This window comes from Pseudomonas sp. NPDC098740, from assembly GCF_044760065.1.
Taxonomy (GTDB): domain Bacteria; phylum Pseudomonadota; class Gammaproteobacteria; order Pseudomonadales; family Pseudomonadaceae; genus Aquipseudomonas; species Aquipseudomonas rossensis.
In genome coordinates, this window is the sequence record NZ_JBIWAM010000006.1 from 1 (window position 1) to 52,901 (window position 52,901).

General features: G+C 58.2%; 65 protein-coding genes, 1 tRNA gene and 2 pseudogenes (1 of these 68 running past the window's edge). 13 read left to right on the forward strand and 55 right to left on the reverse strand.

Annotation, left to right across the window (positions count from 1 at the left end; translation table 11 throughout):
- Positions 1–82 precede the first annotated feature (82 nt).
- Complete coding sequence (locus ACIQU2_RS09115; protein ID WP_403140081.1) at positions 83–472, forward strand: hypothetical protein; 390 nt, start codon at positions 83–85, stop codon at positions 470–472.
- On the opposite strand, the gene ACIQU2_RS09120 is transcribed toward ACIQU2_RS09115, so the two are convergent.
- The 11 genes from ACIQU2_RS09120 to ACIQU2_RS09170 form a co-directional block, all read right to left on the reverse strand.
- Entirely contained in the window at positions 458–1,447 is a 990-nt protein-coding gene (locus tag ACIQU2_RS09120) for a hypothetical protein (protein WP_403140083.1), read from the reverse strand. The two genes, ACIQU2_RS09115 and ACIQU2_RS09120, sit on opposite strands and share 15 nt — an antisense overlap.
- Positions 1,448–1,452: 5 nt before the next feature.
- A complete protein-coding gene (locus ACIQU2_RS09125; RefSeq protein WP_403140085.1) occupies positions 1,453–2,397 on the reverse strand; it encodes a DGQHR domain-containing protein in 945 nt (314 codons plus the stop codon).
- A gap of 195 nt (positions 2,398–2,592) precedes the next feature.
- Positions 2,593–2,961, reverse strand: coding sequence for a helix-turn-helix transcriptional regulator (locus tag ACIQU2_RS09130; protein ID WP_403140087.1), 369 nt, complete (start codon positions 2,959–2,961; stop codon positions 2,593–2,595).
- A 168-nt stretch (positions 2,962–3,129) separates the two neighbouring features.
- Positions 3,130–3,267, reverse strand: a complete 138-nt coding sequence (locus ACIQU2_RS09135; RefSeq protein ID WP_403140088.1) for a hypothetical protein — start codon at positions 3,265–3,267, stop codon at positions 3,130–3,132.
- A 37-nt stretch (positions 3,268–3,304) separates the two neighbouring features.
- The gene (locus ACIQU2_RS09140; RefSeq protein ID WP_403140090.1) at positions 3,305–3,613 is read right to left on the reverse strand and encodes a hypothetical protein; all 309 of its coding nucleotides are present in this window, start codon (positions 3,611–3,613) and stop codon (positions 3,305–3,307) included.
- A gap of 40 nt (positions 3,614–3,653) precedes the next feature.
- Positions 3,654–6,458 (reverse strand): toprim domain-containing protein, encoded by a 2,805-nt coding sequence (locus ACIQU2_RS09145; RefSeq protein WP_403140092.1) that lies wholly within the window; start codon positions 6,456–6,458, stop codon positions 3,654–3,656.
- 2 nt (positions 6,459–6,460) lie between these two features.
- The gene (locus ACIQU2_RS09150; RefSeq protein WP_403140094.1) at positions 6,461–6,694 is read right to left on the reverse strand and encodes a hypothetical protein; all 234 of its coding nucleotides are present in this window, start codon (positions 6,692–6,694) and stop codon (positions 6,461–6,463) included.
- A gap of 64 nt (positions 6,695–6,758) precedes the next feature.
- Positions 6,759–7,133 carry a hypothetical protein gene (locus tag ACIQU2_RS09155; RefSeq protein ID WP_403140095.1) on the reverse strand — a complete coding sequence of 125 codons (375 nt, stop codon included), beginning with the start codon at positions 7,131–7,133 and terminating at the stop codon, positions 6,759–6,761.
- A complete protein-coding gene (locus ACIQU2_RS09160; RefSeq protein ID WP_033039973.1) occupies positions 7,133–7,414 on the reverse strand; it encodes an ogr/Delta-like zinc finger family protein in 282 nt (93 codons plus the stop codon). The genes ACIQU2_RS09155 and ACIQU2_RS09160 overlap by 1 nt, the downstream gene beginning before the upstream one ends.
- Positions 7,415–7,480: 66 nt before the next feature.
- Positions 7,481–7,966, reverse strand: coding sequence for a YmfL family putative regulatory protein (locus ACIQU2_RS09165; protein WP_403140097.1), 486 nt, complete (start codon positions 7,964–7,966; stop codon positions 7,481–7,483).
- Positions 7,967–7,995: 29 nt separating this feature from the next.
- On the reverse strand, positions 7,996–8,208 hold the full coding sequence (locus ACIQU2_RS09170; protein WP_033039969.1) for a DNA-binding protein: 213 nt from the start codon (positions 8,206–8,208) through the stop codon (positions 7,996–7,998).
- 86 nt (positions 8,209–8,294) lie between these two features.
- Between ACIQU2_RS09170 and ACIQU2_RS09175 the strand changes: the two genes are divergently transcribed.
- From ACIQU2_RS09175 to ACIQU2_RS09185, 3 genes are all read left to right on the forward strand, one after another.
- Entirely contained in the window at positions 8,295–8,642 is a 348-nt protein-coding gene (locus ACIQU2_RS09175) for a helix-turn-helix domain-containing protein (protein WP_403140098.1), read from the forward strand.
- Between the two features lie 32 nt (positions 8,643–8,674).
- Entirely contained in the window at positions 8,675–9,241 is a 567-nt protein-coding gene (locus tag ACIQU2_RS09180; protein ID WP_403140099.1) for a hypothetical protein, read from the forward strand.
- 138 nt (positions 9,242–9,379) lie between these two features.
- Positions 9,380–9,595: a hypothetical protein gene (locus ACIQU2_RS09185; RefSeq protein ID WP_403140101.1), complete on the forward strand. Its 216-nt coding sequence runs from the start codon at positions 9,380–9,382 to the stop codon at positions 9,593–9,595.
- On the opposite strand, the gene ACIQU2_RS09190 is transcribed toward ACIQU2_RS09185, so the two are convergent.
- From ACIQU2_RS09190 to ACIQU2_RS09310, 25 genes and pseudogenes are all read right to left on the reverse strand, one after another.
- Entirely contained in the window at positions 9,592–10,872 is a 1,281-nt protein-coding gene (locus ACIQU2_RS09190; protein ID WP_403140102.1) for a phage late control D family protein, read from the reverse strand. The two genes, ACIQU2_RS09185 and ACIQU2_RS09190, sit on opposite strands and share 4 nt — an antisense overlap.
- Entirely contained in the window at positions 10,869–11,309 is a 441-nt protein-coding gene (locus ACIQU2_RS09195) for a phage tail protein (protein ID WP_403140104.1), read from the reverse strand. Before ACIQU2_RS09195 ends, ACIQU2_RS09190 begins: the two co-directional genes overlap by 4 nt.
- 5 nt (positions 11,310–11,314) lie before the next feature.
- The gene (locus tag ACIQU2_RS09200; RefSeq protein ID WP_403140106.1) at positions 11,315–14,137 is read right to left on the reverse strand and encodes a phage tail tape measure protein; all 2,823 of its coding nucleotides are present in this window, start codon (positions 14,135–14,137) and stop codon (positions 11,315–11,317) included.
- Entirely contained in the window at positions 14,130–14,249 is a 120-nt protein-coding gene (locus ACIQU2_RS09205; RefSeq protein ID WP_076383311.1) for a GpE family phage tail protein, read from the reverse strand. The genes ACIQU2_RS09200 and ACIQU2_RS09205 overlap by 8 nt, the downstream gene beginning before the upstream one ends.
- A gap of 8 nt (positions 14,250–14,257) precedes the next feature.
- The gene (locus tag ACIQU2_RS09210) at positions 14,258–14,602 is read right to left on the reverse strand and encodes a phage tail assembly protein (RefSeq protein WP_403140107.1); all 345 of its coding nucleotides are present in this window, start codon (positions 14,600–14,602) and stop codon (positions 14,258–14,260) included.
- A gap of 54 nt (positions 14,603–14,656) precedes the next feature.
- A complete protein-coding gene (locus ACIQU2_RS09215) occupies positions 14,657–15,172 on the reverse strand; it encodes a phage major tail tube protein (RefSeq protein WP_403140108.1) in 516 nt (171 codons plus the stop codon).
- Between the two features lie 49 nt (positions 15,173–15,221).
- The gene (locus ACIQU2_RS09220; protein ID WP_403140109.1) at positions 15,222–16,394 is read right to left on the reverse strand and encodes a phage tail sheath protein; all 1,173 of its coding nucleotides are present in this window, start codon (positions 16,392–16,394) and stop codon (positions 15,222–15,224) included.
- A 126-nt stretch (positions 16,395–16,520) separates the two neighbouring features.
- On the reverse strand, positions 16,521–17,135 hold the full coding sequence (locus ACIQU2_RS09225; RefSeq protein ID WP_403140110.1) for a phage tail protein: 615 nt from the start codon (positions 17,133–17,135) through the stop codon (positions 16,521–16,523).
- A 12-nt stretch (positions 17,136–17,147) separates the two neighbouring features.
- Positions 17,148–19,103: a phage tail protein gene (locus ACIQU2_RS09230; RefSeq protein ID WP_403140111.1), complete on the reverse strand. Its 1,956-nt coding sequence runs from the start codon at positions 19,101–19,103 to the stop codon at positions 17,148–17,150.
- Positions 19,096–19,710, reverse strand: a complete 615-nt coding sequence (locus ACIQU2_RS09235) for a phage tail protein I (protein WP_403140113.1) — start codon at positions 19,708–19,710, stop codon at positions 19,096–19,098. The genes ACIQU2_RS09230 and ACIQU2_RS09235 overlap by 8 nt, the downstream gene beginning before the upstream one ends.
- Positions 19,707–20,623: pseudogene (locus ACIQU2_RS09240) on the reverse strand (baseplate J/gp47 family protein). The gene ACIQU2_RS09235 and the pseudogene ACIQU2_RS09240 overlap by 4 nt, the downstream one beginning before the upstream one ends.
- Positions 20,620–20,973 carry a GPW/gp25 family protein gene (locus ACIQU2_RS09245; RefSeq protein ID WP_403140115.1) on the reverse strand — a complete coding sequence of 118 codons (354 nt, stop codon included), beginning with the start codon at positions 20,971–20,973 and terminating at the stop codon, positions 20,620–20,622. Before ACIQU2_RS09245 ends, ACIQU2_RS09240 begins: the two are co-directional and overlap by 4 nt.
- Positions 20,970–21,515, reverse strand: coding sequence for a phage baseplate assembly protein V (locus ACIQU2_RS09250; RefSeq protein ID WP_403140116.1), 546 nt, complete (start codon positions 21,513–21,515; stop codon positions 20,970–20,972). The genes ACIQU2_RS09245 and ACIQU2_RS09250 overlap by 4 nt, the downstream gene beginning before the upstream one ends.
- Positions 21,516–21,589: 74 nt before the next feature.
- On the reverse strand, positions 21,590–22,042 hold the full coding sequence (locus ACIQU2_RS09255) for a phage virion morphogenesis protein (protein ID WP_403140118.1): 453 nt from the start codon (positions 22,040–22,042) through the stop codon (positions 21,590–21,592).
- Positions 22,039–22,521: a phage tail protein gene (locus ACIQU2_RS09260; protein ID WP_403140120.1), complete on the reverse strand. Its 483-nt coding sequence runs from the start codon at positions 22,519–22,521 to the stop codon at positions 22,039–22,041. Before ACIQU2_RS09260 ends, ACIQU2_RS09255 begins: the two co-directional genes overlap by 4 nt.
- On the reverse strand, positions 22,518–22,754 hold the full coding sequence (gene lysC / locus ACIQU2_RS09265) for an Rz1-like lysis system protein LysC (RefSeq protein ID WP_403140391.1): 237 nt from the start codon (positions 22,752–22,754) through the stop codon (positions 22,518–22,520). Before lysC ends, ACIQU2_RS09260 begins: the two co-directional genes overlap by 4 nt.
- On the reverse strand, positions 22,639–23,070 hold the full coding sequence (gene lysB, locus ACIQU2_RS09270; RefSeq protein ID WP_403140121.1) for an Rz-like lysis system protein LysB: 432 nt from the start codon (positions 23,068–23,070) through the stop codon (positions 22,639–22,641). Before lysB ends, lysC begins: the two co-directional genes overlap by 116 nt.
- Positions 23,067–23,273 carry a hypothetical protein gene (locus tag ACIQU2_RS09275; RefSeq protein ID WP_403140123.1) on the reverse strand — a complete coding sequence of 69 codons (207 nt, stop codon included), beginning with the start codon at positions 23,271–23,273 and terminating at the stop codon, positions 23,067–23,069. Before ACIQU2_RS09275 ends, lysB begins: the two co-directional genes overlap by 4 nt.
- The gene (locus tag ACIQU2_RS09280) at positions 23,270–24,109 is read right to left on the reverse strand and encodes an N-acetylmuramidase domain-containing protein (RefSeq protein WP_403140124.1); all 840 of its coding nucleotides are present in this window, start codon (positions 24,107–24,109) and stop codon (positions 23,270–23,272) included. Before ACIQU2_RS09280 ends, ACIQU2_RS09275 begins: the two co-directional genes overlap by 4 nt.
- On the reverse strand, positions 24,106–24,420 hold the full coding sequence (locus ACIQU2_RS09285; protein ID WP_403140126.1) for a phage holin, lambda family: 315 nt from the start codon (positions 24,418–24,420) through the stop codon (positions 24,106–24,108). The genes ACIQU2_RS09280 and ACIQU2_RS09285 overlap by 4 nt, the downstream gene beginning before the upstream one ends.
- Positions 24,421–24,482: 62 nt before the next feature.
- Positions 24,483–24,695, reverse strand: coding sequence for a tail protein X (locus ACIQU2_RS09290; RefSeq protein ID WP_076383323.1), 213 nt, complete (start codon positions 24,693–24,695; stop codon positions 24,483–24,485).
- On the reverse strand, positions 24,695–25,159 hold the full coding sequence (locus tag ACIQU2_RS09295; protein WP_033039920.1) for a head completion/stabilization protein: 465 nt from the start codon (positions 25,157–25,159) through the stop codon (positions 24,695–24,697). The genes ACIQU2_RS09290 and ACIQU2_RS09295 overlap by 1 nt, the downstream gene beginning before the upstream one ends.
- A gap of 100 nt (positions 25,160–25,259) precedes the next feature.
- Positions 25,260–25,964, reverse strand: coding sequence for a terminase endonuclease subunit (locus ACIQU2_RS09300; RefSeq protein WP_403140129.1), 705 nt, complete (start codon positions 25,962–25,964; stop codon positions 25,260–25,262).
- Positions 25,965–25,966: 2 nt separating this feature from the next.
- Positions 25,967–26,971 (reverse strand): phage major capsid protein, P2 family, encoded by a 1,005-nt coding sequence (locus ACIQU2_RS09305; RefSeq protein ID WP_403140131.1) that lies wholly within the window; start codon positions 26,969–26,971, stop codon positions 25,967–25,969.
- A 38-nt stretch (positions 26,972–27,009) separates the two neighbouring features.
- Positions 27,010–27,840 (reverse strand): GPO family capsid scaffolding protein, encoded by an 831-nt coding sequence (locus tag ACIQU2_RS09310; protein WP_403140133.1) that lies wholly within the window; start codon positions 27,838–27,840, stop codon positions 27,010–27,012.
- 157 nt (positions 27,841–27,997) lie between these two features.
- On the opposite strand from ACIQU2_RS09310, the gene ACIQU2_RS09315 reads away from it, so the two are divergent.
- From ACIQU2_RS09315 to ACIQU2_RS09325, 3 genes are read left to right on the forward strand one after another with little or no spacing between them, the layout of a single operon-like run.
- A complete protein-coding gene (locus ACIQU2_RS09315; RefSeq protein ID WP_403140135.1) occupies positions 27,998–29,758 on the forward strand; it encodes a terminase ATPase subunit family protein in 1,761 nt (586 codons plus the stop codon).
- On the forward strand, positions 29,758–30,819 hold the full coding sequence (locus ACIQU2_RS09320; RefSeq protein WP_403140136.1) for a phage portal protein: 1,062 nt from the start codon (positions 29,758–29,760) through the stop codon (positions 30,817–30,819). Before ACIQU2_RS09315 ends, ACIQU2_RS09320 begins: the two co-directional genes overlap by 1 nt.
- A 47-nt stretch (positions 30,820–30,866) precedes the next feature.
- Positions 30,867–31,118: a hypothetical protein gene (locus ACIQU2_RS09325; RefSeq protein ID WP_403140138.1), complete on the forward strand. Its 252-nt coding sequence runs from the start codon at positions 30,867–30,869 to the stop codon at positions 31,116–31,118.
- 2,294 nt (positions 31,119–33,412) lie between these two features.
- On the opposite strand, the gene ACIQU2_RS09330 is transcribed toward ACIQU2_RS09325, so the two are convergent.
- The 10 genes and pseudogenes from ACIQU2_RS09330 to ACIQU2_RS09375 all read right to left on the reverse strand — a co-directional run.
- Positions 33,413–33,661 (reverse strand): hypothetical protein, encoded by a 249-nt coding sequence (locus tag ACIQU2_RS09330; protein ID WP_403140139.1) that lies wholly within the window; start codon positions 33,659–33,661, stop codon positions 33,413–33,415.
- Positions 33,658–33,915, reverse strand: a complete 258-nt coding sequence (locus ACIQU2_RS09335; protein ID WP_403140140.1) for a hypothetical protein — start codon at positions 33,913–33,915, stop codon at positions 33,658–33,660. Before ACIQU2_RS09335 ends, ACIQU2_RS09330 begins: the two co-directional genes overlap by 4 nt.
- Entirely contained in the window at positions 33,912–34,208 is a 297-nt protein-coding gene (locus ACIQU2_RS09340; RefSeq protein ID WP_403140142.1) for a hypothetical protein, read from the reverse strand. The genes ACIQU2_RS09335 and ACIQU2_RS09340 overlap by 4 nt, the downstream gene beginning before the upstream one ends.
- 170 nt (positions 34,209–34,378) lie before the next feature.
- Positions 34,379–34,540 carry a hypothetical protein gene (locus tag ACIQU2_RS09345; protein ID WP_403140144.1) on the reverse strand — a complete coding sequence of 54 codons (162 nt, stop codon included), beginning with the start codon at positions 34,538–34,540 and terminating at the stop codon, positions 34,379–34,381.
- 133 nt (positions 34,541–34,673) lie between these two features.
- Complete coding sequence (locus tag ACIQU2_RS09350; RefSeq protein WP_403140145.1) at positions 34,674–35,231, reverse strand: hypothetical protein; 558 nt, start codon at positions 35,229–35,231, stop codon at positions 34,674–34,676.
- A 948-nt stretch (positions 35,232–36,179) separates the two neighbouring features.
- Positions 36,180–36,253, reverse strand: a tRNA-Gly gene (locus ACIQU2_RS09355).
- Positions 36,254–36,433: 180 nt separating this feature from the next.
- Positions 36,434–37,318, reverse strand: a complete 885-nt coding sequence (locus tag ACIQU2_RS09360; protein ID WP_403140146.1) for an alpha/beta fold hydrolase — start codon at positions 37,316–37,318, stop codon at positions 36,434–36,436.
- Between the two features lie 312 nt (positions 37,319–37,630).
- Positions 37,631–38,323, reverse strand: coding sequence for a pseudouridine synthase (locus ACIQU2_RS09365; RefSeq protein ID WP_347803656.1), 693 nt, complete (start codon positions 38,321–38,323; stop codon positions 37,631–37,633).
- A 33-nt stretch (positions 38,324–38,356) separates the two neighbouring features.
- Positions 38,357–38,575, reverse strand: coding sequence for a cysteine-rich CWC family protein (locus tag ACIQU2_RS09370; RefSeq protein WP_403140149.1), 219 nt, complete (start codon positions 38,573–38,575; stop codon positions 38,357–38,359).
- Positions 38,576–38,581: 6 nt separating this feature from the next.
- Positions 38,582–39,439: pseudogene (locus tag ACIQU2_RS09375) on the reverse strand (diguanylate cyclase); the annotation flags it as partial.
- Between the two features lie 214 nt (positions 39,440–39,653).
- Between ACIQU2_RS09375 and ACIQU2_RS09380 the strand changes: the two are divergent.
- The gene (locus ACIQU2_RS09380) at positions 39,654–40,112 is read left to right on the forward strand and encodes a hypothetical protein (protein ID WP_347803654.1); all 459 of its coding nucleotides are present in this window, start codon (positions 39,654–39,656) and stop codon (positions 40,110–40,112) included.
- Between the two features lie 60 nt (positions 40,113–40,172).
- Here ACIQU2_RS09380 and ACIQU2_RS09385 read toward each other — a convergent pair whose 3' ends face one another.
- Positions 40,173–41,276: an enoyl-CoA hydratase/isomerase family protein gene (locus ACIQU2_RS09385; RefSeq protein WP_403140150.1), complete on the reverse strand. Its 1,104-nt coding sequence runs from the start codon at positions 41,274–41,276 to the stop codon at positions 40,173–40,175.
- A gap of 132 nt (positions 41,277–41,408) precedes the next feature.
- On the opposite strand from ACIQU2_RS09385, the gene ung reads away from it, so the two are divergent.
- A complete protein-coding gene (gene ung / locus ACIQU2_RS09390) occupies positions 41,409–42,101 on the forward strand; it encodes a uracil-DNA glycosylase (protein ID WP_403140152.1) in 693 nt (230 codons plus the stop codon).
- Between the two features lie 102 nt (positions 42,102–42,203).
- On the opposite strand, the gene ACIQU2_RS09395 is transcribed toward ung, so the two are convergent.
- From ACIQU2_RS09395 to ACIQU2_RS09415, 5 genes are all read right to left on the reverse strand, one after another.
- Positions 42,204–43,244, reverse strand: coding sequence for an AbrB family transcriptional regulator (locus ACIQU2_RS09395; protein ID WP_403140153.1), 1,041 nt, complete (start codon positions 43,242–43,244; stop codon positions 42,204–42,206).
- On the reverse strand, positions 43,237–44,751 hold the full coding sequence (locus tag ACIQU2_RS09400; RefSeq protein ID WP_403140154.1) for a tripartite tricarboxylate transporter permease: 1,515 nt from the start codon (positions 44,749–44,751) through the stop codon (positions 43,237–43,239). The genes ACIQU2_RS09395 and ACIQU2_RS09400 overlap by 8 nt, the downstream gene beginning before the upstream one ends.
- Before the next feature lies 1 nt (position 44,752).
- A complete protein-coding gene (locus ACIQU2_RS09405; protein WP_347803649.1) occupies positions 44,753–45,211 on the reverse strand; it encodes a tripartite tricarboxylate transporter TctB family protein in 459 nt (152 codons plus the stop codon).
- 59 nt (positions 45,212–45,270) lie between these two features.
- Complete coding sequence (locus tag ACIQU2_RS09410; protein WP_347803648.1) at positions 45,271–46,248, reverse strand: tripartite tricarboxylate transporter substrate binding protein; 978 nt, start codon at positions 46,246–46,248, stop codon at positions 45,271–45,273.
- An 85-nt stretch (positions 46,249–46,333) separates the two neighbouring features.
- Positions 46,334–47,626, reverse strand: a complete 1,293-nt coding sequence (locus ACIQU2_RS09415) for an OprD family porin (RefSeq protein ID WP_403140156.1) — start codon at positions 47,624–47,626, stop codon at positions 46,334–46,336.
- A gap of 234 nt (positions 47,627–47,860) precedes the next feature.
- Between ACIQU2_RS09415 and ACIQU2_RS09420 the strand changes: the two genes are divergently transcribed.
- Both ACIQU2_RS09420 and ACIQU2_RS09425 read left to right on the forward strand, forming a co-directional pair.
- Complete coding sequence (locus ACIQU2_RS09420) at positions 47,861–48,532, forward strand: response regulator (RefSeq protein WP_008153060.1); 672 nt, start codon at positions 47,861–47,863, stop codon at positions 48,530–48,532.
- Positions 48,525–49,913 (forward strand): sensor histidine kinase, encoded by a 1,389-nt coding sequence (locus tag ACIQU2_RS09425; protein ID WP_403140158.1) that lies wholly within the window; start codon positions 48,525–48,527, stop codon positions 49,911–49,913. The genes ACIQU2_RS09420 and ACIQU2_RS09425 overlap by 8 nt, the downstream gene beginning before the upstream one ends.
- 114 nt (positions 49,914–50,027) lie before the next feature.
- On the opposite strand, the gene ACIQU2_RS09430 is transcribed toward ACIQU2_RS09425, so the two are convergent.
- Positions 50,028–50,849, reverse strand: a complete 822-nt coding sequence (locus ACIQU2_RS09430; protein ID WP_347803645.1) for an HDOD domain-containing protein — start codon at positions 50,847–50,849, stop codon at positions 50,028–50,030.
- Between the two features lie 34 nt (positions 50,850–50,883).
- A complete protein-coding gene (locus ACIQU2_RS09435) occupies positions 50,884–51,825 on the reverse strand; it encodes a YgfZ/GcvT domain-containing protein (RefSeq protein ID WP_403140160.1) in 942 nt (313 codons plus the stop codon).
- A 149-nt stretch (positions 51,826–51,974) separates the two neighbouring features.
- On the opposite strand from ACIQU2_RS09435, the gene ACIQU2_RS09440 reads away from it, so the two are divergent.
- Together ACIQU2_RS09440 and ACIQU2_RS09445 are read left to right on the forward strand one after the other, a co-directional pair.
- Positions 51,975–52,229 (forward strand): succinate dehydrogenase assembly factor 2, encoded by a 255-nt coding sequence (locus ACIQU2_RS09440; protein WP_007944081.1) that lies wholly within the window; start codon positions 51,975–51,977, stop codon positions 52,227–52,229.
- Entirely contained in the window at positions 52,213–52,665 is a 453-nt protein-coding gene (locus ACIQU2_RS09445; RefSeq protein WP_403140162.1) for a protein YgfX, read from the forward strand. Before ACIQU2_RS09440 ends, ACIQU2_RS09445 begins: the two co-directional genes overlap by 17 nt.
- Here the strand turns inward: ACIQU2_RS09445 and nadB are convergent.
- Positions 52,634–52,901: the final stretch of an L-aspartate oxidase gene (gene nadB / locus ACIQU2_RS09450; protein WP_283190144.1), read on the reverse strand. It continues 1,349 nt past the right edge of the window; only the last 268 of its 1,617 coding nucleotides appear in the window; its start codon lies beyond the right edge, outside the window; it ends in the stop codon at positions 52,634–52,636. The genes ACIQU2_RS09445 and nadB overlap by 32 nt on opposite strands.

Genomic DNA, 52,901 nt, shown 5'->3' on the forward strand with positions numbered 1-52,901 from the left:
ACTATGAAGCATTGCTGCCGTGGAACTGCTCGCCGGAAATGCCACGGTAAACGGGAAGCGCATCTGACGGAAGGTGTGCTTCATGGATCGCATACAGTCTAGCGCGTATCCGTTCGTTGGGAAGGCTGAAGGAAAATCGCTTCATACGCAGTCGCTCTCGCGTGCGGTAACTAAGCTCCATAGCCGCCATTCAAAAAAATTCAATGGCCCATTTACGCTGCGCGACATTCGTCGTACTTGCAAAACGCTGATGGGCGTTGCAGGTCTTGACCGAGAGTTAAAGGATCGAATTCAAGGGCATGCATTCAACGACGTGGGTTCAAAGCATTACGACCGCTATACGTACTTTAAAGAAAAAAAGTCTGGTTTACGTCGCTGGGCTTTATGGCTTCAAAAAAACGTAATTGACGGACAGTCGAAATGTTCGACTGCCCGATCTCATCAGGGAAGAGGTAAATCAGAACGACACTGAGCGCTGCCGGAGGAACTGAAATGCCCCTCGATCAACGAAGCATGTTCGTGAATCTGGGGCTCGGGCGGATATATCTTTAAGGATGGCTATCAATAGTTGGCTCATGACGCTACAGACATCCGCCAACCCATTTACCTCTCCACCGGTCGGCTCGATATCAAATCCATTTGGATCTGTTGGTTTCCATCTGCGAAGTCTAGTGGATGCTTGTTCGTAATATACCGGCCTTTTATTATAAGGATACCAAACACCGAAATCTTGACGGTAATTTATAGCGTTCCGAACCGTCGATGTCCAGCCTCCATCATTGTGGCCCTGCTTGCATAGAGTACGTCTTAATTTCTCCGAAATCTCTATAGCCTTCATTGCCGAGGGTATCGGGCCGAGTGCGCCTAAGATGGAGCTTTCAATGCTTAGCAGAAGCTGCAGGAAAATTCTCCACATGTCCTGATGCGAACCACCACCTGAAGAAAGCTGCTGTAGAGTTACAGTGTCTTTGTCTACGTCGCCTCTTTTTAATAAGTAAAGCCCACCAGGAATTTGTGGGGCTACCCCTAAATATTGGCCGGCCACTTTATTCATAACCGCAGCGGTGGGGCTGGAGATATAGGTCAACGAACAACCGGTGATTCGAAGCAGAGCGTGAGCTATGTAGAATGCCGCATAGTAATGGCGGATACATTGCCAGCCTAAGGATTTAGACGAGATCGCCGCAGGCTCTGCATCTAGCAAAGATTCATAGGCAGCACAGCTGAATCGGGATATCTCGCTGGCCAATGCCGCTGTAAAATCGGTATGACGATTTGAATGGCCGAGCGTAATAAGCTTTGGAGTGCAGGCCACCCAGCTGTAATTACCTTTGAGCAGCCAGTCTTCCACACCTTTGTAAGCCGGTTTGGATATTACGTTTATACTCGACGCCCATTTTGAGCGTACCCCGTCGGCAAATGCACTGGCTATCAACTCTTTTTGCATGTTTGTCAGCCAATAATAAAGCCAGATTTGAGAGCTTTCGAAAGATCCATAGCCAATTCTTTATGGGATCTTGGCGGTTTGATGAGAGTGCCCGGCTTAACTCTCGAGAACATATTTGTCATTACGTCATGGAACGCTTCTTCTTTGAAGTGCGGTCCATGACGATCCACTACTCGCTGAGCAATTTCTGGAAATATCTCGAAAATGGCTCTGAATACCGTTGCGTTCACAATAGACTGACGAGCGCCAAGTGTTGTGAGTCCGCTATAAAACACTCGGATGTAGCTTCTGAGTGCAGGATATATAACGGAGCTTGAGTTTGTGGCGAACGCGGTTAGTATCGGTTTGACTGCGGCGTAGAATGTGACTCGGCTAAGTTTTCCGGTGGCTTTTGCGGATGAACTTAGCAGTCCAATCAGTGGGCTATCCTGGTCACTATTAAAAGTGTCGAATAGCTCTCCGAGAACAATTTCTTTGTCGTCCTCAAAGTCTGCTAGTTTTTTTATATCCAATAGCAATTCATTTGGGACTGGTCTTTGTTTAGTGTTGATGTCAATGAATAGTCGGGATTCTTCCTGCTTCGAAAGTCCGTTGTAAATTACCACTGGAACTCGAAGTTTAGTGTTGGCTTTGGCAAAACCAAAAACACGATGTTGGCCGTCTATAATTAAAAATGAGTGTTTTGCGAAAGTGAATTCTAGCGTCTTTCCTTTGCCGACATCTTCGAGCGCTGCATCTGGTTGGGCAGAGAGAATTATAGAACTTGGAATTGTTCCAAACCCCATGTCCATATAATCTGCGATGTCCTGCGCTCGTTTGCTGTCTAATACCCGCTGAAAACCTTCTATAGGGTCTTCTTCACGGTTAGTTGCGAAGCAACAGCTTGCCAGTACGTCGGAAGGCATCGTGAGAGTGTAAAATCTGTGCTTGCCTTGAGTTACAAAACTCATTGAATACCGGACTCGCTCCCCTATATTCGGGAGTTCGTCAGGAGTATTAATAATTGGAGTTCGCGTCCGTTTTTTTATTTCTGTCATGATGCTGCCTTGCCCCCAGTGTTAATCTGCCGGAATGATGACATTTTTGAAATGCATTCAGGTAGTCATATTTCCAGATCGGTCCCCTGAATTTTCTGATGCAAGCAGCTAAACAACATCGTTGGGTTTCCAGTCTTTTGGGTTTTTCTGCCATTCAATTATCGCTGACTCCCTCCATCCAACTCGTCCAGGTGAGATGGACACCGGTTTTGGAAAGTCTCCTCTTTTCATTGACCGCCATAGAGTCGCATGAGAGAGCGATGTAACCTCGATGACGTCCCTCTCTTTCAAAAAACGATCCAGCTTACTCACGTGTTTCTCTCCGCCACGTCCGATTTTTTTGGCTACTTTGTTCCCGAGAAGCGGGTTGGTTCGCCATAAATGCTGCCCATTCTGGGGACCTCCGCTGTTGTCTTTTTTTGCTATAGGCAGCGTGGGTTCGTGTAGAACTCGCCTTGTCACATATGTCGCAGACATGGGGTAGGTCGAGCTTTTGGCTCGCCATAGCTGGTCGTTGCCGAGTTTCCTTCGTGATAGCCTCAGCCGCGCTGCTGTTGAGGGTTTGACCTTGCATGGTTCTCTCCTTTCAGGGGTGGCGGGGTGCCATGGGGTTGCAGCCCCATGGCACCAACTTTTTGCGGATGCTTAACTAAGGATCCAAATCATCAGATCCGGCACCTGGACCGTGACAATGGCGATCATCAGCACCGTCACGATTGCGCCGATCAATTGCCCCAGCAGGCCCCCGCGTTCAGTCTGTTCAAGTTGCTCTGTGTTGCGCATGGTTCTCTCCTTTCAAAAGTGCCGGTTGCAGCCGGCGTTACAGGTTGCTGTCTGGCAGTCGCACCAGGTGCAGCACCAGGTGTTCAAATTCGTCCGTGTCTTCGGTGCATGACTGCCAGTCCAAAACCGCCTGGATCTGTAGCCTTGAACAATTCAGCACCAGGATCTCGCGCTGACCGTCCGTAGCCCGTACCTCCAAAATGTCGACCAGACCGTTGGCGCCGTAGGCCTCGGCCTGCACCGTTTTGCGGAGATCGTTTCCGAGTTCACTGAGTAGCTGGGAGACGCGGTCCTGCAGGCTTTTCGCATTACTACGATCAGTGCCGGCAACGACTTGAATCTGCATGGTTCTCTCCTTTCAGGGCTGTTCTACGTGGGTTGCAGCCCTACGCCTGGAACATCCAGCACTTAACGGTGGGTGACTTGGTGATCGTGTTGTTATTCCGCGTGGCCTGATAAGCACGCACCGCGCTGTCGACTGCTTTGTTCGATTCCAGGAATTTGCGGCAGCGGGATTCCTTCAGGCGATCGCGCAGCTCGCTGACGTCGGCCAGCTTCTGCCGGTGTTCTGCGGCTCGCTCGACGAACTCGTTGAGGTTGATGGCGATGACGTTGTCTTTTTTGCTGTGGTTGACCACTGGGCCGTCTGCATCAAGGCCCTGCAGGTAGTCGTAGACTTCCCAAAATTCAGCAACCACAGGGTGATCTGCGCTGATCGAGCTTTGGCGCTCGATGGCCATCGAAACGATGCAACGCTGGGTGGCGCTGATCTGGGCATCGCTCAGCGGTACCAGCGAACGAATGCAGTCGACCAGGCCGAGCAACTGAGCGTGGTTTTTAACGATGCGCTCGACGCGGATATAGCCTCTCAGCTGATTGCCGCAGTGTTGGCATGCGGCCTTTTCGTTCGTGGCCGGGTACTCGGTGTCGCAGCTGATGCAGTGAGTGTGCAGTCGACGCAGGCGAGCCTCATGAGCCGGAATTTTGTCGGCAAGCGTTGCCATGACGTCGCCTTCATGCTTCACCGCCTGCAGCAGGAAGTGGCTGAGCTTATTGCCGTCCAGAGCTGTCAGCCGATCAGCCGCGGCTCGGCTTTCGGGTGTTACGTTCGGCCGCACGAAATGGAGCTTCACAATCCGCGTCATGATGGCTTCGGAAGCAATCACAGGCGCATTTTGGCTGATGGCGATCGTGCCTCGGAACGGTGGCTCGTAGGTTTCGTTGCCGGCGGTTTTAACGCCCTTTGTCGCCAAGGTGCCGCCACCGAAGTAGTCCTTCAGCTCGTCCCATTCGAAATTCTTTGCGTGGGACTTATCGTCGCCGCTCCGATCGGACTCCAGCAGCACCACCGGCATCCCGGACACTTGCCCCATCAAGCGGCTGCGGCCAGCCTTGGTGGATTTTGAAGGGTCAAACCCTTCATAGCCGGCACGGCCCAGCAGTTTCCACAGCAGGTTGAGCAGTGTGGTTTTACCGGCACCGGCCTCACCGGTGGCTTCGAGGAAGGGAAACGACTGGTAGCGAGCACGGATCTGCTCGGCGAACAGCGAGCCGAACCAGAAGGTCAGCGCGACAACGCCCTGGGCACCGAAACACGTCCACAGCAATTTCGCCCATTCGTCGCTGTATTCCTTCGGGTCGCGCTGGATCCTCACCGGTACCGCGCGTTGTAGGGTTTTCAGACGCAGTTTCCCGAACTCGAAGAACTCCTCGTCATTAACGTCGACCACCTGGCCATCTTTGATAGCCACGTCGCCATACACGTAGCAGCCGTATTCCTTGCTGTACCCGACGAAGTCGATCGTCTGAACGGTTTTGATCGCGAACAGCTGGTCCTTCATGATCTTGTCGAGCTGCTGGCCGCTGCCGGTGAACACTGCGCCGGCGGCCATGCCGAGCAGGCGCTTCTTGAATTCGCTCGCAGCTGCGACCTGGCCACCGGTGAAGGTGTTTTTTACCGAACCGCCGTCGTGCGGAAATTCGACGCGGAAGAAGTACCAGGATTCGTCCGTGATCTCGTTGCGCTGGAAGTACAGCGCCTGGGGATAGCAGTTGGCGATCTCGACCACACAGCCCGACATGCGCAGCGCTTTCTCCCGCATCGCTTTGTTGTTCAGCTGCTGCTCTTCGTGGTTTTCGCTCGTTTCCAGTGCCTGCATGGCGCTGTTGAATTTGCTAATGTCCAGCTTCCACCAATACAGGCGGGACTCAAACCCGAAGTGGAATTCCTCGCGCTCGCGCCAGTCGTAAATCAGCAGCGCTTTTTCTGACGCGCTCTCGGCGATAAGCAGGGCTCCGTGGTGGCGGGCCTCGTTGAGGTCCGCTTCGGTGCGCCGCCGGCGATCGGCTTCATCACTGACGAAGGCCCAGCGCTGATGCAGGTCGTTCCAGTCCACCTTCCTAGCATCGCGTTGTGGAATTTGAGCCGCAGTGCATTCAAAACCCAAAGCCCTGGCCATAGCGACCCATTTACGCGTGTAACGATGTGCGCCAGGCTCGTTATCTAGTGCCCACACCAGTCTCGGCAGATTGCCTGCTCGATCAACGGCCAGTGCTTTCAGCGAGGCCTCGGGAAAAGCATTCGACGACATTGCCGCGACCGCATCTATCGCGTTGTGCTCGAGGGCGATCGCATCAAAAATGCCTTCAACGATCCACAGTTCTTCGGTCTGTGACAGGTCGATATTCGGCGAACACCACCAATAGCCCTTGTACGACTCTCCGGGTTTGAATCGGGCTTTCTTCTTTCCGAAGCGCTGAGGCTGGTCAATGAGGCGCTCCCAGTAACCGCCGCGCTCCAGGGGAAAACGGACCGTTGCCGACCCGATATTCAGGACGCGATCAAAATAGTTTTCCTGGGTGAACAGTCCGGCGACCAGCTCAATCTTGAAGCCCCGAGCGAACTCCATATAAGCGCGGGCGCTTGCTGTCGGTTGATCGTCCGTGGCCGGGGCACGTTTGCTCCAGTCGTCGAACAGATCCGCGTACAGCTCTTTGACATGCCACTGCTGACCGCATTTGCTCTCACGGCCGCACTTGATGAACCACGGGTTTTCGAAGCTCGAATACAATTCCTTCTTCGAGCAGGCAGGGCAGGTACCACCGCGCATGAAGTCGGTGCCTGTGCGATGCCGTAGGCCATAGTCGTTTTCGAGTCGGGTCAGTACATCGCCCCGCATTTGCTGTTCCATCTTCACGCCTGCTTTCTGATGGCGACCTGAAGGGCGCCGAGAGTTGTTTTTTGAGCCGCCAAGGCGGGGTAGGCAGACAGAATTGCGCCGGTCCGCAAGCCATCAGGGATGCGCCGAAACTCATCCGAGTACCAATGCTCCTGAATGCCCATCCGAAGGCGATCACGCAGCTCCTGGTGCAGGGCTTCAGCGAGGTTCTTGCTAAGGTCCATCCGGATGGAAAGTGCTGTATTCATGGCTTTTTCCCTGATTTCGGGCGCAACTTGCCCAAACCCACTCGCGAAAGGTGGTGCTATTCGGTTAGTTGAAAGGGGCTGTCGGTTGAGGCTCGGTAGCGTCGACCAGGTGTTTGAATATCAACACGACGGGAATGGCGAAGGACTTGCCGCTGGCTGGGTCTGTGAGCATCGCCACGGACGCACTGCTGTTCTTTAGGTCGAGGTGGCGCTGGCCATCACCGGAATGCAATTCGGCGTATGCCAAGCCCGTCAAAGTTTCGGCAAGGTAGACAGGTACTTCCAATGTCGCTTGCAGGTACGTGACGGTGCGGTTGAAGAGCTGCTGGTCATTTTCCAGGTGTTCAGCCTGGTGGCGTTGCATGTAGCAAAGCGCGGCGCTCTGCATGGCGGCGCGGTACTCGCGTTCGGGGTTTTGCGCATTGGTCATCATGTTCATCAGGCCGTCTCCAGCTCAAGTAGGTCCATTTGTTGTTCGCCTTCCTTCTTCATCGCGTGCCTGCGAATCGCCACGGGGGCGACCGGCAGGCGAACGGACGGATTGGGCATACCGGAGGGGCTCATTTCATGAGTCATTTCGAACTCAGCTCGGACTGACCAGCCGCAGGCCTCGTTGGTGCATTGCAGGTAGGCAATACGCAGAAAAATATGCGTGCCTTCACTTGTGCGGATCCGCATTCGCCCTTGGCAATGCGGGCATACCAGTTTGTAAGTGCTCACTTTGTTTCCCCCATCGCGAATTGCGACATTTCGGCTAAAGCCGAGAACTGGCGGCGCTTCTTGCGCCTACTTCATATCCTGGCTGCCCGGGTTTTCCCGGTGCAGAACGATCACCGCAGTGACCTCTTCATGTCTTGCTGCTACGTGTGCTCGATGTGCCGCGAGAATGTCCTGCACCTCGTCGTCCTGGATGACGCCGTCTTGAAGTGCTTTGGCAATGATGGCGTCGACGAGCCCGCGCTTTACGGTGGTGTTGATCGAACGGGCGTATAGGTCGAGGTTGTCGAGCTGCCCTGCCTCAGCTACGGGGACAAAAACACCGCCGTACAGATTGCAGACGAAGTCGGGGAGGTGAGTGGTGCCGGTTTGCGACTCCAGAAGGCAGATCTGCTCATCGGTCAGTGGCCGGCTACCAGCGTTTTCATACGCGTGGTTGTCGAACTTTTTGACCGACATCCCTAGACGCGGTGCTGCGCAATCACGCCCCCCCGGGTATGCGCAAATGACTGCGCTCACAACTTGGCGACGGGTTTCTAGAACAGTGCGTTTCATCTTCTGGTTTCTCAAAAAGGTGAGTGCAATTAATTTGAGATCACGCCGTCTTTGATACCCAGAAGCACAGCCGCTCGGTGAGCTTCGCCTCGCAAACATTTTTTTTGACCATTCAGCACTGCATAAACAGTGCTGGGGTTGAGGTCGTGTCGTTTGGCGAAATCAGCAGCAGACAGTCCCTGCGCGACCAACTTACTTCGAGCCAGCTGTAAGGCTTGCTCCGTGATAGCTGTGTTCGGCATAGTGCTCATTCGTGTGATTTAGTGTGGAATTCTGGCGATCTTGGTCCAAATATTTGGGACTGTCAAGCAATGAGGGTGCGATTTTGATGACCATTGGAGCTCGGCTTCGCGAAGAACGAGCGCGGCTGGGCGTTAGCCAAACGGAATTGGCAAATGTTTGCGGTGTTAAAAAGAACACTCAGCTGAACTATGAGAAAGACGAGCGAAGCCCTGATGCCCCGTACCTGCTGCTAGCTCACAAAGCAGGGGTGGATATTCACTACGTTTTGTTCGGTGAGCCTTTACCCGTATTCGCGGATCAGCTGTCACCTGTTGAATCCGAAGTCCTGTCCTATTTTCGTAACCTGTCGGATTACGACAAAGAATCCATCCGCCGTATGGCTTATGCGATGGCTACCGTCGCAAAAGACTCAACACCAGCACCACGTACTTAATAGCCATATCTAATGAGAAGGAACTTGCGTTCATGTTTGGGATTGCCAAAAGAACTGTGTTGGCTGCTGTACTTGCATCATCTGTAGCGCTCTCGGCTCATGCTTTGGAGCCTCAACACTTCGATAATTTGCCTGCGATGGTCGAAGATTTCGGAGATTTTTCCGATGAAAATGGCACGTTCAAAGTGCTGAAAGCTCAGCCCCTGCATGTGCAGTTTTCTCCGCAAGTCGTACCTGGTGACCTACCTGAAAATGTTCGATACGAGGTGCAGCGAGCCGCCCTGTACGGCGTGTATCGGACCTTCGTGCATACCTCCGCCGAGTCGGTTCAAGTCACTGCCCTCCCCATTGAACTGGACATCAAGAATGGTGTTTCCAAAAAACTCAAGGGTCCATCGGTTGACGTGACTGTTACTCGGGCTCAAGCGTTGGCAGCTGTACAGAAGCTGATTCAGGTGAACAACCTTGCAGAATTGGTGAAGCCGGAACAGATGGGAGATATGCAGCTGGATAACTGGACCAAGAACTTCGAGGCCCTGTATTACAAGCAGCAAGGGATCGATAGGCTGCTCGCTGAATTGAAAGCGAAGCAAGGTTAAGCGGGATCGTCGTCCGAGGCTCAGCGTCAAAAAGCCCAGCTTCTGCTGGGCTTTTTTGTATCTGAGCGAATGCCCCCATTGGCTAAATGGTTCGATATGGGTACTGTATGTGCATACAGTGATGGAGCTTGGAAGACAATGGAACCGATTAGCGTCACCCCCGTAACCGCAGCCGATGGGCTCGCTATGTTCGAGCCTATTACGAAATGGGAGCGGGAGTTGATTGTCGGCTACAGACGTTTATCCAGCGATGATCAGGAGCGCTTGCTCCAGGTGCTGCATGCTTTGGTTTCTGTAACCGATGAAGGTAAGCCAAGTGCACGGTTGATGTCCTGTCAGCGTCACGCCTGCTAAGAAGGGGAGGCGACTGCCTTGCTGGAGGTCAGTCGTTTAAGCTCTCGCTCCGCAGCTCGTTTTGCCGAGGCTTTGCTCTCATACAGATGTGACAGTCGTTTTGGCTTGCTCTGATCACCCTCGGTAAGTTTTTGTTGCTTACCGCTCTTCTTGTCGCGGTACCACGCGACGATTCCCGTGTAGTCCTTGGCATCGTCGGCCAGCTCCGCTACCTCGTCGCCATCTGGCAACTTTGATTCAAGCTCAAGACTCGTGGTGAATGAGTCCGCCGTGAAACTGTGTTTGACGTTGCCCCCCAGCCAGATAATGTCCGCGATTTCCTGCTTGATTCCTGTGAGGGAGTAGGTGAGTTCCGGCGTTAGATCCGGACGACCACGCGCCAGCGTATAGCTGAGTGTTGCCGTTCCCCGCTGCAGCTTGTTCCACTCTGCCCGGGCAGCGACCAGTGCGGTTTTCTGGTCGGTATAGGAATGCCGCAGGTCCTTGATATTGTCGCCGCCGCCGGATATCGCCTCTTTTTTTTCAGCGCTGTTGACGTCGTAGTAGAACGCCCGTACGCCCGTGTAACTATCCCGATCCGCTTGAAGGAATCGGTGCTGGTCGCCGTCCCGGCGGGTCAGGGTGATGTGCGGCAGGTTCAGTCCGCTGGCGCTGGTTGCATTGCCGATCGGCATGAACAGCAACTTGCCGGCTTTTACTGTGGCAATCGCATCATGCTCTTGTCCCAGGCGGGAGAGCAGGTTCGCGTCTGATTCATTGGCCTGATCAAGATGCACCAGTTTGATCGCACTGAATGCGGCGCTTACCAGCGGGCCAAGGCCGTAGGCCCCCGCAATGGCTTGCACTACTGACTCAATTGTTTCGTTATGCCAGCTTCGTTCCCGTTTGACCTTCAGTCCCGCACCCATGTCCACGCTGCGCGCTCGGATGTTTAACTGGTCCGGCGCGCCGCTGTGTTCGGTCTCATCGACCGTGTACGAGCCTTTATCGACCAGCCCTGTATCGCTCCAGCCAAGCCATAGGCGCAAGGTCGCACCCTTCGGTGGAATGACCAGTCGCCCGTCATGATCCGAAAGCGAGATATCGAGCTGGTCTGCCGCGAGTCCGCGGTTGTCGGTCAACTCGATGCTTATCAGGCGCTTCTCGATAGCCGCTGTAATGTCGCGTCCGTCGACCTCCAGCCGGCAGATCGGACGCGGGTAGGCTTTCGCTTCCCGCATGGAGGCCTGCGCATCATTCAGATAGCCATCGATCTGGCTCAGTGCCTGGTCGATCACAGGATTTTCCTCAGAATGTTGCCGGCGGTGTTGACGCCTGCGCCGAGCAGGTCGACGCGGCCGTCATCGATGCGTTTAAGCGCGATGGTGAACTCAATCCGACGCGCTGCGCCGTCCGAGAAGAACAGGGTCTTGGTCTCGTTGATGCTCTCAATCACCCAGATGCCCAAGATCCTGCCGGTGCCTTCAATCAACGGCCAGGCCTTGCCGGTATCGGCCATGGCGCGAAGTGTGTCGAGGCTGAGCGGGGTTCCGGCGAGTGCCGGCAGAAGAATTCCAGGCATGCTGATTGAGTCCTCCCCACGGCCCAGGAACTGGCGTGATGGATTGGTGCCGATACGGGAGGTCGAGCCGTGACGCCATTCTGTCTGCCGCTGCAGTTCCTGATACACCAGGGTTTCGAGGCTGAAAATGAACATGCCCAGTGACATCATCATGTCCGTTACTCCTGGTCAAAAAGGGCGCTGCGTCCCTTGGCTTGTTTTGCATGCTGCCGCTTGTCCAGTTCTGCAGACACGGCCCGCGCGATCGCAGCGGCATCCATCCCTGGGGCGGCGTGAATGTTGATGACGATTTGATCGGGCGCCATCTGCATCGCTGCTGGAGCTGCAGCAGCACCGATTGGCGGGCGGTTGTCGACCGCGATCGCGCCTTGAGCCCCGCCCATACCCACGGCGATCGCGCCCACTTGGGCCAGCCGTTTGCCCATGCCCATGATCGATTCGAGAATGCCGCCACTTTCCGCTTTCGCCCCAGGTACAGATGCGGCTGGCTTCAGTGCTGCTGCAGCGGCCCCGGGTACGGCGGCGGCTGGGTTCAGAGCTGCTGCAGCGACCCCGGGCACGGCTGCAGCTGGGTTTAGCGCTGCTCCTGCGTTGGTGATGGCACCAATGGTCACGGTCCCTGCTTGAGTCATAAGGTCGCCCACCGCCTTGACCGCTTCCAGAGGCCCGCTCTGACCTTCAGCAACGCCCTGCGCCAATCCGGCCATGGTGAAGCCACCGAGCTCGGCAAAAACCCGGGAAGGGCTGTGAATACCCAGCTTCTCCTTGAACCAGTCGACGGTGTTGCTACCGGCGTCAGAGATCGCCGTCTTCACGGCACCCATCGCGTTCGTGATGCCGTTGACGAGCCCGGCGATGATCATTCCTCCGAACTCGGTGAATCGGCTGGGCATCTCGACGCCCATGTAGTTCATCACCGCCGAGAAGGCCTGGTAGATCAGCCCGATTGGGCTGAAATTGGCGAGCGTCTGCAGGATGCCGCTGATCCCGCCGCTGAAGCCCAGTTTGATCTCAGCCCAGGCACTGACGAAGTAAGCCTTCACCTTGTCCCAGTTTGCATAGATCAGATACGCAGCGGCGGCGATGGCCGTAATGGCCGCGCCAATTGGATTGGCCATGAAAAGGCGGCCAACCCACATGAATGCCTGACCGACAAAGGGCAGTACTTTCGAGCCAAGGTTGAACAGCAGCCCGATCACAGAGGGCAGGCGGATCCCGATCAATGACAACCCGTATCGCACGGCGAGGAACGGGCCAAGGGTCGTGGCCAGTGCGAGGGCAACCGTGCTGAAACCGATCGACAGTGCCGCAATGCCGGCGCCTACTTTGAGGATACCCAGCACCAACCCCGGGTTAGCGGTCGCCCATGCATTGACGCGCTCCAGGACACCGTTAAATCCAGTGACCAGTTGGATCAGTGCTGGTCGGAGGGTGGCGCCCAATGCGCTGCTCAGGTTGAACATGCGGTTCTGAGACATTTCCCATCGGGCCGACAACTGGTCTGCGCGGATGTCGCCCTCGCGTTGCATCGAGCCATCGCGTTTAGGCGCGTTGTCCGCTCCATTCACCAGCTCCAGCTGCCGCCGATATTCCCCCATGTTGGCAGCAAGCTTTGCCGCGTCGTCGCCGTATTCTTTCCCGAACAGCTGCGTCATAACGCCGAGCTGCTCGTTTTTCGGCAATTTGTTAACCGCATCCAGCACTGTTTTGATCGTGCCGGTTGCGTCTTTCGCCATCCCGTCCTGGACCGCTTTTGCTTCAAGGCCGATCGACTTGAGGCCTGTGACGAATCGCTTAGGTTGTTGGGTGGCGATCGCTAACTCTCGGATCATCGCGTTAGTTGCGGATCCCGCGACTTCCGCCGATGCGCCAAGCGTGAGGAACGTTGAACCCAAAGCGGCTGCGTCCTTGAACGACATGCCGACCGACGCGGTGATGCCTGCCGTGCGCTGCATGACGTCGATGATGTCCCCACCCTTCGACATCGCATTGTCATCAAGGTAGTTGATCGCGTCGCCGAGCTGGCCGACGTTCTTGATGGGCAATTTGTATAGATTGGCGATGCGCGCCAGGCTCTCACCGACCTGGTCCGCAGGAAGCTCGAAAGCCGTCGCGGCAGTCGCGGCGACGCGCGCAAACTCCAGAAGGTCGTCTTTGCCCTGGATGCCCATTCGCGCACCGCCTTCTACCAGGGCGGCGATATCGGTAGTCGCCATGGGAATGGTTTCGGACATCTTCTTGATGGCCGCGCCCATGTCGTAATAAGTCTGGGTGAGCTGTCCGTTGCCATCCCGTGCGCCTTCGACCTGTTTGGCGACACCCGCCATGGCATCTTCGAAGCGAGAGTAATCTTTGACCATCCCAATGATTGGTAGGCCGGTTGCAGCTCCCACGGCACCCGCGCTTGCGCCGGCTACAGCGGCATTGCCGGCGAGCTCTTTGCCCTTGGAATAATTCCTCTGCGCCTTCGACACCCGCTCCTGCTGTTTGGCGAGCGCTGAGAGGCGGTCTCTCTGATTCTGGATGGCTTTATTTGCCGCCTCGATCTCGGTTTTTAGGCGGCGCTCGGTGGTGCCGAGGTTGCGAGTATCCGCACCGGTCGATTTCATGAGGGGGATCAGGCGCTGCAGCTCCGATCGCTGAGCCGTGTGTTTGTTGGTCAGCTTTTCCACCGAGGCGGAGGCGTTGACGAACGCCTTTTGAAAAGCCGCAGTAGGGGCGTCCATCTTCTGCAGCTGTTCACGCAGGCCGCGCAGCTTGTCCTGCGCCTTGGCCAGTTCTTCGGAGGATTGGCGGACGGCTTCCTTCTGGCGGGTATAGCTGGAAATGTTGGACTGCTGGGCGTTGAGCTCCTTGAGCTGGTCCCGCGCCGCTTTTAAGGCGCGAGACGTAGCATTGCTCCCAGCGCTGATCTGTTTGAGGGGCGCGGTGACCTTGTCGATCGCCGACAGCAGAAATTCCAGCCGCAGCTTGTCAGTCATCCTTCGCCCCACTTCGCTTACGAGCGCGTTCGCGCCAGTCCATCAGTTCGGTCAGGGGGAGCGGATCCATCTCCGCTGGCCCCCAGTGAAAAATCACGGCGATATCCGCCATCGCGTCATCTACGCAACGAGGGATGCATCCACCTTCGCCGACTTCGGCAGCAAAAAACCGGCAACCTCGGTGGCCATCTGCACTAGGTCGGCCGGATCCATCAGGCCAATGTCGTGATCGGTGAGGGTCGGCGTGGTGATGCGCGGAAGGACCTTGCGCAGTGCGAGGACATCCATCTGCAGCAGATCGGTGAGCGAGACGCCACGCAGCTCGCCGGAAACAGGCTTACGCAGTGTCACTTCGGTGATCTCAGTCGAGCCTCTGATGATGGGTGTATCCAGGGTGATGACTGGACGGTTTGGGTTTTTCTCGGCTGGGGTGTCTGCAGCGTCGGTTTTGATGGGAGCGGTCATGTCGATATCCTATGGATGAGAGGGCGCCGGACGAGCCGGCGGGGAAAGCTGTGCTTACAGGCCGATCGCCTTACGGTGTTCTGCCAGCATGTCTTTGCCGTTGACGTTGAAAATGAAGTTGAGCAAGTCGATCTCGATCTCGACGTTGCCGTCGATGGTCAACTTGTAATAACTGCAGGTGGTGGTGAACTTGTGCTCTGTGTCTTCACCACTCTCCGAGTCGCCCATGTCGATTTCTTCGTGCCGGCCGCGCACGACAACCTCCACGGCTGAAACCTCACCGGTATCGTCGCGCTGAATAGAGCCAGCCCACCGCAGCATGATGCCGCTTGCTGACACCGCACCGTACTGACGCAGCGCCGTCAGATCCCAGCCGCCGAGGGTCCATTCCAACTGGATGCCGTCGTCACCGTGACCCAGGTCGACCTTCACCGCGCCATCCATACCACCGCCCCTGAAGGCTTCGAGCTTGCGGGCGAGTTTGGGCAGGGTGACGCTCTTGCACTCACCGACGTAGCTGACACCGTCGTTGTACAAGTTCATGTTCTTGAGCTTCTTGGGCAGAGCCATGTGGGCGCTCTCCTAAAGGCGCGGCCAACGCCGCGCGGATGAATGAATATCAGGCGTTGACGCGGCTGGCGAAGTCGACCAGGTAGCGATCGGTGATGCGCTGGCGAAGCCCCAGGTTCTCCAGTGGTGGTACTGGCGTGTAGTCGTAATCCAGGTACAGCTTGCCGGCCTTGAGGGTGTCCTTGTCGTTGGCGGCTTCGTCGTACCAGCACTCGCCACCGATCAGGTAGCCAAGGCGTACCAGTTCTCGGAACTTGGCGTTGATACCCTCGACGATGTCGCGCACCAGGCTTGGGTGCATAGGCTTGTCGATCGCCCAGAATTGGCCCTCGGCCATGGTGTCGGCCAATACCTGGGCGGTACGGGTGTAGTTTTCGAAGGCGAACAATGGATCGTCGCTGCAAGTGCGAGAACCCCAGAAGCGGAAGCCTTCGCGACGAATCAGCGTGGTGACATCCGCTGCGTTAAGCAGGCCGGCATCGGTAGCCGGGTTCTGCAGATCCCAGTAAATGTCCCGGCTCAGTCCGGACACGCCATTCACTGCCACGTTGGAAAGGGTTTTGTGCCAGCCGACCTGCTCATCGAGCTTGGCGCGCAGGCCCAAAGCGCGTGCGATAGCCGACGCCGGCGCATCGGCATTCAGCGTGGTGTCCCAGTTTACGAAGTCGGGCCAGATGGTCATCAGCTCGCGGGCACCGAAGTTTTCTCGGTAGGCGATGGCGTCGGAGACAGTCTCACAGTCCCAGGCACTGGCGTAAGCGAAACCACGCAGCTTCTGTGCGGTAAGGACCAGTTCAGTGGCCACCGCCAGCGAGTCGAGACCAGGTACTCCGAGGATGCGTGGCCGCACACCCAACTGCGCCTCCGCAGCCAGTAGAGCCTTGAGTCCGGTGTACTGACCGCTGGGAGAAACGCCGCCGATCACATTGGTGGTGGTCGCGGCAGCGTCCGCACCTTCGGCGACACGAACCACCACGGTGACCGGGCTTGCTTGGTCAGCGATGGCATCCAAACTTTTTGCGAGCGTGCCCAGGACGCCTGCCTTACCGCTGGCGGTAAGCACATCGGTGAGCAGAACAGGACGATTGAGAGGGAACGCGATCGGATCGGCATCTTCAGCGGTGCAAACCATGCCGACGACGGCGGTTGCGACGGTGCGGATCGGGCGGGTGCCTTCGTTGATTTCGACAACTCGGACGCCGTGGTGATAATCAGTTGGCATGGGGAGAACCTGCGCGTGGGTGGCAATGAAACGCAGGGTGACGCGCGCGCGTTGGTTGGACGAGCGCGGGGGGTTGTACGGAGAGGAGCTACAGGGCGCAGGAGCAAAAACGCCCTGGAGAGGGCGTTAATGGAACAGTTCAGTCAGCCATGGTGGGGCAGTAGGCCGGTGTTCAATCAACGGAAACTCGCCCGCTTCCGGCCAGTTGCGAAGGGCGCGGCGGTACGCCTGAAGCTCGATGTACTGCGCGGGTGTCAATGTAGTTTCCAGGCCCTCTTCCAGCTCGTCGCGATGGCGCGAAACAATACCGTCAGTAGCCGCAAGCTGCCCGTCACGCCATGCACGCTCAACCTCCGCGAAAAACTCCGGGGATGGCAAAGGAGGATCAATCAGTACCGGATAACCATCATCACCCCAGGCAATAACCTTGCCTTCCGACTGCCCCGCCAGCAGCTCGGCATGGTTGGCAGAAGTGATTTCTACCGCATCCTGAGGAATCAAGCAGACCGGGTTAGCCACCTCAAGCGTGTCCGGGATTGCACTCATATCGGGAACATCGCGGAGTGTTATCGGCTCGTCCCCGGTGTTCGTCATCAGCTCGTCGCCAACCCAAACAGACTCGCCCGGCTCTACGACGATATCCGTCTTTGGTCGGACCCACGCCGAGTCTTGGATAGTGGTCAGGCGGACCCCGTGAATCTCGGTATCGTAAAAACCGCGAGTGGATTTTGAAGTAAACATAAGCGCCCCTAATTAACATCCAATAATAAGTGCTTGCACATTTGCAGTCGAAACAGCCCCGGCCAAAGTTGCTCTAACTCTAGTTGCTGTAAGCGGGGTGCCAGCAGCGTCAGCAACGTCATCCCATGTTGCGGCGTAGGTGCCCGTGCTTCCGGCCACTGAGACTAGAACTTTCAACTTTGCAGTAGGGAATGCAATAGGGTGGGTTATTGTTGCGAGCCCATTAGCCGCAGTAGCGATTGTTGCCAACTGAATAATCAGGCCACTCGGTTGCCTCAGGTAGCCGTTGCTGGCGAGTAATGCATAAAACAGTGCAGAAGAGGGTAACGCGCCATCTCCAGAGAGGATCTGCCAAACAGTACCTACTTTGGTGATTTGAAATACTTGTGGCAGCACAACCACATAGGGGGTGGGAAGCGCGCCTACTTGGCTCAATAATTGGTCAGCACCTTGAACCAGTAGGCGGCCGCCTTGCCCCGTGCGCACAGTGATGGTGGCCCCGTTAGGCACACTTGCGAGAGCTGGCAGTGTTATGTCAACCGCAGATGCCTTGATAATTTTGCCGACATCCGCAGGAGTCAACACCGTGTTGGCGGCTAGCTCTAGATAGTCCGAATAACTCCCTTTTGACCGCTGCACAAACTCCGTCGTAGCGATTTTCTGGGTGTTATCGAACAGCGGTGGCGTTGTCCAGTTTGCACCGGCAAATATCGCCGCATATTTGAGCGAAATAGAACCGCCGCGTAAACGCCACTCACTACTCACCTTGATGAAATAGGCGTTATCCCCGAGAGCCAGTACGACCGGCACCACGCCGCCGCTTTGCGCGGTCAGCGTATCGCCACCAGAGGCCAAGATGGTTACCGCCCCACTACCCGCATTGACCACTTCTACAGTTGCCCCATCCGGCACGCCGACCGTTGGCGGCAATGTCACGTTGATAGGCGTTGCAGACGACGCGCTAACTTCGCCACCAATACTTGTGCTCGTTAGAACCGTGGTGGCGCTTATGGAGTTGAAAATTGAGTATTCAACCCCCGCCCGCTTGAGGAACGCGGAGTTTACTAACTTGAGCGACTTGTCGAACTGGGGTTGGGTGGGCGCCGTTGGAGTACCCAGCAAGGCTGGGGAGTTGATCGGCGCATAGCCCTGAGTGACATCCTGAAAAGTCAGAGCCGTCGCGCCGAGGACAATCACCCCATCGGTGACGAGTTGCCAGCGGGTGTCGGCCAGCGTAGTGCCTTGCTCAACAGACACCACCAGCGCCGAGGTCACCTCGGCATTGGTGTCGGCATCCAGCGCGCGCGTCCAGGCAGGCGCAGCGGCGATCCAAATGCCATTGTCCTTGGCCACCGCCTGGTTTTTCACCAGCACCCGCGCGCCCGCCGGCACCGAAACACCGTCGATCACGTGAAGACCCGCCAGCGCGATGTTGGCCGTGGTCGCGACCAACACCGATTGCTTGCTGTCGAGCTTGTTCAGCTCTTCCAGAATTTTGCTATCGACGTATTCGCGGGTCGCCAGCACCACCGACGGGTCAATCTTGAGCGTGATGTTGCCGGTGCTCGACACAATGAAATTCATCCGCACCACTTGCGTGCGCCCGGACCCTTGCGACAGCACCGGCTTGAAGCTCGGCGCACAGTTGGCCACCGCTACCAGATCGCCGTCTGCGTCATACAGTCCGATTTCGCGAATCCACTTACCGCCCTCATCCGCCGGAATCACCTGCTCGGCGATGATCACCGCCGAGTTGAGCGGGTCGACCTTGAGCTGATTCAGCGGGCGGCGGCGCCACTCACTGATGAGGCTGGTTTGTGCCGCACTGGGGATCGGGTCGGTGCCATTGGCATCACCCACACCCATTTCCGTGAGCTTCCAGGGAATGCCGAGCGCGTCGGCGTTCGCCTGCTTGGCCATCCCCACATTTGTGAGGATCGCAAAAAACTGCGAATTCGCATCAATCATAATAAACGTCCAAGGTGTCTATGGAGTGTTCGCGGCCAACCACGCCGATGGTTCCGGTGACCTCGATGTCACGCATCACCGGCGGGTAAACGTCGATTTCATCGCCTTCGTATAAGGCGACGCTGATATCTAAACTTCCGTTTGATTCGAGGCTGATCGCCAAGCCGGTCAGATGGCGGGTGACGGGCTTGGCGTCGTCGATCAAGCGCTCCAGCTCCTGATACATTTCCTCGGTGATACCGGTGTCCAGCACGCCAACTTTCAGCGCGAAGGTGCCAGGTACTCCTTCGGGCACCGTGTTGAACCACTCCACAATTTCGATCAGGTAACCCAGAGGCTCGACCACACGCCTCAGTGCTCCGATCGTTCCTTTGCGGGAGTGGATGAAGTACGACCCTTTAATCACCTGGCGCTTGGTGGCCTCTGACCAGCTGCTATCCCAACGGTCGACCGAGAATGCCCAGGCGAGGTAGGGCAGCAGTTGCACCGGGCATCGATCAGGGTTCAGCAAATCCCTAATCGGAACCGGCACGCGGTCAATTTGCGCGAGCGCCTCGGCCGCTAGCCGCTCAAGCTGTTTGGCATTCGGCGGCAACAGGCTCGTCATGACAGCGCACCAACGGCCACGCTGTATCCGGTGCAATACGCTGCCTCGGCTTCGCTCGGCGTGATATCGGTCCAGTTGCTCAGCACCACCTTGCGCACGCCCTCTACATGCAGCGCGGCATGAATGGCCGACTCAGAGATCTCTACGCCGAGGCGCCGACGCTGAGTGATGAATGTGACGAGGCGGGCTTGCGCCGCTTCGCGGATGGGCTCCGCTTCCGGCCCCGTTGTGGCGAGATAGATAACCGCGTCGACGTGGTAGGGCAGGACGGTCGCCGATTGCACTGTTAGCCGATCGGCAACCGGACGACGGTCATCGTCGCTGAGGTATCGACTGACGACATCCAGCAACGCCTGGTCGACGCTTCCGTCCCCGACCAAACCCTGAACAGTGACGACGACCACACCGCCGGCGACGGGCTTTCAGCCGTTGCATCGGCAACGCGGCCGTCTGCGCTGCGCGCGTGCAGGATGTAGCTATTACGGGGCCCAGCGGTGGAGAGGCCTTCCCATGCCATCTGCGCTCGCTCGCGCAGCGAGTCGTCCGACTCCATTACCGCGACGATGGGCGGGACGGCTGCGCTGTTGCCTGGAGTCACGACCAGGCGCTCGACGTTGACGTTGCCGGCGAGCTGCTCCAGGTCCTTTCCCTTGGCCTTGGCGAGCATGTTGGCCAGCGACGCCTCATTCACGCGCTGACGCAGCAACATTTCGCGATAGGCATTCTCCTGTAGGAGCTTGGTCATTGGCTCCGACTCGACGGCCAAGGTCGCGGCGACGGCAGCTTGTTGGTCGGCGGGCCAGAGGCTGACCGCATAGGCCTTGCGTTCGGCGAGGATCTGCTCGTAGTCGATCTGCTCGACGACATCCGGATCCGGAAGCTGAGCCAGGTCGATAGGTGTGAAGGTTTTCATGCTGTTGCTCCCAAGCTGAGAGGAACGCGCAGGCTCAACGGCTCGTTGGTGTCCACCAGACTGCCTTCGATGTCGAGAATTGCCTGGCCGGCAACATCACCCAATGTCAGCTGGACGCGACTCAGGCGAATCCGCGGCTCCCAACGCATCAGCGCGATGGCTGTGGCCGCATAAGCCTGCAGCCGGGTTGCGCTGTTGAGTGGCCAATCAATCAGGTCGGCGAGCTGGCTGCCGTATTCGCGGCGCATTACGCGGGTTCCGATGGGGGTGGTCAGAATGTCGGCGATCGATTGCACCAGGTGATCGTCACCGACGATGCTGCGGCCGGAATTGCTGTTCATGCCGATCATGGGATTGGTCCTTGGGACGTCCCGTTACCTGACTGAACGCCGGAGGTGCGGTGGTTGACCAAGCTGATTTTCTGCTCGCCGGCGACGACATCCTGGGTGACTGTCACCAGACCATCGATCACAACGTCACCGGTGACGTGAACACCACCTGGTGCGATGAGATTGGCCTTGCCGCCATCTGGCAATGTGGCGCTCAGCGTGTGGGTTGCGGTGTCGTAGTCGACGACAGCGCCATCGCGGTACCGACGTCGGCGGCGCGTCGGCACGTTGTCCGGCGCGGGGAAGCGATCGCTGTACAGGCCGAAAATGACAAAGCCATGGGCTGGGTTGCCGGAAGGCGAGAGCACCAGGCACTGCTCGTCGACACTCGGTGGATCCCAGTCGCTGTCCTCGCCGGCACGCAGGGCGAAGAACGGCAGCCAATCCGTCAGCAGGCCGCCGGTTTTCACACGGCAACGCGGCTTCTCCGGATCGAGCTCGGCAATCGTGCCGGCTCGGATCAGGTTTTCAAGGCGTCGGGTCAGTTCAGTAAGAGAGTCCATGCCGCCGATGTTGCAGGTCGCGCGTGCGAGCTGCATCGGCGGTGGGCTGTAGCGCGAGTGCGTACAGGAGAAGGTCAGCCGGCAAGGTGATCGATGAACAGATTTCGGATGTTTTCCAGCTCGTCGCCGCTGAATCCCAGCAGCTGCCGTGTTTCGTATTGCACATCCGCTTGGCCGCGTTCTGGTCGATCCTTGAGGCCGTACTGGTGAACCCGGGCAATGCGGCTCACACGCCCAACAAATCCGACCGAAATACCGTTTGCTGCGCTTTCGGTGCGCAGGTAACGGGCCGTTTTCAACTTGCCGAACATCTTGCCCTTGATCCGGCCTTTTTTTCCACGCAGGTCCTTTGGCTTGCGAGGGGAGAACGCCGAACCATCAGGATTGCGCTGCGTGGTGATGCGTTTCGACTGACTTCGACGTAGATCCCGGGCGATCGCACCAAGCAGCTTGCGGCGTTCACCCTCTTCCAGTTTGGCCAACAACACTGAAACCCAAGTTTCCAGTGCCTGCAGGTCGTTGCTCATGGTTTTTCCCACCGCGCGATGAATTCGCCGCCGGCAGTCCATAGCTCAAGCCCAGGCATGGTAAACGGATCATCGTCGACCACTGGCTCTGGTGGATGATTGACGACCAGGTTGCCGTCGTCCTGGCGTTTGACGATCACACGTTCAGTGAGTGGCAATTTGATCGACAGGTCGACCTTGCTGTTGTCCAGGAGATCGGCTTCGAAGGCGACGGCAGTTTTGCTGCGGTCGACGTTCTCCATCAGCTCGCGCTGATTCACCAGGATCCAAGCGAACAGGGGAATGGCGATGGCGTCGGGATGGCCAGCGTAATCCGTGAAGATCAGGTTCAGCGTGTAGCTGTATTCGAACGACAGACCAAAGGCAGCGGTACTGCGCATGGTGCCTTTGTCGATGAATACCATCATGCGGTCGGGGTTTTTCTTTAAATCCGGTACCGAGGCGAGCAGGTGAGCGCGTAGCGATTCTGGTTTGTTCATGGTTTACCCGCCTGGGTCTGCTGATGCTGGTAAACCATATCGACCTGCGCAGCGCATTGCGCCCAGTCGTTCTCGGTGACGTCCTGGTCGTTGAGTAGGGCGCCGTTCTTGTCCGGTTTAGTCGCCGACAGGGTGCAAGGCACCACGGCCGGACAACCAGTCGCGATAAGCAGCGGCTCCGGTGATGGCGGGGCGCTCGCGCATCCGGCGAGCAGCGTCAGGGAGAGGCTGATCAGCCCAAAAGCGAAGTTCGGCATTCTCACGTTTCAAGTCCTCAATCGTTCGTTGACGGGTGGCGAGCCCTTGGCGCAGTTGGTTTTGAACGCCGCGCAATACGGTTTGGGCGTTCCGCTCTTCCTGCAGAGATGTCTGAAGTTGGTTGGCCGTCGCCTCGCTGCGCGTGGCCCTATCACGTGCGGCATCGGCCGCTTGATTCGCCAGCTCTGCATTTTTGTCAGCGACCTCAATCCGCTGGGACTGGGCCCAGACAAGGAGCGCGATCGCGGCAAGCAAGACCGCGCCAAACAGCGCCTGGCGCAGCGTGCTCAAGCTCGGTACCAGCCAGCTGCATTCATTGCGGCGACATCGAGTTTGCGCATGTCGCCGCACATGACGATGGCCTTTACGCCCGGTTTTGCGAGTGTGATCGCCTCGCCGAGCTGTCGGACCAGGTCATAAGGCGAGTCCGCCGGCAGTAGAAAGATGTCGCCATCGGCGGGGCTGAGTTTGCGGATTTGCTCTTGGTCAATCATGCGGCCTCCGGAATGGGGCAGCCTGCAGCGTGACGCTGATAGGCGCGCTCCAGCTTGGTGTCATACAGGTTGCGGGTGTAGTTGGGGCCGTTGTAAGCCTTGGCGAACGCCGCCCATTTCTTGCCCTTCAGCGCCTTGAGCAGCGCCGGGTCAGCTTCGATAAAACGCACGAAGGCTTCGAATTGCTCGTTCTCGTCTCGGGCCATCCGATCGGCAAAGTCCGAAACGCTTGCGTATCCAAGGCGCTCTGCGTGATAGCCCATCACCTGGAACGCGCCCCAACTGGCCGACTCCAGCGCGCAAAGATCGTCAATCAGTCGGGCATTCGCCAGGCGCTGGTGCTCTGCCGTTCCGCCGGCGTAGCCGCCTGATTTCGGATTGACCAGGTTGGGTTGGGCCACAGTCAGTTGGTCGGCGTGGGCCTTCAAATCGGCTACATCATCACCAGGTGCGCGCGGCGTGTTGAGCTGGCGATACATGATGTGTCGCTCGAAAAGAATCTTCGGCTTGCCGTTGTCCAGGAAGCCGCTGCCTTGGCTTTCGACTTCGTTGACGGCCATGATCGCGGCGAGCTCAACGCCCAGGCGTGCAGCCGCCTTCACCAACAGGTCGTGCTGCAGCAGGTTCGAACAATCGGCGCCGGCCAGCGCCAGAGCGGTTTTCGAGCCCGCAATACCGTCAATTACCAACCCAACCTGACGCTGGTAATTACGCACTGCGGACTCGGTGGCATCACCGAAATCGCCGTCCGGATCCAGACCGGCGCCGTGCAGGTTAAGGCGCTGCTGCAGTGTGCGGACCTCTTGCCCGCGATCGCCGTGGCGCAAAACACTCATAGCTGATCCACCTTGCGGTTGAAGAATTGCTTGGCCAGTGCGCGGGTTCCCTCAACGCCCAGCAGTCCGATCACTCCACCGAAGAACGGGCCAGTGGTGGCCGGAATGCCCAGCAGAAAGAGCCCATGACTGGCCGAAAGCGCAAGGGCGCCGCACAGCGGAGCTTCAAGTAAAACCCGGCGCCAGGTGCCGCCGCCGTAGATGATCCGTAGCGCGGCGATTACACAGGCGAGGCCGCCTGAGTAGATGGCAGGCCAGTTCAGTTCGAGCCAGGCAGCGAACCAGGCCCATGTATCCGGTTTGTCAGGCATGCGCGTGATTCCGCTGTCCAAGGTTGAAGGTGATGGTGTGTGTGCTTGCGATTTCGGATGACTCAATCCCATAGGTTCACCATTTGCAGCTCCGGGGCTTGCGGCGCGATATCCGGCAGCGCTACCAGAGTGCCGTGCGGAATGATCGTGCCGAAATCTGATAGCCCCGGGTTTGCCTCAAGGACTGCCTCGGTGATGCCGGCAGTGCGGCCGTAGACCCGCCAGCAAATGGCGTCGACGGTGTCGCCCTGAGCGGCATACACGGAGGTCGTCATCAGATGAGCTCCACGGTGGAATGGCCGACGCCCAATAGATCGCGAATGGCGAAGCGGGCGTCACGACGGTATTCATCGACCGAAGGTGTCAGTTCGTCTGCGTTCTTGTTGCCGTCGACGCTGGTGTCGTAGCTGCGATATCGCTCAGCGAGCTCAGCTCCAACGCTGCAATAGATCGAACGGCGGTAAAGGTGGATGAAGTGGCTTTCGCCATTGACTTCAAACGCCGGCACAGCCGCGATGGTGGTGTATCCGTTCTCCACATGATTCAGCTTCACCTTGGCCAGTTCGCCGTTCACCTGGATCAACGCGTTGACGGTCACGACTTCAATGCGTGCGTCAGTGATGCTGCCATCCAAGCGAATAGCGGATCGCAGGTGGACGACATCGATGTCAGGCCAGAACCCGTCATTGGTGATGACAAAGGGTTCGTCGGTGCTGCCGGTGGCAATAAATCCGCTCATGGTTCAGCCCTAAGTCGGCGGTGGCCGGGGCGTCACAGCAAGGAAAGGAGAGAAACCTGCTGTTCAGCCCCGGGCCGCCGGGGTTGCGGGGTACGCTCGGTCAGCTCCCTGGTGGGGGAGCAATCTTTTTCAGGAGGCGTTCAGCGCCTTCCAGATCCTTCTTGCCACCGCAGCTGTTGTTCAGCTCGATGGCGCGTTTCAGTAGTTCAATACCGGCCATTACCTGACCGGGTTGGCCCGGGTTATCGGCGCTCAGACCAGCCACCGTGGCGCGTCCTGTAGCCAGATACAGCTTGGCTCTGGCTTCGTCCGGCATGTCTTGCTCGGAGGTCAACTCCATCGTCCGGTGCAAGATGGCCAGGTCGAATCCGCCACCGGTTTTCTGAGAGCTCAACGCCGCTTCGGCGACTTCTTCAGCGACCAGGCAGCCGGTGGTACGTTCGAAGCGATCGGGCATCAGTAGGTTGTGCTGCAACACATACGCTGCGATATCGAGCGCGCCGTTGTAGTCGGCGGCATCTACACGCCAGATCATGATGGTGGTGAGTACTTCGTCCTGGGCGCCGTTGCCCGTTGCCAGAACACCGTCGACGTAAGGCACGTAAGCCGGCAGAAGCTGCAACTTGAGCGCGGCTTTGCCTTCGTTCGACTGGATCTGTTTCAGGCGCAGACGATCCTGCAGCAGCTGGGCCAGCTGCATTTCGTAGGCCGTCCCGCCCGCCATCGAAACGGCGGGCGAAGCGGCAGCAGCCTCCTGCGAGGCAAGCGCCTTCAGCCGGTGACGTTGAGCGAGGGAGAGGGCCATTGTTACGCGGCCTCTTCGATGTTTTCGACCAGGGCGCCGAGACCGAAGTCTTCGATCACGTAGTCCTCGTTCGACGATTGATAATCGGCGATGCGATCACGCTCCGGCTCGTCCTTGGTCATGCGACGACGGCTGCTGATCTGGAAGTAGATCGACAGGTTCTTCAGCGTCGTGATCATGATGCCGCCGTCGATGAAGAACGGTGCGTCTTCGATCGGCAAGCCGCCCAGGGTGCCGTTGGCGATGATTCGCGCGGCTGCCAGCTCGTTCTCGTTGTCGGCGGCGCCTTCGATGTTGGCCAGGAACTTCGCGTGCAGCAGGTTGCGATCGACCAGGACGACCAGATCTGGACGCTTTCGATGCCATGGGTCCAGCAGCTGGATGGCGTCGTAAACCAGACCGTCGAGCGTCTTGTAGTCACCGGTCGGGCCGATGGTGACCTTGCCAGCGACCGAGCCGCTGCTCAGGACACGTTCAGGCGCTTTGGTGCGGTACTTCTCCAGCCAACCCACGTTTACGTCTTCCAGCAATGGGTGAGCGTTCCGATCGGTAGTCGCCGCAACACTGGTGCCGTTGAAGCCGATCATGATTCGGTCGAGCGCCTGACGCTCGACGATCGCGCCGGACAAGCGAGCCTGGAAGTCTGGAAATTTCGCCCAGGCATCCAACAGCGCGTAAGGGATCGCGGTATCGAAGTCGGTTTTTTTGCAGCTGTAAGTGTCGTTCTTTAGCGAACTCACGCCGCGAGGATTGCGGGCGGCCTGGCTGGTGTCAGTACGGCCGGCAATGGTCGAGCCGACCCCGAGAATCACTGCCTCACCGTCTTTCTCGTCGACGCCCAGCACGTTGATTTTTTTCAGGAAGGCGCTGGATTCCTGAATAGCTGTTTCCAGCTTCTGCTGAACAGAAGGGGTGACGGTGAATTTCTCCGCCACCGACCCGACGGAGTTGATCGATGCAACCTGTTTGGTGAAGCCGTTGAAGGCAAGCCGTGTTTCGTTACGCATGGTTTTCTCCTGTGGAGCTCGTTAGGGGGCCGAAGTGATCAGTAGGCGGTCAGCACAGCGCCGTCGCCGCCGGTCGCGGCTGGCCGTTTGGTTTGGCTGTGGTCCTGGGTTTCGCCCAGGCGCTTGATCAGTTCGTTGAAGTCAGTGCTGAGCTTGTCCAGGCTGGTTTTCAGGTCTGCGGAGAATTTTTTCTCAGCGGCCAGCTGGTCGGGCAGATCCTTGACATGCTCGGCGACAGCTTCAACGGCCTGGCTGATCTGGGCGAACTCGCCGTCATCCTTGGCCTGTTTGCCAGAGAGCAGGGCTTGCACCTTGCTGAAGAGTTGGGCGCCGAGACCGGGCTTTTCTTCGATTTCTTCGAAGGTGAGTTCGGTTTCCACGGCCTCGGTAAACATCGAGCTCGCGGAGTAGTGGCGGTCTTTGAACGGACTCGCTTCAGGTTTTTGCGCTGAAAACGCGAGCACGTCGGTACCGAGACTCGCCGGGGAATCGGTCACAGCGAGACCGACGATGTAGGCCTCGCCGGTGTCGGCAAAGCTGTCGTCGATTTCGATGGACGTGTAAATCTTCTGTTTCGCCTTGTTCATTGCGATCAGATCAGCGGTCGGTTCGATCTGGGCAAATAGGGCCAGCTTGGTCTGACCGTTGACCTCCACCTCCTCGGTCTTGACTGCCGTCACGTCGCCGTAGGCTTTGAATGGGCTGTCAGGCAACAAGCTGCGGAAATGCTCCAGCCAGATCCGGGCGCCGTAGGTGGTCGGGTTGAAGTTTTTGGCAGCCTGTTCCAGCCAGCTGCGTTTGATGGTGCGCTTGTCCGAGGTAGCGCCCTCAACGGCGACACGGAACCAGTTGCTGCGAAATTTCTTCATGTCGGGAAATCCTCAAAGCGATGCTGCTGAATGCAGTTGCGTTGAGGTGCATCGTCGGCAGTAGCGTTGTTACGAGCAATCAGCGCCAGTTGTAGGTCCGGGCGCTACATGGCACATCGCTACGCCTTCACGCGCGCGAGGCGTCAGCATCGCCGCCATGACGACAACCGACGCCACTCCCATCCGCGATAACCGCCGTCAGGCCAAGTTCCTCTACTGGACCGGCCTGCGGATCTGTGCGATCGCCGAAATGCTGAGCGAAAAGGAAAAAACCGTTCACGCCTGGAAAACTCGGGATGAATGGGATCGGGCTGATAACGTCGAACGCATCGGTGGCGCCCTGGAAGCTCGCCTGGTGCAGTTGATCCTCAAGGACGGAAAGACCGGTGGTGACTTCAAGGAAATTGACCTGCTCCACCGTCAGCTGGAGCGCCAAGCCCGGATCGAGCGGTATAAGGCCGGCGGTACCGACACCGACCTCAACCCCAATCTGGCCAAACGCAACGAAGGTCCAAAGAAGAAAGCGGCTCGCAACGAGTTCAGCGAAGAGCAAATCGAGCAGCTGACCGAGGCGTTCAAAGACGGTTGCTTTGGCTATCAGCTGGACTGGTACCGGGCGAGTAATCAGCGCACTAGGGCGATCCTGAAAAGCCGGCAGATCGGTGCGACTTACTACTTTGCTCGGGAGGCGTTCATTGATGCCCTGGTCACCGGGCGCAATCAGATTTTCCTGTCAGCGTCGAAGAACCAGGCGCACATCTTCAAGGCTTACATACAAGGCTTCGCCCGTGAGGTTTGCGGTGTTGAGCTCACCGGTGATCCGATCATTCTGGCCAACGGCGCCGAGCTGCATTTCCTCGGTACCAACGCCCGAACCGCTCAGGGTTACCACGGTAATTTCTACTTCGACGAATTCTTCTGGACCTTCAAGTTCAACGAGTTGAACAAGGTCGCCAGTGGCATGGCGATGCAGAAACAATACCGACGCACTTACTTTTCCACGCCATCGAGCATGGCGCATGAGGCCTACACGTTCTGGACCGGCGAGCGCTTCAACAAAGGCAAGCCTGTTGCGCAGCGGCTGAAACTCGACGTTTCGCACGACGCTCTGCAGCAGGGCAGGTTGTGCGAGGACCGGATCTGGCGCCAGATCGTCACCATTCTCGACGCCGAGCAGCGCGGCTGTGATCTGTTCGACCTGGAAGAGCTGCGACTCGAGTACAACGCGGACGCTTTCGCGAATCTGCTGATGTGCCAGTTTGTCGACGACGGGGCGAGCATCTTCCCGCTCAACGTCCTGCAGCCCTGCATGGTCGACAGTTGGGTCGAGTGGTCCGAGGACTACAAACCTTTCGCCGCACGGCCGTTTGCCGATCGGCAGGTGTGGATCGGCTACGACCCGGCGGAAACCGGTGACAGCTCCGGCCTGGTGGTCGTGGCGCCGCCGCTGGTCCCGGGAGGCAAATTCCGCGTGCTCGAGCGCCATCAGTTCCGCGGGATGGACTTCGCGGCACAGGCCGAGGCGATCCGGCTGGTCACGATGCGCTATTGGGTCACCTACATCGGCATCGACATCACTGGCATGGGCTCTGGCGTGGCGCAGCTGGTGCGCCAATTTTTCCCCAACGTGACGACCTTCAGCTACTCCCCCGAGGTCAAGACGCGCCTGGTGCTCAAGGCTTACGACGTTATTCACAAAGGACGTCTGGAGTTCGACGCCGGCTGGATCGACATGGCCCAGTCGCTGATGGCGATCCGCAAGACCATCACCGCCAGCGGCCGGCAGTTCACCTACACGGCAGGCCGCACCGACGAGACTGGGCACGCGGATCTCGCCTGGGCGCTTTTCCACGCACTACATAACGAACCGCTTGAGGGCCAAACCTCAACGAATACCGGTTTCATGGAGATTTATTGATGAGCAACAGCCGCAGCGAAACCACGCAGGTGTCCACATCAGCCCCGGCTGCGATCGCGGACCAGGTGCTGCCGGCAACAGGCGGCAAGATGGAGGCCTTCACCTTCGGCGATCCCACGCCAGTACTCGATGAGCGGGGGATTCTCGATTACCTGGAGTGCTGGCTGAACGGTCGGTGGTATGAACCGCCGATGTCCCTCGACGGCCTGGCCAAGTCCTCCCGGGCCAGCGTGTTTTTGCAATCGGGCCTGAATTTCAAACGCAACATGCTGGCCCGCACCTTTATTCCCCACAAGTTGCTGTCACGTCAGACCTTCGAGCAATTCGCCCTGGATTTCCTCTGGTGCGGTAACGGTTATCTGGAAAGGCGCGACAACATGCTGCGCAGCACGCTGGGCCTGCAGCCCGCCCTGGGCAAATACATGCGACGTGGTGCCGATCTCGAAACCTATTACCAGGTGCGCGGCTGGCGAGACGAGTACGAATTCAAGCGCGGGACCGTTTACCACCAGCGCGAGGCCGACATAAACCAAGAAATCTACGGCCTTCCTGAGTGGCTCCCAGCGCTGCAAAGCGCGCTGCTCAACGAGTCCGCCACATTGTTCCGGCGCAAGTACTACAACAACGGCAGCCATGCCGGTTTCATCATGTACATGACCGACACCGCGCAGAACGAGACGGATGTTGCCGCGTTGCGCAGTGCGCTGAAGTCCGCAAAGGGACCGGGCAATTTCAGAAACCTGTTCATGTACGCCCCGGGCGGGAAGAAGGACGGCATCCAGCTGATCCCTGTCAGTGAAGTGGCGGCGAAGGACGAATTCGGCTCGATCAAAAACATCAGCCGCGACGACATGCTCGCTGCGCTGCGGATTCCCCCTCAACTGATGGGTATCGTTCCGCAAAACGCCGGCGGTTTTGGCTCGATCAAGGAGGCGGCGCAGATTTGGGCGATGAACGAGCTGGAGCCGATCCAGGCTCGCCTGCAGCAGGTCAATGAGTGGTTGGGCGAGGAGGTCGTCCGTTTCAGGCCTTTTGACGTGCAGGCGAGTACGGAGGACTAATTACTGGGCTGTGGTGGTCGCCATTAAAACAAAAGGCGCGCTCGCTATTGAGCCTGAATCTGGGCCGGCTTTTTGACACCCATCACTTGCGTCACAGATCGACCACAAACCCCCGCAGCCCGATGCCATCGGCAAAGCGGCCCACGGCGGTCAAAAACAAAGATCACTTGAACTTCAAGCCGGGCGCCGAATTCAAGCGCGAATACCAGATGTTTGCGGCCGCGCATGGCATGTTGATGGTGGAAATGCTCAAGGAGTCTTTTGACCTGCTCAAACAAGCGAAGATCGGCGGAAAGTAATCCGCCCACTCACCCAAGCCCCGCACTGGCGGGGCTTTTCTTTGGGCAAAAAAAAACCGCCTCAGCCGAAGCTGAAGCGGTCGATCTTGGCGACCTTATTTCAGGTCGTCGAAGCGGTCTCGCAGCAATTCGAAAACGTGATGCACACGCAGACAAACCACCACGAAGTCCCACGCACGTTTGAACTTCAACATGCTTGGCCCTCCCGTAGTTGGGCCATACCTCCAGCGCGCTTATCCCGGAACACGCGAGCCTTTGGGAACACACCACGCGTTCCCTATGAGGCGGCTAAGCTGATGGCCTCCCGAATGAATCCGGCACGGATTACTAGGCCCGTGTTGAGAGGTCCAAATTCGCGTTCAGGTTCTGGTCATCTGCCCCAGTTGCCGAACGCGGAACTGGCCCGATGTTAACGAATTTTTTCCAGCTGTGGTGGGACGAATCCGCGCATTGAGCGGACGAGAGGAGGGGTTTTTCGGTGGAAGCGAGGGTTTACAGGGCTTTGGCTGGATAAGATTTTTTTTCAGTATTTTTGGCGATTGTTGCTTTTGTTCAAAAAACATACAAAAAGCCGCCAGCCCTTGCCCGCCGCCGTCCTCGACGGACGGCCGGACCACCGCCAATCGTTAATTATTGCGCGGGGTGGCACCAGCTTGTACTCTCTTGCGGACACCACGCGTTCCCTGTGAGACCGCCGGCCCGGCCACTAACCGAGCTGGCACAAAAAAGCCGCCCTACTAAGGCGGCTTTTTTTTGCCTGCTGGACCCAGCCCCGCACTGGCGGGGCTTTTCTTTGGGCAAAAAAAACCGCCTCAGCCGAAGCTGAAGCGGTCGATCTTGGCGACCTTATTTCAGGTCGTCGAAGCGGTCTCGCAGCAATTCGAAAACGTGATGCACACGTAGACAAACCACCACGAAGTCCCACGCACGTTTGAACTTCAACATGCTTGGCCCTCCCGTAGTTGGGCCATACCTCCAGCGCGCTTATCCCGGAACACGCGAGCCTTTGGGAACACACCACGCGTTCCCTATGAGGCGGCTAAGCTGATGGCCTCCCGAATGAATCCGGCACGGATTACTAGGCCCGTGTTGAGAGGTCCAAATTCGCGTTCAGGTTCTGGTCATCTGCCCCAGTTGCCGAACGCGGAACTGGCCCGATGTTAACGAATTTTTTCCAGCTGTGGTGGGACGAATCCGCGCATTGAGCGGACGAGAGGAGGGGTTTTTCGGTGGAAGCGAGGGTTTACAGGGCTTTGGCTGGATAAGATTTTTTTTCAGTATTTTTGGCGATTGTTGCTTTTGTTCAAAAAACATACAAAAAGCCGCCAGCCCTTGCCCGCCGCCGTCCTCGGCGGACGGCCGGACCACCGCCAATCGTTAATTATTGCGCGGGGTGGCACCAGCTTGTACTCTCTTGCGGACACCACGCGTTCCCTGTGAGACCGCCGGCCCGGCCACTAACCGAGCAGGCACAAAAAAGCCGCCCTACTAAGGCGGCTTTTTTTTGCCTGCCGGACCCAGCCCCGCACCTGGCGGGGCTTTTCTTTGGGCAAAAAAAACCGCCTCGACCGAAGCCGAAGCGGCCCACCCTTCGACCTTACATCAGGTCATCAAAGTGATCTCGCAGCAATTCGACCAGGTGATGCATACGCAGTAGCGCGTAGAAACCCTGCCACGAACGGCGAGCGAATTTGAAAAGTCGCATAGGCGGCTTCCTCAAGAAGCCTGACAACCGCCGCCCTTACCGGGCAGAACGACGGTTTACTGAAAGGTGTCGACGCTTTCAGCGTGCCAGGTGTTTATCGGCCCTTCCAAATCCCGGCACGTTTTCCAGACGTGACGAAAGAGGCCAGGGGCGATTGCATGCCCCGACTAACGTAATACTCCAAAACCCGTACCAGAAAAAAGCACTTTGACGTTTTTTTGAAGTTTATTTTTCAGAGTGATAGATAGCCCTTGACGTCAGCTCGTCGCAATGTTTGGCATTGCGTCGAAAAAGCGTCACGTGCTGCCCAAGTGGCACTATCCCACTGATTTCGCCGTACTTCCGGTGAATTTCGCCGCGCTTCGCCTTTCCAATCAACGAGCAAACGGCCAAATAAGCGGCGAATTAAGCGGACATGCACTACATGTTGTGTGGCATGCACCATTGCGCATTTATTAGCACCTAATTTATAGTCGATTCGTCGACGCTTTCAGCGTGCCTGCGAACCCTACCTCCAATGGGGACCGCACAAACTAACCGCCACTCCAACGGCGGTTTTTTTGTGCCTGTCGTTTGTGTCCGTGACCCGTCACAGCTCGACCACAAACCCGCGCAACCCGATGCCATCGGCAAAGCGGCCCACGGCGGTCAGGCTCGCCCAGGTGCGCACCTTCTCGCGCTTGGAGCGCACCGGCACCCACCGCGCGCCGCTGCCGCCGAGGCGGATCGACAGGCCCCAGGCCGGCCCGCCATCGACCTTGGCCACCAGGCATTCACGCACCGCGTGCTGGCTGACCAGGGTGCGCAGCACGTCTTCCTGAATCGCCTCGCCGATCATTCAGCCCCCCGAGGCTGGTTGAAGGTCAGGCCAAAATCCCCGACATAGCCGACGGCGCCGCCGAGGCTCTGGCCGTCATCCAGGGTCACGCGCACCGTGTGCGAGCCGCGTGCCGCCGGCAGACGGTGCGGGGTACTCAGCTCAAACAGCCCGGGCATGGTTTCGTTGAGGATCGCCGGGAAGCATTCGCGGTGTTCGCTACCGTCCGCGCCGGTCAACAACACGTCGACCAGGCCGCGATAGGGCAGGCTCATTGCCCACCCCCGACCGCCTGCAAATACTCCAGGTCGGCCAGCGCATCAATCCGCTTGAACCATTGTTGGTCAAAGGCCGCGCGCATGATATCGGCCTCGCCTCGGGTGACTTCGCGCCGCTGCTCCAGCGCGGCCGTAAAGGCATGGCAGTCGTCGCGCAACGCACGCGCAGCCAAGTAGTTCCCAGCGGCCAGCAGTTTGTCGAACCACACATTGGCCGGACGGTCGATCTCGGGCGGCAGTTGCAGCAAGGCCAGCTTGCTTTGCTCGGGGGGCAGCGACACGTAAGGCATGCGCTCATTCCTTTTCGAGTAAGGGGCCGGCACTACGTAAAATCAGCACTGGGGGGAGTGGTCACCCAGTGTAGGGGGGAGTGGGAAACAGCATCCAGAAAAAAGGCCCCCGCACCTTTTGAAAGTGGGGGGGCCAATTTTACATAGCACACGTTATGCGCGCACGGCGGTTATTTGCCGTCGTTGTAGCCAGCGTCGTAGGCATCCAACAAGGAGTCCGGCGTATCGTCGTCGCCGTTCCAGCTCGTGCCTGGCTCGTTACCTTCACAGGCATCAGCGTACCCGTCTGCATAGTAAAGCCCTTCTACATTGTCCTCGCCTGGATTGCTCATGCCTTTGCCTCGTTGGTGGATTGCTGCACTCAAGATATCAAGCGCTAGCAGTATTTTCACCAGCGCCCAGGGTGGGGGGCCTTTCTGTTCGTTATGCGCAGGGCTGAAATGGCCTTCCGCTTGCCTTGGCGGCTCAGGCTCGAATAAGAATTTCGATTTGCTCCACGCGGATTCCCAAGCCAATAGCCAGCCCCCTCTTGGCTTGCTCGATGGTTAGCCCCTCTTGATCCTCAGCCAACTCATCTTCGGCCACTGGGCCATCGTCACTTTGGGGTTCTAGATCAGTTAGGACAGGAACGGGCTTGAACGTCAGTTCGTCGAGGTTCAGGCCAAAGTCGCTCAGCTTCATGTATGCAATCGGATTCCTACCACCAACCCAGCAGTTAGGCACGTCAATCTCGGCATACTCACTGATGTTTACGATTTTTCTAATGTCTCCATTGGAGTCTTCCTTTAGTGATTCAACTCCTGAAATCTTGCCCACTAAGAAAGCTGTGCCATGTGGGTGAGATGCATTCCCCCAATCGAGGTTTCGATTTTGAATACACACGATGTAGCGCATTTTCGACGCATTACTGGTGGATAGGCGCCATGCTTTGCTTCCTCCCTCCCGCAGGATACGTTGTGTCCCTCTGCAAGTGAACACTGCAAGGCAGGGGGTGTGATCGAGTTTTTCAGTGGTTAGGCTCATCGATGGTATCTTTTTGGCTGGCTTTGTGTGATCCACACTACGCCGCAAAATCTAGAGATGCAATAGTAATTTATCTAGTGTCACTGTAGAGATGCGTCTAGAGAATGACCTTCCTCTACCCATGTTGATCATCATCGAGCGCCCAGAAGATTAGTAAGGCTGGTTTGCTCCAGCGCTACCAGATGTATTCCCGCAAACAAAAAAAACCCGCCATTCGGCGGGCTTTGCTGTGGGGCGATTGAACGAAAACGCCGTTACTCGCACCATTTTGGGGCGGCGCCGGCACGGCTGCATGGGTCTTCACCTGGCGCGCGCCGTCGTCCCCCCGCCACGCCTGCGGGCTAAATCGGTCTTAATTTCTGCACACCTGCAACCCACCAGCCGCAGCGCCCGGCGGGCCTCTCCTGAGCAAACTGGGGCTGAGAAAACCCTACAGATCCCTACACGCACCCTCTCTTTTCAGAGCGCCCTGGAGCGCTATTCCAAGGGCCTGTTTTCAGGTGACCCACGGGAAACAAGTAATTTAAGTATGTGAAGGTGAGAAACCAGCTGCAGCCCGCACGCGATGCGGTTTTGAGCACTTACTTTGCACTGGCTTTTTTGAGTAAGGAGGGGAGTAATTTTTATCTAACTATATGATTTATATAGATATTTTATTTTCGATTTCTGACCTTGGTAAAAGGTAATGTTATTTCTAGATATTACTTAAAACTTACCTAATCAAATCGTCTACAAGCCTTGTGATTCGTAGCTTTCAGAAGGGGGGAGGAAAAACTTACCAAAAATACCGGTTTCCCGTGGCTCAACATAAAAACGGGACTGGCTATAGGGGGAGGGTGGCGGCAGGTTCTCGCTCCCGCAGCAGCTCGCTTACACGCAAACTGTCACCGGAACTGTCACCAAACACGCTAAGGCTCAAACTGACACGTCTGGAACCCTTGAAAATAGTGGAGCGGGTGAAGGGAATCGAACCCTCGTTATCAGCTTGGGAAGCTGGAGTAATGCCATTATACGACACCCGCTCAGAGCGGCTGACTTTGTACCAGATGTGGGCGTGGAAATGAAGTTTTTCTTTGCGTGGGACGACTTTAGCGCAGGTGAAACAAAACACAGCCAGGTGGCGGTCTATCGCGGGCAAGCCTTGCTCCTACAGGAAATGCATTCAACACTGTAGGGCGAAGCTTGCTCGCGATGACGCTGTTTCAGATGGCCAATGCATGTTGGTCCTGGACGTAGTGATAACGCGGTCGACTTTCGTGTTGCGAAGGTTTCAGAAAGCCCAGCAACGCGTTGCGGCTATCTCGGCAAGCAGCTTTGTGTTCCATGTCGAGAAAGTGGCCGGTGGCCTGCAGGGTGCTGAAAGTAGCGTGTTGCACATGGTTGGCGAACCGTTGAGCGCCGTCGGCAGCGGTGTACTCGTCCCATTCGCCGTTCATGAACAGCACCGGCACGTTGATTTTCTCCGCGGCTTTGAAGAAGCACTGCCGATCACTGTGCAGCAGATCGCTGATGTGGAAGTGCATCTGCCCGTATTCATGCTCGGCCAGGGAACTGACGTGCCGATAATTGAAGCGCTTGAACAGTGTCGGCAGGTGTTTGCCGATGGTGCTGTTCACCAGGTTGCCGACCCGGTCACCGTCCCGGCTGCCGAGGTAATCGATGCCGCGCTCGAGGTAGTCGAGCATGTGCGCGTTGATCTCCGGGGAGAACGAGCTGATCACGGCTTTCTCGATGCGTCGTGGCTGGTGGGCCAGGGCGACCAGGGTCGCGGCGCCACCCCAGGAAAACGACAGCACGTGTTCGGCGGCGAAGTGGTCGATCAGCTCCAGGAGGATCTGCCCTTCGATTTCCTTGGTCAGCAGTTTCTCGTGCAGGTTGTGGGCTTTCGACTTGCCCGCGTAGGGCTGGTCGTAGCAAACCACATTGAACTGCGGGTGAAGGTTTTTCACGGTTTGTGCAAACGACGCAGTCGTGGCCATCGAGCCGTTGACCAGAATAATGGTCTTCTCTGCGGCGTCTGCGCGATAGAACTCCGTGTAAACCCGATACTGACCCTGTATATCCAGCACAGCGATTTCTGGCCTCATGTCATAAGACTCCTGGCAAGCGGGTATGCGTGCAAATCAGATTGCACGAGCTTTGTGACAGGTAGGCATACGCCTGGAATTTGAGAGGCCCATGTCGATCCATTGCAGTCCGGTCGACGGGTGTTGTTATTGGCGGGCAGTCTGCCGGTGGAGGCGGAACCTGAGGGTTCTCTACCGGCAAAAAGTTTCTTGGAAGTATATTGTGACTCGTCGGTTACATTTCGGCCGACGTCCTGATTCAAGCAGGGGTCACGTCATCGCGCAAGTATCTTTCGTAAATTGTTCGACAACTTCTGCTGAGCGGTCGCCTGCTTAGATCAATTGAATCTCTTCGGTGCGTAATGCGCGGTACTCGCCCGGTTTCAGGGCGCTGTCGAGCACCAGCGGGCCCATGCTTTCGCGGTGCAGGCGCAGCACCTTGTTGTCGAAATGGCCGAACATCCGCTTCACCTGGTGATACCGACCTTCGACAATGCTCAGCCGCGCCGACTTTGCCCCGAGTAGCTCCAGCTCGGCGGGTTGGGTGGTGAGATCCTCAAAGGCGAAGTACAGCCCCTCGATGAATGCGATTGCATACTCCGGGCCGATGTCCCGTTCGGTCTCGACGTAATAAACCTTGGGCAGTTTGGTTTGCGGCTGGGTCAGGCGTCGCGACCAGCTGCCGTCGTTGGTGATTAGCATCAGACCGGTGGTATTGAAATCCAGCCGGCCGGCGATGTGCAGCTCATCCTTGTCCGGCTCATGGATCAGGTCGAGCACGGTCGGGTGTTGCGGATCGCGGGTGGCACTGACGCAGCCAGACGGTTTGTGCAGCATGAAGTAGCGTGCAGGCTTGCCGACTTGCAGCAGCTCATCGTCGACTTCCACGCGGCTGAATTCCAGGACTTCGGCGTGAGGGTCGCTGACGACTTTTCCGTCGATCCTGACGCGCTTTTCCACCAGCAACAGACGCACCTGCTTACGGTTGAAGCGCGGCAGGTTGCTGAGGAAACGGTCAATGCGCATGGCTAGAGGTCGGTGGGAAACGGGCCGCGCATCTTACGTGATCGGCAGGGCGGATGCTTGCAACTGCGCCTCGACCTGAGCGCAGCCGGGGCACAAACAGGATATGTCGCGCAGTCCGGCCGACAGCGCTTCGAGCACGGCCGGGTCGATGCTGACGCCGTAGCACCAGCAGGCCCGATCGGCGGTTCGCGGGTCGGCCAGGCTACAGTCATTGGCGGCGCCGCACGCCGGGCAGAGGTAAGGCTTGATCATGTCGGGTTATTCATAACTGGAGTGAAGCATTTCCACGCAGGTGCGGTTACGGCCGGCTTGCTTGGCCCGGTACATCGCATGATCAGCCCTCGAGAGCAGCGTGTGCAAGGTGTCATCGGTCTGCAGGGTGGTCAGGCCGATGCTGACGGTCAGCTGCAAGGCCTTATCGTCGTAGGCATAACGCTGTTGCTCGACATGCTGACGAATTTTCTCGGCGATCATCAGACCGGTCTCACCGTCAGTGTCCTTGAGTAGCACGATGAATTCTTCACCGCCCCAGCGGCAGACAATGTCGGAGTGCCGCAGGCAACTCTGCAGACCCCGTGCAAAGCCGATCAGCACCTGATCGCCGGCGCTGTCGAGCTCGCCGAGGCTCTACCCGATCTTCGCGCCTTGCGGGCCGCCCTCGGCACCGGTGAGCACCAGGCGTCCGAAGTTGTCGACGAAGTACACGCTGCGCTGGTAGCGCTGCTGGTATTTGTCGATCAGCTTGATCACAGCATCGACTGTCAGACCGACGCCGGCCGCGCCAATGAAACGATTGTTGTAGTCGTAGACCTTGTAGTTGATGAAGAAGGTCAGGTTGTCCTTGTTGGCAAGGTCCGGGTCGACATTGATCTCGTAGGGATCGGCCATGTCTCGCACGCGGAAATACCACGCATCGCGGGGTTCAGTGGCTTTGACCTGCTTGAGTTCGCCCTTGGCGTGGTAGTAGGTGAGGCTGGTGTTGGAGACGAAAAATGCGGTGTAGGCGCCGTAGTGGGTCATGACCTCGTTGAGGTAGCGGGTCATTTTTTCGGGATCTTGCTCGCCGTTTACCACCCAGTCACGCAGGCGGCTATCGTCACTACTATTGGAGCGGACATTCGCCACGTTATTACGGAGGTGGATATCGCGGTGCCCACCATTAATCAGCGGGCGAATGGATGAAAAACCTTTCATCGGCGACTTGTTTCAATCTGTTTCGGGAACGCACCAGATTTGGAAAACGATGTCTGATCTTTCGACAGTCACCGAATAATTGACTGTCGCCTACCAGCGTCGCTGGTGTGGCTCACTCGCGGTCCAGGAGGCCGCCATGTATCTGCGAATTCTTCTGATTGCTGTATTGGGATTGTCACTTGGTGCATGCGTGCCTTATTCCGATGGAGGAGCCAGCTACTACAGTTCCGAGGTCTATACCTCGCCAGCCTATTATTCCGGTGGCGGGCCTTACTACTCAGGTGGCGGCGGTTATTACACGCAACCACGCCGGTACTACGCCCCGCCAGCGCGGTATTACCAGCCAACGCCGCGGTATTACCATCAGCCGCGGGTTTATCAACCGGCACCACGCTATTACCAGTCGTCGCCACGAGCCGATTACCGGGCTCATCAGAATCGCGGCTGGGATGGCCATAACCGTGGCAGTTGGGACGGCCGTAACCGCGGTAGAAACAACGACTATCGCGGCGGCCATGGTGGACGCGACAACCGTGGCGGAAGGGGCGACCACAACGGTCGCGGCGATCACGATGGCCGAGGCGGCCACCGTTAAACACTCATGAAAAAGCGGCGCATGAAGCGCCGCTTTTTTTATGCCCGGATTTCAGTATTCCTACAGATCGGCCAGAGGATGCCGGCCTTCCCAGGCCTTGTGGAAATGCGCTTCTACCACTGCATCCGGCAGGTTATTGATGTCTGGCCAGTGCCAATGGGGTTTTTGATCCTTGTCGATCAACCGTGCGCGCACGCCTTCGCTGAACTCCGGATGACGGCAGCAGTTGAGGCTCATGGTGTATTCCATCTGAAAGACTTGCGCCAGCGACATGTGCCGGGCGCGGGCAATCTGTTCCCACACCAGATGAGCGGTCAGGGGCGAGCCTTCGCTCATGGTTTTCGCGGCACGGCTGAGCAGCAGATCCGTGTTGTCGCGCAGCTGGCTGATGGCCTTCCAGGCGCAGCGCACGTCACTGACATCCAGCAGCTCATCGATCTGCTGCCGTCTCGGTAGCCACTGGGCTTCAGGCATTTGCGCGATCGCTTCCTGCTGCAACGCCTTGAGCAGGCTGTTGAGCTGCATCGGCGTCTGTTCCTGCCAGTTCAACTGCAGCAGGCCTTCCATCAGCTCTTCCTGCTGTTCATCGAGCAGGAAACGGTCGGCCAGGTCCAGATCGATCGCATCGCGACCGTTCATATGGGCGCCGGTCAGGCCGAGAAACAATCCGAGCTTGCCGGGCAGGCGGGACAGAAACCAACTGGCCCCGACATCCGGGTACAAACCGATACTGATCTCCGGCATCGCCAGGCGGCTGCTCGGCGTGACAATCCGGATGCTCGCCCCCTGCAGCAGCCCCATGCCGCCGCCGAGCACATAGCCATGCCCCCAGCAGATCAACGGTTTGGGGTAAGTATGCAGATTGAAGTCCAGGCGATATTCCGCCGCAAAGAAATGCGCGGCCAGCGGCGGCACTTCGCCGGGGTGGGCGCGACAGGCTTCCACCAGGCTGCGTACTTCGCCACCGGCGCAAAAGGCTTTGGCACCGTTGCCGCGCAACACGACGCAGACGATTTGCGGTTCTTTGGCCCAGACGTCCAGTTGATCGCGCAAGGCGTTGATCATCGGCAAGGACAGGGCATTGAGGGACTTTTCGGCATCCAGGCTGGCGACTCCGATGCGTGCGCCGTCGGTGCCAGTGAGTTCTTCGAAGTGCAGATTCATCGTGACCTCGATCGGGAATTTGAGCGTTCAGTATGATCGCTGTACAGGAAAGTGCCGGATCTGCGTCAGAGCAATTGACAAGCGTGATGGGCTTTCCTAGGGTTCGTCCCATTGTTTTTGCCGGATGTAACCATGACTGCTGACGACCGTATCAAACTCGAACCGAGCTGGAAGGAGGCACTGCGTGCCGAATTCGACCAGCCCTACATGGCAGAGTTGCGTAACTTCCTGCAAGAGGAGCGCGCGGCCGGCAAGGAAATTTACCCTCCAGGACCGATGATTTTCAACGCGCTCAATTCGACGCCGCTGGATAAAGTCAAAGTCGTCATCCTCGGCCAGGACCCGTACCACGGTCCGGGACAGGCCCACGGCTTGTGCTTTTCGGTGCAACCGGGCGTACCGGCGCCGCCGTCGCTGGTGAACATCTATAAAGAGTTGAAACGCGATCTGAACATCGACATCCCGACCCACGGCTGCCTGCAAAGCTGGGCTGACCAGGGCGTGCTGATGATCAACACCACCATGACCGTGGAACGCGCCACCGCCAACGCCCATGCGGGCAAAGGCTGGCAACACTTTACCGATCGGATTATCGAAGTGGTTAGTGAACACCAGCCACATCTGGTGTTCCTGCTGTGGGGCGCACATGCCCAGAGCAAGCAGAAACTGATCGATGCCACCAAGCATCTGGTGCTGACCTCGGTGCATCCGTCGCCGCTGTCCGCTTATCGTGGCTTTCTCGGGTGCGGGCACTTCAGTCGAACCAATAAGTTTCTTGAGCAGAATGGCGAGACGCCGATTGAGTGGCGGTTGCCGCCAGTTTGATGCGTTGACCGAGTTGGCCTCTTCGCGAGCAGGCTCGCTCCCACAAGGATCACGCGAACCCTGGGGGAGCGAGCCTGCTCGCGAATGGGGCGACTCAGTCTTTCAGACAGAATCCGGCTGCCGATTCCAATACTTGAACAACGGCTCCGCCAGAAACAACACAAACAACAGCCGCATCACCTGCATTGCCGTCACCAGCGGTACGGACAATTGCAATGTCTCCGCCGTCAGGCTCATCTCCGCAATCCCGCCGGGCATCATGCCTAACGTCAGCGAACGCAAATCCAAATGCGTCAGCGCACTCAACCCCAATGCCGCCAACGTGGCGATCAACATGGTCAGCACCGTGCCGATCAAGGTCCGTCCCATAAAAGAAGGCGCACGCCGGAAAAACTGCCGATTGAAGTGACACCCCAACCCGCTGCCAATCATCCATTGGCCGATCTGGCTGCCGCCGTTGGGCAAACTGATGTGCAGATCCCAGCCAATGCTCACCGCCGCGCTCACCAACAAAGGCCCGAACAGCCACGGATTGGGTTGACGCAGACGCTCCCAGAGCCAGGCGGCGAGGGCGCCAGTCGGGAACAGAAGCGCCAGCCAGCGCCAGTCAACGGAAGTGGCATGGGACAGCGGTGCACCGTCACCCAACAAATACTTGAACGCCGCCGGCACACACAGCACCACCACCAACACCCGCAGACTTTGCCCCGCCGCAACACGACTGAGCACTGCGCCGTTACGCGCGCCGAGGTTGACCATCTCCCCGGAGCCGCCCGGCATGCTGGAAAAGAACGCGGTGGCGCGATCTTCACCGGTGCGCCGCATCAACCAGACCCCGACCACGGCCGACAGGCTGGTGACCAACGCACCGAAGAAGATCAGACCGAAGTGGCTCAGGACCTGCTCCATCACCACCGGGGTGAAGTGCAGGCCGATGCCGATGCCGACAATCCACTGGCCGCACTTGCGGCCGCCAGGGATTTCCGCCAATTGCCAGGGTGTCAGGCAACGCACCAGGATGATCGCCAGCAACGAGCCGACCATCCACGGCAGTGGCCAGCCAATCTGGCTGGCCAGGTAACCGCCCAGCAGACCGACCAGCGGGGTTCCCCACCAGGCTTTGAAGGGTGTTCGATCAGACATCGGCGATAACGCGCCGGGCGACCGCACGTTTGCGCCAGATTCGCAGGATCGGCACCAGCAGCATCACGGCGATCAACGCCCAGACACCCATGGTGATCCCGCTCGACCAGAGAATCTCCAGTGAACCGTTTGAGATCGACAAGGCTCGGCGCAGGTTCTGTTCCATCAAGCCTCCGAGGATGAAGCCCAGCAGAACGGGCGATAACGGAAAGTCCAGCTTACGCAGAATGTAGCCGAAGATGCCGATGCCGATCATCAGGAACAGGTCGAAGGTGGTGGCATGCACCGCGAAAACGCCGATGGCGGTAATGATCGCTATCATCGGCACCAGCGCCCAGTTCGGCACGGCGAGGATGCGGGTGAAGATGCGGATCATTGGAATGTTGAGGATCACCAGCATGATGTTGGCGACAAACAACGAGGCGATCAGGCCCCAGACGATGTCCGGTTGCTGTTGAAACAGCAGTGGGCCGGGTGTGATGTTGTACAGCGACAGTGCGCCGATCATCACCGCCGTCGTGCCCGAACCCGGAACACCCAGCGTCAGCATTGGCACCAGAGCGCCGCAGGCTTCAGCGCCGATGGCGGTTTCCGGAGCGGCCAGACCACGCTTATCGCCTTGTCCGAATTTTCCGCTTGGACCCGCGATACGTTTCTCGGTCATGTAAGCCACGGCGCTGGCCAGTGTCGCGCCAGCACCGGGTAATACGCCCATGATGAAGCCGAGCACACCGCAACGCATGTTCACCCAGAACACCGACGCGGCCTCCTTGAAGTTGAACATCATGCGACCGGTGGCTTGGAACGCTTCCTGGCCACGGTGGGTTTTTTCCAGCAGCAAGAGGATTTCACTGATCGAGAACAGACCCAGCACCAGCACCACGAACTGAATGCCATCGGTGAGGTGGATGTTGTCACCGGTGAAGCGGTAGACACCACTATTGGCGTCAATGCCGACCGTCGACAGGAACAGACCGATCAGCGCCGCAATAAACGTCTTGAGCGGTCGATCACCCGCCATGCCGCCGAGGCAGACAATCGCGAACACCATCAGTACGAAATATTCCGCCGGACCGAAGGCAATCGCCCACTTCGCCAGAATCGGTGCGAACACCACCATCCCGCAGGTCGCAATGAAGGCGCCGATGAACGAACTCCACGCCGAAAGTGATAACGCAACCCCGGCCATCCCCTGACGGGCCATCGGGTAGCCGTCGAGGGTGGTCATCACCGTGGAGGCTTCGCCCGGAATGTTCAGCAGAATCGAACTGATCCGGCCGCCGTACTCACAACCCAGATAAACCGCGGCCAGCAGGATTAACGCCGACTCCGGTGGCAGGCCGAGGGCGAAGGCGATCGGGATCAGCAACGCCACGCCGTTGATCGGACCCAGGCCGGGGAGCAGGCCGACGACGGTGCCGATCAGCGTGCCGCTGAGTGCGGTCACCAGGTTGTAAGGGGTCAATGCGACGCCGAAGCCGTGACTCAAATAACCAAGCGTATCCATATCAGTTCTCCAGAACGTCGAGCAGGCCCAGAGGCAGTGGCACGTCCATGACTTTGTCGAACAGCAGGTACAGACCGATACTCATCAGGCTGATGATCACCGCGCTGGGCAACCAGCGTCCGCCGTACAGGCGCGCCATCGGAATGCCAATCAGCATGCTGCTGAGGATGAAACCCAGTGGTTCGAACAGCCCGGCAAAGATCAGCAACAACAACACGCAAAGGCCGATTTTGTTCAGGGTTTCGCGATCCATCGGCGGATCGTCATCGGTGTGTTTGATCGGCGAGGGGCGATACACCATGTAAACCAACCCCAAACCCATCAGCCCCAGCATCAACAGGGGGAAGGCCCGTGGTCCGATCGGTTCGTAGGAAAAAGGTGCCTGGTAGGGCCAGGCCATCAGCACCAGGCTGAGACAGGCCACCAACAGCATCGAAGCAAAAATGCGTTGTAAGAGCATGGGAAACTCCTGTGCCGCAGCCCTCCAGAACGGGGGCCGCAGCCGCTAGACAGAGGCGATCACTGAATCAGGCCGAACTCTTTGGCCAGCACTTTGTAGTCCGCCACCTGCTTCTTCACGTAGGTGTCCAGCTCCGGGCCGGTCATGGCGAACGGGAAGAGCTCACGTTGGTCGCGCAGCTTAGCGAACTCCTCGGACGCCAGCAGCTTGTCGAAGGCGTCTTTCCACCAGGCGTAGTCTTCGTCGCTGACCTTTGGCCCGAGGTAGAAGCCGCGAACCACCGGCCAGACGATGTCGTAGCCTTGCTCTTTGGCGGTCGGAATGTCTTTCATTTCCGGCTCGTCCAGTCGCTTCTCGGAGAACACGGCCAGCAGGCGCATGTCGCCGCTCTGGATGTGCGGCATGGAGTCGGAGATGTCGGTGCTGCCGACCTGGATGTGGCCGCCGAGCAGGGCGGTGGCGATTTCACCGCCGCCTTCGAGGGCGACGTAACGCAGGTCGCGCGGGTTGATCCCGGCAGCCTTGGCGATCAGCGCGGTTTGCATCCAGTCCTGGCTGCCGACGGTGCCGCCGGAGCCGATTACCACTTTGCTCGGATCTTTCTTCAACGCCTGAACCAGATCGTCCAGGGTCTTGTAAGGCGAATCGCTTTTCACCGCGATGGCGCCATAGCTTGTTCCAACCGCCGCCAGCCAGCGCACGGCGTTTTCATCAAAACGGCCGAACTTGCCTTGGGCCAGGTTCAACAGCGAACCGCTGGACCACGCTACCAACGTGCCAGCGTCGGCTGGACGCTGAGCGACCACCGCGTTGTACGCCACCGCGCCGACACCGCCGGGCATGTAGGTCACGCGCATCGGTTTGGTCAGCAGTTTCTGGTTCACCAGCGCGCTTTGCGCCAGTTTGCAGGTCAGGTCGAAACCGCCGCCGGGCGAGGCCGGGGCGATGCATTCCGGGCGTTTGGGTTCGGCGAGCAATTGGCCGGCGAACAGCAGGGCGCTGGCGGTGAGAGCAAACTTACGCAGTGACAAATTCATTGGGTTCTCCACAGATTTTTTTGTTGTATGGATATGTAGGAGCTACCGAAGGCTGCGATCTTTTTGGCTTCGGCGGTTCAATCAATTACCAAAGGGCAACGCTATAGCTCACCAGCAGACGCACTTCATCGGCATCGCGAGCGGAGTAGTTGGAACGGTAAGTGGCATTACGCAGGCGCACGGCTACATCCTTGAGCGCGCCACTTTGTACGACGTATTTGATTTCGGTGTTGCGTTCCCACTCTTTGCCTTCGTCACCGTTCTTGAGCTTGATGTTGTCACCGCTCAGGTAACGGCTCATGAAACTCAGGCCGGGAACCCCAAGCCTGGCGAAGTCAAAGTCGTAACGTGCCTGCCAGGAACGTTCTTCGGCACCGGCAAAGTCGTTGATCTGAACGAAGTTGACCAGGTACGGGTCACTGCCATCGACATAAGGGAACGCGCTGTCCCCGGACATGTGCTGATAGCCGGCGCTGAATTTATGCCCGCTCAAGGCGTAGCTCACCAAGCCGTTGAGGGATTTGTTGTCGATCTTGCCGCCACGGGCCGCGCCCTGGTCATCACTGATGGCCAGGCGCAGATCGGTGCCGAAAGTGCCGGGGCCGAACGGTTGCGAAGCGACAACACCGAGGAAGTGCTGGTTGTAGACATCATCAAGTTGCGCGAAGTGGTAGCTGCCGGTGATTTTGTCGGTGAACTTGTAGTCCACGCCGCCAAAGTCGAAATGCTTGCCGGCTGCGGTGCCAGCGAAGCGGCTGTTCTTGTTGTTGAGGGCGATGTCCTCGAAGTCGGTGCTGTCGCGGTCCTTGGCTTTCTCCAGACGCCCGCCGGTGAAGGTCAGGTTCTTGATCTCTTTGGAGGTCAGCAGGCCGCCTTCGAAGGTCTGCGGCAGGATGCGCCCGTCGTTGGGCTTGAGGATCGGCAGTTCCGGAATCAGGCTGCCGATTTTAAGTTCCGTGGCGGAGATTTTCACTTTGCCGGTCAGGCCAAGCTTGGAGTACTCATCGGCCGCGCGGCCGTCGTCATGGGTTGGCAGCAGGCCGGTGCCGGTGCGGTCGGGACTCGAATCGAGTTTGACCCCCAGCATGCCCAGCGCATCGACACCGAACCCCACGGCGCCGTCGGTGTAACCCGATTGCAGGTTGAGCATGAACCCCTGAGCCCATTCGTCCCGCTTGGATTGCTGGGCGCTGGTGCCGTCGCGAAAGTCGCGGTTGAAATACATGTTGCGGGTTTCGAGGGTTGCCGTACTGTCTTCGAAGAAGGCAGCCTGGCTCAACGGCGAAAAGCCGGCGAGGGCGGCGGCACTGGCAAGGGCTGTGTGGCTGAGGCGGGAAAAACGAGCAGGCGGGCAAGCCTGTAGCTGCATGGACAGCATCTTGAAGTACTCCGTTTATTGTTCTTATTGGCGAAAACGCTTCGAGGCGTTTTTCGTACGCTATGTGCGGTAGCGACGGGCAGTCGAAACTGTCCGTGGCTGGACTCTAACCGGCCAACCTTTCGCTAACCTTTCAGAAGACTTTCACGGTTTTCGGGCTTCACAGCGGCGGTTGCGGCTGTAAACTCCGCGCCAAAGAATGGCGTCGACCATCCCTGAATGAGGTAAAGATCCATGCGTGTTCTGCTCGTCGAAGACCACCTGCAGCTCGCCGAAAGTGTTGCCCAGGCGCTCAAGAGCACCGGGCTGACCGTGGATGTGCTGCACGACGGTGTGGCGGCGGACCTGGCGTTGAGCAGCGAGGAATACGCCATGGCGATTCTCGACGTCGGCCTGCCGCGCATGGATGGCTTCGAAGTGCTGGCGCGCCTGCGGGCGCGGGGCAAGAACCTGCCGGTGTTGATGTTGACCGCCCGCAGCGACGTCAAGGATCGGGTCCACGGCCTGAACCTCGGCGCTGACGATTACCTGGCCAAACCTTTCGAACTGACCGAACTCGAAGCCCGGGTCAAAGCCTTGCTGCGCCGCAGTGTGCTCGGTGGTGAACGCCTGCAGCGCTGCGGTGTGCTGGCCTATGACCTGGACACTCGACGCTTCACCCTCGGCGAAGAGTTGCTGACCCTGACCTCCCGCGAACAGGCTGTTCTTGAAGCGCTGATCGCCCGTCCTGGCCGGGTGATGAGCAAGGAGCAACTGGCCTCGCAAGTATTCGGACTGGACGAAGAGGCGAGCCCCGACGCCATCGAGATCTATGTCCATCGCCTACGCAAAAAGCTAGACGGCCAACCGGTGGTCATCGTGACCTTCCGCGGTCTCGGCTACTTGCTGGAAAGCCGCGATGCATAAGCCCAGCAGCCTGCGCTGGCGGTTGCTGTGGAATCTGGCGTTGTTGCTGGTGGTGTTGATGTTGGCCAGTGGTTTGAGCGCTTACTGGAACGGTCGCGAAGCTGCCGACACCGCCTATGACCGGACCTTGCTGGCCTCTGCGAGGACCATCGCTGCGGGCGTCTCCCAGCGTGACGGCACGCTGAGCGCCGACGTACCGTACGTTGCCCTCGACACCTTCGCCTACGACAGCGCAGGTCGGATTTTTTACCTGGTCAACGACATCAATCAGAAGCTGATCTCCGGTTACGAAAACCTTCCGCCACCGCCGCCGGGAACGCCGCGCACCGATGACTATCCGGCACTGGCGCGTTTCTATAACGCCAAGTACCAGGGGCAGAACGTGCGCGTGGTGAGCCTGCTCAAACCCGTGAGCGAGCCGAACATGAACGGCATGGCGGAAATCCGCGTGGCGGAAACCGATGAGGCGCGGGTCAGCATGGCCCGCAGCCTGGCGGCGGACACCTTGTTGCGTCTGGGCATGCTGGCGGTGGGTGCGTTGTTGCTGGTGTGGTTTGCGGTCAGCGCCGCGTTGCGTCCGCTGGAGCGCTTGCGCACCGCGGTGGAAGAACGTCAGTCGGACGATCTGCGGCCATTACCGTTGGTGGAAGTGCAGCACGAATTATGGCCACTGGTGCGCGCGCTCAATCACTTTACCGAGCGCTTGCGCGGGCAGTTCGAGCGTCAGGCGCAGTTCATCGCCGATGCCGCCCATGAGCTGCGTACTCCCTTGGCGGCGCTCAAGGCACGACTGGAGCTGGGCTTGCGCTCGACCGAACCGCAAACCTGGCGCAATACGTTGGAAACCGCCGCCCAAGGCACGGACCGTTTGACCCACCTTGCCAATCAATTGCTCTCGCTGGCACGGGTCGAAAATGGTGCCCGGGCCATCGCCGAGGGCGGCGCGCAGTTGCTTGACCTCAGTCAGCTGGCTCGCGAACTCGGCATGGCCATGGCACCGCTCGCCCACGCACGCGGTGTGGCGCTGGCGCTGGAAGCGGACGAACCGGTGTGGTTGCGCGGCGAGCCAACGCTGTTGAACGAACTGTTGAGCAATCTGGTGGATAACGCGCTGGCCCATACACCGTCGGGTGGCAACGTCATTCTTCGGGTCACGGCACCGGCCGTGTTGGAGGTCGAGGACGACGGCCCCGGCATTCCTCTTAAAGAGCGCGATCGGGTGTTCGAGCGCTTTTACCGGCGTAACCAGCAGGTGGCCGGTTCGGGGTTGGGGCTGGCGATTGTCGGTGAGATCTGCCGCGCACACCTGGCTCAAATCAGCCTGCACGATGGAGAGCAGGCCGGGTTGAAGGTGCGGGTGAGTTTTATCGCTGGGGAGTGATGGTGTTTGTTATGGCCTCATCGCGAGCAAGCTCGCTCCCACACTGGATCTATGTAACAGCGAAGATTCCCTGTGGGAGCGAGCTTGCTCGCGATGGGGGCGCTGCGGTCCCAATCAGTAAAACATCGACCGCGATTCTTCCAGATCGCGACACATCGCCTCGTTCTCCGGATCAATTCCCAGCTTTTTGAATGCCGGCACACTGAATGCGTCGATGCGCGCGAGGGGATGGTCGGTGTCTTTGTGGCAATACAGGCTGGCCACCTGCACCAGATCGACATAATCGACCCGCTCGGACTGTCGATTGAAGTCCAGATAAAGCCCCGGCACCTGTACCAGCATTTCCGGAAACTCCCAGACCCTGAGCAGTTTGTCGCCGAGCAGTGGATGAATGTGATCAATCACATGGTTGAGGCTGACCGGGTCAGACAGCAGTTCATAGTGATCTTCGGCGTAGGTCAGGATCGGCAACACACCGATCTGATGCACCAGTCCGCCAAGGGCTGCCTGATCGGGCTTGAGTTGCGTGTATCTGCGGCACAATGCATAGCTGATCCCGGCGATTTCCAGGCTTTTGCGCCAGACATCGCGCATTTTCTGTTCTACCACCTCGGAGCGGGCATGGAAAATCTGTTCCATGACCAGACCGATGGCCAGGTTGCTGCTGTAATTGATGCCCAATCGAGTGATTGCCGTGTGCAGGTCAGTGACTTCCTGGGTCGCGCGCAACAGCGGGCTATTGACCACTTTGATCAGACGCGCCGACAGCGCGGTATCGCGGCCGATCACTTTGCTCAGGGTGCTGACACTGATTTCCGGGTCTTCAGCGGCCTTGCGAATCTGCAGGGCCACTTCCGGTAACGTTGGCAGAACCAGGTCATCGTTATCGATGGCCTCAACCAAATCCTGTTGGACCTTTTCCGCCAGCTCACTCATTTCGTTTCTCTAGGTATTGCGACAAATGCTGCTGTTAACGCTGGATTTCGCGATCGCGATCCAGTTCGTAAGGCAGGTCGAGCAAGTGCAGGGCTGGCCCTTCGAGCGCGCCCAGATGGATATTACCCCCTTGCGCTGCTTCGGCTTGCAGCACGGCCAGAAGTTCAATGTTTTGCCCGGCGTTGGCGGCCAGCACCACTTCGCCGATAGAGCTGCCGTGGGTAGGGGAAAACAATTGTGTGCCAGGTTCAGGCAACTCGTTGGCATCCAGTTTCAGGCGATACAAGCGGCGCTTGAGTTTGCCCAGGTACTGCATGCGCGCGACGATTTCCTGGCCGGTGTAGCAACCTTTCTTGAAGCTCACGCCACCCACGGCTTGCAGATTGAGCATCTGCGGGATGAACAACTCGCGAGTGCTCGGCATGACCTGACCGATCCCTGCGCGGATCTGGCCCAACAGCCATTGATTCAGATCGCCTTCGGCCAATACGGCGGACAGCTTGCCCTTGATAAGGTCGGCCTGGTCGGTGGCGACCCAGAGTTCGGCGCGGTCCGGCGAGACGCGAATGGCGATCAAGCCGTCATTGCGCGCGACGCTGTCGGTGTCGGCCGGAAGCTCAAGACCGAGGCTGATCAGTGCCGCATCACCATGGTCGACGCCGAAGCGGACCCAGGCGGCACTTTCGTCGGTCAGTTTGGATTTGGAAAACACCGCGTACTTTTTCAGGTCCGCCAGTTGCGGTTCCAGCAACTCGGTGGCCATGGCCATCAGAACGCCGTCACCTTCCAGCAGGATGCGGAAACTCGACTGCATCCGGCCCTTCTGCGTGCAGCGGGCGCCGAGGCTGGCCTGGGTGTCACTCAGGTAATTGAGGTTGCAGGTCAATTGGCCTTGCAGGAATTTGCCGGCATCCGCGCCGCGTACTGCGAGAACGCCTTCGTGAGACAGGGTGCAGAAAAAAGCAGAATCGGCCATGGGTCATCGCAGGGTAAAGAGTCTGGGGGACATCATAAGGGGGCGCTCTCGAAATGGGTAGTTCACAAAGGATCGTTGGCGGCCGACCAAAGCCGAGTGTTCGACTCCGCCTGGGGCTGTATACTTGCCGCCTATTTGAGGAGCGCTCCATGGTCGAAGATGTTGAACTGAATCGCCTCTACTGGCACAGCCGCCGCGGCATGCTTGAGCTTGACGTGTTGCTGGTGCCGTTCGTGAAAGAGGTCTATCCGCACCTCAATGATGTCGACCGCGATTGCTACCGCAAGCTGCTCGAATGCGAAGATCAGGACATGTTCGGCTGGTTCATGGAACGCGCCGAATCGGAAGATCCGGAGCTTCAGCGCATGGTTCGCATGATTCTGGATCGTGTCCAGCCCAAGTAATGCGTTCGAATGCCGCTGGCATGCCTCACGGCAGTTGCTGGCGGCGTATCTTCTGGCCCAGCTGTTTGCGCTGGGTTCGCTGTGCCTTCTCACTATTCCGATCTGGGCCTGTCTGCTCGGCGCTTTTTGCTGTCTGGCTCACGGCGCTTGGGCGTTGCCGCGACGGATTTTGCTGACACACCCAAGGGCATTTCGCGGCTTGCGTCGCAACGCCGATGGCTGGCAGTTGTGGAATCAGGAGGAGGGTTGGCAATCGGTGCAGCTACGACCGGACAGCCTGGCGCTACCTTTGCTCGTTGTGCTGCGTTTTCGTCTGCGGGGCGAACGACGGGTCAGGGCGATTTGTGTGCCCCGTGACTCGCAGGCGGCGGATCTGCACCGGCGCCTGCGGGTTCGGCTCACGTTCAGTCGACGTAGGTGGGCGGCACCAGAATAGTGTCCAGGGCAACCGGCAGCATGTTCGGATAGTCGAGGGTGTAATGCAGGCCGCGACTCTCCTTGCGTTCCATGGCTGACTGGATCATCAGCTCGGCCACTTGGGCCAGGTTGCGCAGTTCGATCAAATCCCGACTGACCTTGTAGTTGCTGTAGAACTCGTCGATTTCATCCAGCAACAGACGCACGCGGTGCTGTGCCCGTTGCAAGCGCTTGTTGGTGCGCACAATGCCGACG

What these genes read in the sequence shown, in the direction of transcription:
- ACIQU2_RS09135 (WP_403140088.1), bottom strand. Translation starts at nt 3,267, where the DNA reads ATGCGCAACACAGAGCAACTTGAACAGACTGAACGCGGGGGCCTGCTG.
- ACIQU2_RS09230 (WP_403140111.1), bottom strand. Translation starts at nt 19,103, where the DNA reads ATGATTGATGCGAATTCGCAGTTTTTTGCGATCCTCACAAATGTGGGG.
- ACIQU2_RS09310 (WP_403140133.1), bottom strand. Translation starts at nt 27,840, where the DNA reads ATGAAGAAATTTCGCAGCAACTGGTTCCGTGTCGCCGTTGAGGGCGCT.
- ACIQU2_RS09245 (WP_403140115.1), bottom strand. Translation starts at nt 20,973, where the DNA reads ATGATCGGCATGAACAGCAATTCCGGCCGCAGCATCGTCGGTGACGAT.
- ACIQU2_RS09385 (WP_403140150.1), bottom strand. Translation starts at nt 41,276, where the DNA reads ATGAATCTGCACTTCGAAGAACTCACTGGCACCGACGGCGCACGCATC.
- ACIQU2_RS09360 (WP_403140146.1), bottom strand. Translation starts at nt 37,318, where the DNA reads ATGAGGCCAGAAATCGCTGTGCTGGATATACAGGGTCAGTATCGGGTT.
- ACIQU2_RS09260 (WP_403140120.1), bottom strand. Translation starts at nt 22,521, where the DNA reads ATGAACAAACCAGAATCGCTACGCGCTCACCTGCTCGCCTCGGTACCG.
- ACIQU2_RS09215 (WP_403140108.1), bottom strand. Translation starts at nt 15,172, where the DNA reads ATGGCTCTGCCCAAGAAGCTCAAGAACATGAACTTGTACAACGACGGT.
- ACIQU2_RS09400 (WP_403140154.1), bottom strand. Translation starts at nt 44,751, where the DNA reads ATGGATACGCTTGGTTATTTGAGTCACGGCTTCGGCGTCGCATTGACC.
- ACIQU2_RS09275 (WP_403140123.1), bottom strand. Translation starts at nt 23,273, where the DNA reads ATGATTGACCAAGAGCAAATCCGCAAACTCAGCCCCGCCGATGGCGAC.
- ACIQU2_RS09370 (WP_403140149.1), bottom strand. Translation starts at nt 38,575, where the DNA reads ATGATCAAGCCTTACCTCTGCCCGGCGTGCGGCGCCGCCAATGACTGT.
- ACIQU2_RS09415 (WP_403140156.1), bottom strand. Translation starts at nt 47,626, where the DNA reads ATGCTGTCCATGCAGCTACAGGCTTGCCCGCCTGCTCGTTTTTCCCGC.
- ACIQU2_RS09200 (WP_403140106.1), bottom strand. Translation starts at nt 14,137, where the DNA reads ATGACTGACAAGCTGCGGCTGGAATTTCTGCTGTCGGCGATCGACAAG.
- ACIQU2_RS09120 (WP_403140083.1), bottom strand. Translation starts at nt 1,447, where the DNA reads ATGCAAAAAGAGTTGATAGCCAGTGCATTTGCCGACGGGGTACGCTCA.
- ACIQU2_RS09320 (WP_403140136.1), top strand. Translation starts at nt 29,758, where the DNA reads ATGAGCAACAGCCGCAGCGAAACCACGCAGGTGTCCACATCAGCCCCG.
- ACIQU2_RS09295 (WP_033039920.1), bottom strand. Translation starts at nt 25,159, where the DNA reads ATGAGCGGATTTATTGCCACCGGCAGCACCGACGAACCCTTTGTCATC.
- ACIQU2_RS09420 (WP_008153060.1), top strand. Translation starts at nt 47,861, where the DNA reads ATGCGTGTTCTGCTCGTCGAAGACCACCTGCAGCTCGCCGAAAGTGTT.
- ung (WP_403140152.1), top strand. Translation starts at nt 41,409, where the DNA reads ATGACTGCTGACGACCGTATCAAACTCGAACCGAGCTGGAAGGAGGCA.
- ACIQU2_RS09155 (WP_403140095.1), bottom strand. Translation starts at nt 7,133, where the DNA reads ATGAACATGATGACCAATGCGCAAAACCCCGAACGCGAGTACCGCGCC.
- ACIQU2_RS09330 (WP_403140139.1), bottom strand. Translation starts at nt 33,661, where the DNA reads ATGATCGGCGAGGCGATTCAGGAAGACGTGCTGCGCACCCTGGTCAGC.
- ACIQU2_RS09435 (WP_403140160.1), bottom strand. Translation starts at nt 51,825, where the DNA reads ATGGCCGATTCTGCTTTTTTCTGCACCCTGTCTCACGAAGGCGTTCTC.
- ACIQU2_RS09225 (WP_403140110.1), bottom strand. Translation starts at nt 17,135, where the DNA reads ATGTTTACTTCAAAATCCACTCGCGGTTTTTACGATACCGAGATTCAC.
- ACIQU2_RS09170 (WP_033039969.1), bottom strand. Translation starts at nt 8,208, where the DNA reads ATGCCGAACACAGCTATCACGGAGCAAGCCTTACAGCTGGCTCGAAGT.
- ACIQU2_RS09125 (WP_403140085.1), bottom strand. Translation starts at nt 2,397, where the DNA reads ATGAGTTTTGTAACTCAAGGCAAGCACAGATTTTACACTCTCACGATG.
- ACIQU2_RS09185 (WP_403140101.1), top strand. Translation starts at nt 9,380, where the DNA reads ATGGAACCGATTAGCGTCACCCCCGTAACCGCAGCCGATGGGCTCGCT.
- ACIQU2_RS09210 (WP_403140107.1), bottom strand. Translation starts at nt 14,602, where the DNA reads ATGACCGCTCCCATCAAAACCGACGCTGCAGACACCCCAGCCGAGAAA.
- ACIQU2_RS09145 (WP_403140092.1), bottom strand. Translation starts at nt 6,458, where the DNA reads ATGGAACAGCAAATGCGGGGCGATGTACTGACCCGACTCGAAAACGAC.
- ACIQU2_RS09315 (WP_403140135.1), top strand. Translation starts at nt 27,998, where the DNA reads ATGACGACAACCGACGCCACTCCCATCCGCGATAACCGCCGTCAGGCC.
- ACIQU2_RS09165 (WP_403140097.1), bottom strand. Translation starts at nt 7,966, where the DNA reads ATGAAACGCACTGTTCTAGAAACCCGTCGCCAAGTTGTGAGCGCAGTC.
- ACIQU2_RS09195 (WP_403140104.1), bottom strand. Translation starts at nt 11,309, where the DNA reads ATGATGATGTCACTGGGCATGTTCATTTTCAGCCTCGAAACCCTGGTG.
- ACIQU2_RS09335 (WP_403140140.1), bottom strand. Translation starts at nt 33,915, where the DNA reads ATGAGCCTGCCCTATCGCGGCCTGGTCGACGTGTTGTTGACCGGCGCG.
- ACIQU2_RS09255 (WP_403140118.1), bottom strand. Translation starts at nt 22,042, where the DNA reads ATGAGCAACGACCTGCAGGCACTGGAAACTTGGGTTTCAGTGTTGTTG.
- ACIQU2_RS09290 (WP_076383323.1), bottom strand. Translation starts at nt 24,695, where the DNA reads ATGACGACCTCCGTGTATGCCGCTCAGGGCGACACCGTCGACGCCATT.
- ACIQU2_RS09405 (WP_347803649.1), bottom strand. Translation starts at nt 45,211, where the DNA reads ATGCTCTTACAACGCATTTTTGCTTCGATGCTGTTGGTGGCCTGTCTC.
- ACIQU2_RS09280 (WP_403140124.1), bottom strand. Translation starts at nt 24,109, where the DNA reads ATGAGTGTTTTGCGCCACGGCGATCGCGGGCAAGAGGTCCGCACACTG.
- ACIQU2_RS09395 (WP_403140153.1), bottom strand. Translation starts at nt 43,244, where the DNA reads ATGTCTGATCGAACACCCTTCAAAGCCTGGTGGGGAACCCCGCTGGTC.
- ACIQU2_RS09115 (WP_403140081.1), top strand. Translation starts at nt 83, where the DNA reads ATGGATCGCATACAGTCTAGCGCGTATCCGTTCGTTGGGAAGGCTGAA.
- ACIQU2_RS09205 (WP_076383311.1), bottom strand. Translation starts at nt 14,249, where the DNA reads ATGGCGGATATCGCCGTGATTTTTCACTGGGGGCCAGCGGAGATGGAT.
- ACIQU2_RS09340 (WP_403140142.1), bottom strand. Translation starts at nt 34,208, where the DNA reads ATGCCTTACGTGTCGCTGCCCCCCGAGCAAAGCAAGCTGGCCTTGCTG.
- ACIQU2_RS09305 (WP_403140131.1), bottom strand. Translation starts at nt 26,971, where the DNA reads ATGCGTAACGAAACACGGCTTGCCTTCAACGGCTTCACCAAACAGGTT.
- ACIQU2_RS09410 (WP_347803648.1), bottom strand. Translation starts at nt 46,248, where the DNA reads ATGAATTTGTCACTGCGTAAGTTTGCTCTCACCGCCAGCGCCCTGCTG.
- ACIQU2_RS09150 (WP_403140094.1), bottom strand. Translation starts at nt 6,694, where the DNA reads ATGAATACAGCACTTTCCATCCGGATGGACCTTAGCAAGAACCTCGCT.
- ACIQU2_RS09250 (WP_403140116.1), bottom strand. Translation starts at nt 21,515, where the DNA reads ATGGACTCTCTTACTGAACTGACCCGACGCCTTGAAAACCTGATCCGA.
- ACIQU2_RS09440 (WP_007944081.1), top strand. Translation starts at nt 51,975, where the DNA reads ATGGTCGAAGATGTTGAACTGAATCGCCTCTACTGGCACAGCCGCCGC.
- ACIQU2_RS09235 (WP_403140113.1), bottom strand. Translation starts at nt 19,710, where the DNA reads ATGACGAGCCTGTTGCCGCCGAATGCCAAACAGCTTGAGCGGCTAGCG.
- ACIQU2_RS09345 (WP_403140144.1), bottom strand. Translation starts at nt 34,540, where the DNA reads ATGAGCAATCCAGGCGAGGACAATGTAGAAGGGCTTTACTATGCAGAC.
- ACIQU2_RS09300 (WP_403140129.1), bottom strand. Translation starts at nt 25,964, where the DNA reads ATGGCCCTCTCCCTCGCTCAACGTCACCGGCTGAAGGCGCTTGCCTCG.
- ACIQU2_RS09365 (WP_347803656.1), bottom strand. Translation starts at nt 38,323, where the DNA reads ATGCGCATTGACCGTTTCCTCAGCAACCTGCCGCGCTTCAACCGTAAG.
- ACIQU2_RS09140 (WP_403140090.1), bottom strand. Translation starts at nt 3,613, where the DNA reads ATGCAGATTCAAGTCGTTGCCGGCACTGATCGTAGTAATGCGAAAAGC.
- ACIQU2_RS09175 (WP_403140098.1), top strand. Translation starts at nt 8,295, where the DNA reads ATGACCATTGGAGCTCGGCTTCGCGAAGAACGAGCGCGGCTGGGCGTT.
- ACIQU2_RS09380 (WP_347803654.1), top strand. Translation starts at nt 39,654, where the DNA reads ATGTATCTGCGAATTCTTCTGATTGCTGTATTGGGATTGTCACTTGGT.
- ACIQU2_RS09220 (WP_403140109.1), bottom strand. Translation starts at nt 16,394, where the DNA reads ATGCCAACTGATTATCACCACGGCGTCCGAGTTGTCGAAATCAACGAA.
- ACIQU2_RS09285 (WP_403140126.1), bottom strand. Translation starts at nt 24,420, where the DNA reads ATGCCTGACAAACCGGATACATGGGCCTGGTTCGCTGCCTGGCTCGAA.
- ACIQU2_RS09430 (WP_347803645.1), bottom strand. Translation starts at nt 50,849, where the DNA reads ATGAGTGAGCTGGCGGAAAAGGTCCAACAGGATTTGGTTGAGGCCATC.
- ACIQU2_RS09350 (WP_403140145.1), bottom strand. Translation starts at nt 35,231, where the DNA reads ATGAGCCTAACCACTGAAAAACTCGATCACACCCCCTGCCTTGCAGTG.
- ACIQU2_RS09130 (WP_403140087.1), bottom strand. Translation starts at nt 2,961, where the DNA reads ATGTCTGCGACATATGTGACAAGGCGAGTTCTACACGAACCCACGCTG.
- ACIQU2_RS09425 (WP_403140158.1), top strand. Translation starts at nt 48,525, where the DNA reads ATGCATAAGCCCAGCAGCCTGCGCTGGCGGTTGCTGTGGAATCTGGCG.
- ACIQU2_RS09180 (WP_403140099.1), top strand. Translation starts at nt 8,675, where the DNA reads ATGTTTGGGATTGCCAAAAGAACTGTGTTGGCTGCTGTACTTGCATCA.